Origin of the sequence: Pseudomonas rhodesiae (assembly GCF_007858255.1) — a bacterium.
GTDB lineage: Bacteria > Pseudomonadota > Gammaproteobacteria > Pseudomonadales > Pseudomonadaceae > Aquipseudomonas > Aquipseudomonas rhodesiae.
Genome location: NZ_VFEU01000013.1, coordinates 57,672 through 115,342, shown reverse-complemented (window position 1 = coordinate 115,342; position 57,671 = coordinate 57,672). Strand labels below are relative to the sequence as shown.

Genomic DNA, 57,671 nt, shown 5'->3' with positions numbered 1-57,671 from the left:
GGCCCAATACCTGGTCAACAAGTTGGCCAAGGGTTTTGTGGGCACCCGCCATATCGAATCCAATTCACGGCTGTGCATGGCCAGCGCCGGCAGCGGCTACAAACTGTCCCTGGGTTCCGACGGGCCGCCGGGCTCCTATGAAGACTTCGACCGCGCCGACCTGTTCTTCGTGATCGGCGCCAATATGGCCGACTGTCACCCCATCCTGTTCCTGCGCATGATGGACCGGGTCAAGGCCGGGGCGAAGTTGATCGTGGTCGACCCACGGCGCAGCGCCACCGCCGACAAGGCGCACCTGCACTTGCCGATCAACCCCGGCACCGACCTCGCATTGCTCAACGGCTTGCTGCACCTGCTGGTGAAAAACGGCCACACCGACCCGGCCTTTATCGCCACCTTCACCGAAGGTTGGGAGGTCATGCCCGCGTTCCTGGAGGACTATTCACCGCAGCAGGTCGCCGCCATCACCGGCCTGGCCGAAGACGACATTCGCCAGGTCGCCACCTGGATCGGCGAGGCCGCCGAGTGGATGAGTTGCTGGACCATGGGCCTCAACCAGAGCACCCATGGCACCTGGAACACCAACGCGCTGTGCAACTTGCACTTGGCCACCGGCGCCATCTGCCGCCCGGGCAGTGGGCCGTTTTCCCTCACCGGCCAACCCAATGCCATGGGCGGGCGCGAGATGGGTTATATGGGCCCGGGCCTGCCGGGGCAACGTTCGATGCTGGTGGACGCCGACCGCGCCTTTATCGAAGACCTGTGGCAGATCCCCGCCGACCGCCTGCCGCGGCAGGCCAGCGACGGCACCGTGGCGATGTTCGAGCAAATGGCCGCCGGGCAGATCAAAGCCTGCTGGATCATCTGCACCAACCCGGTGGCCAGCGTGCCGAACCGACAAACCGTGATCGATGGGCTGCAGGCCGCCGACCTGGTGATCACCCAGGACGCGTACCTCGACACCGAAACCAACCGCTATGCCGACATCCTCTTGCCCGGCGCGCTGTGGGCCGAAGCCGAAGGGGTAATGATCAACTCCGAGCGCAACCTGACCCTGATGCAACCAGCCGTACAGCCGCCGGGCGACACCCTGGCCGACTGGCAGATCATCGCCCGCGTCGCCTGTGCAATGGGCTATGCCGAGGCGTTCACCTACGCCGACGCCAGTGAGGTGTTCGAAGAACTCAAACGCGCCTGCAACCCCGCCACCGGCTATGACCTGCGCGGCGCCAGCTATGAGCGTCTGCGCCAGACACCGCTGCAATGGCCGCTGGCATCGGCCGAGTCGGCGCCGCGCAACCCGATCCGCTACCTCGCACACGGCACGTTGCGCTTCGCCACCGCCAGCGGCAAAGGTCAGTTCTTTGCGCGCCCGCACCTGCCACCGGCGGAGCTGCCCGACGATGCCTTCCCGTTCGTGCTCAACACCGGTCGCTTGCAGCACCAATGGCACACCCTGACCAAGACCGGCAAAGTCGCCACGCTGAACAAACTCAACCCCGGCCCCTTTGTCGAGATCCACCCCGATGACGCCGCGCGCCTGGGCCTTCAGACCAAGCAGCCAGTGCAAGTGCGTTCGCGGCGCGGCCACGCCGTGTTGCCTGCGTTGATCAGCGACCGCGTGCAACCGGGCCAATGTTTCGCGCCCTTTCACTGGAACGACGTGTTTGGCGAACATTTGGCGATCAACGCGGTGACTTCGGATGCGGTCGACCCGATGTCGCTGCAGCCGGAATTCAAGTGCTGCGCCGTCACCCTGGAACGTGTCGAGCTGATCGACCATCAGTTCCTCGACTCGCCCACCCAGGCGACCACCGACCTTCCCCTTTGCGCAACGGAACCCGCCATGTCGCGCATCGACGCCTTCGCCGAAATCGCTGGCCTGCGTAGCGTCATCCCGCCGCCACTGAGCGACAGCGAACGCACCTACCTCGCCGGCTTTGTCAGCGGCCTGCGCGCCGACAACCCACGCCACGCCGGTGGTGTGCCGGTGCTACCGCCCACGGCGCCGTTGGCCGACGAGGCGCGGCTGTGGGTCGACGGTTTGCTCGGCGGGCTGTTCAGTCGCGCCTCGCCGGCCAGTGTCGGCACACTGCCCGCCTCTCCCGCCGTGACCTTGCTGTGGGCCTCCCAGACCGGCAATGCCGAAGCATTGGCCGAGCGCTGTGCCCAGCGCCTGCGTGAGGCTGGGATCAGCGTCGAGCTGAGCGCAATGGCGGATTTCCCAGCGAGCCGACTCGCAAGCACCCAGAACCTGGCATTGATCAGCAGCACCTTCGGCGACGGAGACCCACCGGACAATGGCGCAGGTTTCTGGCACAGCCTCGGCCGTGTCGAGACGCGCCTGGAGTCCCTGCGGTTTGCGGTGCTGGCCCTGGGCGATCCGAACTACGAGCAGTTCTGCAAGCACGGCAAACGCCTTGATCAACGCCTGCTGGAGCTGGGCGCCACCCGCCTGTTGGAGCGCGTCGATTGCGACACCGAATTCCAAACGCACGCCGATGCCTGGCTGCTGCGCTTGCAGCACAGCCTCAACCCGGCCAAGGCGCCGGCAGCCGCCACGCCCGCGGGCAAGACCAAGCTGTACGGTTCGCGCCTGCTGCTCAACCGCCATCTCAACCCCCATAGCCGCCATAAAGAAACCCGCCAGTTCGCCCTGGACCTGGCCGACTCCGGGCTCAGCTATGAAGCCGGCGATGCCCTCGGCGTGCGGCCGCGCAACTGCCCCGAACTGGTCCACGAACTGCTCGACTTGACCGGTCTGAAGGCGTCGGCCAGCGTCACTATCGACACCTTCGGCGAGGTCTCGCTGCAACAGGCGTTGACCCAGCACTTCGAAATCGCCCGGCCCAGCAGCGAGACCCTGGCGTTTATCGCCGAGCGCAGCGCCGATGGAGGGCTTGAGCAGTTATTACGGCCCGAGCACAAGGCCGAATTGAACGACTGGCTGTGGGGTCGGCAACTGGCGGACGTGCTACACGCCTACCCCATTGAGTGCTCGGCGGACGAGCTGCTGGGCACCCTGCGGCGTCTGCAACCGCGTCTCTACTCGATTGCGTCCAGCGCCAAGGCCCATCCCGGTGAAGTCCACCTGACCGTCGCGGCCGTGCGCTATGGCAAACGCAAAGGCGTGTCCTCGACCTTTCTCGCCGACCGCGTCGGCGACGGTGAAGTGCCGGTGTTCGTGCAGCCGTCCAAACATTTCCGCCCCCCCAGCGACGGCGATGTGCCGATGATCATGATCGGCCCTGGCACCGGCGTGGCGCCGTTTCGCGCGTTTTTGCAGGAGCGCCGCGCCCTCGGGCACCCGGGGCGTAACTGGCTGTTCTTCGGCGAGCAGTACGCCGCCAGCGACTTTTATTACCAAGACGAGCTGCAAGGCATGCAGCGCGACGGCCTGCTCACCCACCTGAGCCTGGCGTTCTCCCGCGATCAGGCGCAAAAAATCTATGTGCAGGACCGCATCCGCGAGCAAGGCGCCGAGCTGTGGCGCTGGCTGCAGGACGGCGCCAAGGTGTACATCTGCGGAGACGCCACCCATATGGCTAAGGATGTTGACCAGGCGCTGCGCCAGATCGCGCAAACCCACGGCGGGCTGGGCCCGGAGCACGCCGTGGACTACTGGCGCCAACTGAGTGAGCAAAAACGCTATCTGCGTGATGTTTACTGATTGGATACAGAACAATCGTTGATTGTATTGTGTACAAAAAACCCTAAAGGTTTACCAAGAGCGCGCCGAAACAGCAGTGATAGCAAATCGCCTCGCCCTGTTCAGGGGCGTGGCGATTTGGCCGCCCTCCACGCTGATGGTCGTCTCGATGAAAATAAAAAATAAGCTTGTGCTGGCTTTTGTTTCGGTTGCGTTTATCCCAGTGAGCCTGGTGGCCGTCATCTCAGTGATGAACACCCGGACTCAGGCGGTGGATCAGTTCATCGACGGCAGTACCCGGGAAATCCGCCAGATCGATGGCAATATCCGCCAGTTCTTCGACGGCACGCTGCAGAACGTCGATCAAATGGCCACGGATTCTGTATACACCTCGGTCAACACGCTAAAGAATTACCAACCCGCCGACGCGGCCGCCCAACCGCTGCCCGCCGAAGCGCAAACGGTGATCGAGCGCTTCGCCCGCTATGGCGCCACCCACCCGGCGGCGGCGATCCTGTCCATCGGTCTGGAGGACGGCACCTACGCCAAATGGCCGGACGATCCGCAACTGGCCAAATACGACCCGCGCGCACGCCCCTGGTACAAAGCGGCGATGGCCAGCCCCGGCAAGACCGTGCGCACGCCGGCCTATTACTACGATAAAGACGACGTGGCCCTGGTAGGCACCGCGCGCGCCATGCTCGACAGCGCTGGCAAACCCAAAGGGGTATTCGTGGTCAGCGTGTCGCTGAAGAACCTGACCGAACTGGTCAAGAGCATCAAGCTCGGCGACAGCGGTTACGTGATGTTGATTGAGGACGGCGTGGTGCTGGTCGACCCACGGGACGCCGCCCACAACTTCAAACCGCTGAAAGACTTGGGTACGGCCTACGCGCAATTGGCGCAAACCACGCAAGGCTCCACCGAAGTGGAGATCGACGGCGTGCGCTACATGGCCAACGTGTGGACTTCTCCCGGCCTGGGCTGGCGTTATATCGGCCTGATCGAAAAAAGCGAAGTGATGGCCGAGGCCACGCGCATGACCTACCTCACCGCCATCATCGTCGGCGTGCTGGTGTTGATTTTCGGCCTGATCGCCGCAGCGTTCTCCAAAGTGATCGTCAAGCCGATCGGCCAGGTCAGCACCGGCTTGCAGTCGATTGCCGAGGGCGAAGGCGACTTGCGCCATGAGCTGCGGGTACACGGCAAGGACGAAACTGCCGAACTGGCCGGCTGGTTCAACAAGTTTCTCGCCGCCATTCGCCAGTTGATCCAGCACATCGGCGCGGCCTCGGCCAACCTGCATAACGCGTCGAAGGTCAACAGCGAGGTGGCCCACAACATGAACGAGGCTGCCGGTCGCCAGCGCGAGGCGGTAGAACTGGTGTCCACTGCATTCAATGAAATGGTGGCCACCGCCAACGAAGTCGCCCGCTCCTGCAGCGGCGCGGCCGAATCCGCCGAGAATGGCCACCGCCGCGTGGCCGAGGGCAAACAACAGATCGAAGCGACCACCGACAACGTCAACCGCCTGGGCCGCCGCTTGAGCGAGTCGTCCCAGGCCATGGTCGAGCTGGAGGCCGGCAGCCGCAGCATCAACCAAATCCTCGGCACCATCCGCGCGATTGCCGAACAGACCAACCTGCTGGCCCTCAACGCTGCCATCGAAGCGGCCCGTGCCGGCGACCAGGGCCGCGGCTTTGCCGTGGTGGCCGACGAAGTCCGCGCCCTGGCCAAGCGCACCTCCGACTCCACGGGCGAGATCGAGCACCTGCTCGGCACCCTGGAAAGCAAAACCCAGGAAGTCACCCAGAAGATGGACAGCTGCATGGACCTGTCCAAAGCCAGCGTGTCGTCCATCGAAAACGCGCGGGACAGCTTCGAAGGCATCCAGACCTCGGTCAACGAAATCCGCGACCAGAACCTGCAAATCTCTGCCGCCGCCGAGGAACAACACAGCGTGGCTGAAGAGATCAACCGGCATATCCAGCAGATCTACGACGAAGCACGTTTGGTGGAAAGCCTGGCCAACTCGGCCCAGGATGACTCAGGGCGCCTGTCGAAGCTGTCGGATGAGTTGAATGGATTGGTGGGGCGGTTTAAGTCCTGAGGAGGGTTTCGCGCTGCTGTGAAACCAACCACTCCACAAATACCTGCAGCCGCGCGCAGAACTGATCGCCCGCGGCGCCAGGGTTGCGCGCTTCAAACAGAAAGAACGCTACCTGGGTGACCATCGCCGGGTGGCTCTGGAGGAACATCGCCACATGCTCTTCCAGTGTTTGTGGCCACATCGTTGCCGCTTCCGAGCGCAATATCTGCGTCGCCCTGATCAGTTTGCGTGACGCTTCACGCTGCAAGCGCAGCCGATCCGCCTCGATAACCGTTTGCCCAATAGCGCAGATATAGCTGTTCAATACCGAATAGACGTCACCATTCAACGCCAGCGCGATTTCACGGCATGGGCGAAACCGCTCGAAATGGACGCAGAGGTCATTGCCCCAAATACAACGACACTGATGCTTGAGCCAAAACCCCCAAAGGTTGCGGTTTTCAACCGCCATGACCTGCGCGCGCTCGCCGATATCGAAGTCGACTTTGGTGACGTGCGGGTGACGCCGTTCAAGTTCACGGCGAACGCGTTCCAATTGCTCTGCTACCTGCGGGGTCTGCGGCTCGCGCAGTACCAGTGTAAGGTCCAGGTCGGACTGGCCGGGCGTCGCGTCACCCCGTGCGACGCTGCCGTAAACGTACAAGCCATCGAGCCCCAACGTTTGCTGCGACAGCAGTGAGCAGGCATCCGCCAACACCGACTGATACTCAGCCTGTACAGGCACCTGCGCCACGGTGAGGATAAAACCCTCGGTGTCCAGGCCTTGTGACGCTGACACGCTCACGGCCGATGCACTTCAATCACCAGCCCCTCAGCCTCGCTCGGCACGCAGAAGTGCCGGGTGATCAGGTCGAACTCGGCGTCGGTGGCGGCAAAGTCGTGTTCGCCGCCGGCATTGCGCGCATGCAGGCGGGCGCGGCAGGTGGCGTCGTCCAGTTCCAGGTAGTGCAGGCAGTGCGGCACTTGGGCGCTGTGGGCCAGGCTCAACAGCCATTCGCGATTGGCCAGGGTGTTGGCCGGAAAATCCAGCACCACATTGACGCCGGACTTGAGCAGGTCGATTACCAGTGGCCCCACCACCCCACGCATGCGTTGCGCACAGCGCAGGTAGTCAGCGATGGACAACACTTCACCGGGGTACAGTTGCGCCAGCCACGTGTCTTCGCTGAGCAGGATCGCACGGTGTTCAGCCACCAGGCGCCTGGCCAGTGTGGACTTGCCGGAGGCGATCTTGCCGCACAACAGGTGCAGAGTGGGCATGGGAGGAAACTCCTTTGTCTTCACGTGGCCTGGGATTGCCAATACTCGTAGAACGCCAACGATGCCACGTTCTTATCCTTGGCCTCCAGCATGATGTCGAAGCGATCCAGGAACTGCAGGGCGTAGTCGTTGGTCCAGCGGTTCCACATCTGTTCGCTATGGGCGTACAGGTCACGCTTGGACACCACCTGCAACAGCGCATCCATCTCCAGCTTGCGTTCGGCGTCAAAACCCAGGTCTTGCAGACGCTCTTGAGGCTGGGAGTAGTGCATGGTCGGGCGCACGCCGCGCCAGCTGTCGATCACCCGGGCGACCCGTGGGGAATCGGGGTCGATATAGGCCTGCTCATGAATCCAGCAATGGTGGATATCGAGTACCACCGGGGCCAGATCGGCGACTTGCAGGCAGTGATCCAGGCCGTAGGTCTTTTCATCGTTTTCGAAGGTAATGCAGTGACGCGCCACCTCCGACAGCCGCGCCCACACCGCGCGTGTACCTTCCACGCCCAGGCGGCCGGCGATATGCACGTTGCATTTGAGATCCTGGAAGCGCCGGCCATAGCCCATCATGCGGATCATATCGGCGTGGTACTCAAATTCGGCCACGCTGTTTTCCACCACATTGGGGTTTTCCGAGCCGAGCACGCAGTACTGGCCGGGATGAAACGACAGGCGAATGTCCGAGGCCCGCGCCAACTCGCCGATGGCGGCGAAGCCTTCGATCAGTTGCTGTTGGATGGCCGGGTCGCGGTAGACGCCCGCCACTTTGGGGTGGCTGTAAAACGGCAGCAGATCGCTGCTCAGGCGCAACATGCGCAGGGTCGGCGGCAGCGTGGCGACGTACGCCAACAGCTGCAATTGCGCCGCCAGGTTGTGGGTGACCACCTCCACCAATTTGTCGCGGGCGACGCTGGGGTCGACGCTGTCCATCCAGCGCAACGTGGTGGTACGCGGGTTGAATGGACCTTCGATAAGTTTCAGGGCACCGGTCGAGAGCTGGCGGTCGGGGTGCTTGTATTGGCAGGCAAAGCCGATGCGAGGGTGGGTCATGGAAGGGCCTGGGCTGAGTGAGGGCGAGATCATAAGGGCTTGGGCCGAGGAACACGCAACGCGGTTCATAATATTTCGACACGTATCCTCGGCATAACATCTATGAACTTTCCTACAAATGACGCGTTCCTTTCCTATGCGAAGTCATCGCACCCCTGAGCCCAGGGCGCCGAACAAGTAAGGAGCCGCTTACCCTATGACCACCCTCCCCACCTACCCCGATAGTCGGCCAGGTCCGTTGCACGCGACCTTGCTGGCCGGCGGCGTGCCGCTATTTTTGGGCGCGTTGCTCAGTGACATTGCCTACGCCCAGACCTTTCAGATTCAGTGGGCCAACTTCGCGTCCTGGCTGATTGCCGGTGCGCTGGTCTTCTGTGGTTTGGCGCTGCTGTTCGCGTTGGTCAACCTGCTGCGCGCGACCCACAAAGCCGGGCGGCCCGTCGTTTATGTGCTGCTGTTGGTCACTTGGGTGCTGGGGTTGATCGATGCGTTTCAGCACGCCAAGGACGCTTACGCCATGATGCCCGCCGGCCTGGTGCTGTCGGCCATTGTGACCGTGCTGGCGATCCTCGCCACCTGGACCGGCCTGCGCACCGGAGGTGCCCGATGAAAACCTGCTTCCCATTGACCGTGCTCAGCGCCGCCCTGCTGCTGAGCGCTTGCGGCGCCGAAGGCGACAAAACCCAGGCCCGCGGCCCCGACCCCAAACTGCCGGAACAACAGAGCAGCCTGCTGCCGAGCATGAAAATCGCCGAGCCAACCCCATGGGGCGAGCAGAAACCCACCGTACCGGAGGGTTTCAGCATCACGGCAATCGCCACTGACCTTGCCATCCCACGCCAGACCCTGGTGCTGCCCAACGGCGATATCCTTGTCGCAGAAGGCCGTGGCGGCAGCGCGGCCAAGCTCAAGCCCAAGGACGTGATCGCCAGCGTGATCAAGGCCCAGGGCAACACCCAGGTCAAGAGCGGCAACCGCCTGACGCTGCTGCGCGACGCCGACGGCGATGGCACTTATGAACTCAAGACCGTATTCGCCGATAACCTCAACGCGCCCTACGGCCTGGCCTTCGCCGACGGCAAACTGTACGTGGCCAACCAGGATGCGCTGGTGCGGTTCGACTACAGCGATGGCCAGACCAAGGCCAGCGGCGCGCCGGTCAAAGTCACCGACCTGCCGGCGCAGATCAACCACCACTGGACCAAATCCCTGGCGGTGAGTGCCGACGGTCGTCAGTTGTATGTGGGGATCGGTTCCAACAGCAACATCACCGAGCGGGGCATGGAAGTGGAGATCGACCGTGCCATGGTCTGGCAGATCGATGCCCAGACCGGCGCGCATAAACCCTACGCCACCGGTTTGCGCAACCCCACCGCGCTGACGATCCAACCGGATTCCGGGCAATTGTGGACAGTCGTCAACGAACGCGACGAACTCGGCCCCGACCTGGTGCCGGATTACCTCACCTCCGTACGTGAAGGCGCGTTCTACGGCTGGCCCTACAGCTACTGGGGCCAGAACGTCGACCCACGGGCGCAACCGCAGAACCCGGCGAAGGTCGCGGCGGCGATCAAACCCGACTACAGCCTGGGTTCCCATGTGGCCGCCCTGGGCGTGGACTTTTCCATCCCGGCCATGGGCGAACGCTTTGCCGACGGTGTGTTCGTCGGCGAGCACGGCAGTTGGAACCGCGATCAGCCGGTGGGCTACAAAGTGATCTTCGTGCCATTCAAGGACGGTAAACCGGCGGGCGAGCCCGTGGACTTCGCCACCGGTTTTCGCGGGGAAGATGGCAAAACCCGAGGGCGCCCAGTGGGGGTGACGGTGGATCCGAAAGGCGCATTGATCATCGCCGATGACTTGGCCAACACCGTGTGGCGGGTAACGCGCAACCGTTGATCGCGCACTGCCGGAGCGGTCCAACCGCTCCGGCAGGTTCACTTACAGGTCAGTGATTTCCTTGTGGCGCGGCACCAGCGCTTTCATCACGCTCCACGCGGTGAGGTAAGCCAGGGCGCAGATCGCGAACATGATCATGTAGCCGGTGTGGATGTCATTGATGGACTTGTAATAGTCGAACACCCAGCCGCCGATCTTGGTCATCACCACCCCACCCAGCCCACCGGCCATGCCGCCGATACCGACCACGGAGGCGACGGTCTTTTGCGGGAACATGTCGGAAACCGTGGTGAAGATATTGCACGACCATGCCTGGTGCGCCGAGGCGCCCACACCGATCAACAGTACCGGCACCCAGAAGCTGATGTAGCCCAAAGGCTGCGCCAGCAATACCACCAGCGGGAACAGTGCGATCACCAGCATGGCCTTCATGCGGCCGTCATAAGGCGCGTCGCCACGGGCCATAAAGTAGCTGGGGAACCAGCCGCCGCCGATGCTGCCGACCATGGTCATGCTGTACAGCACGGCCAGGGGCATCACGATATCGGCGCCTTTCATGCCGTATTGCGCCGCCAGGTAGGTGGGCAGCCAGAACAGGAAGAACCACCACACGCCGTCGGTCATGAACTTGCCGAAGGCAAAGGCCCAGGTCTGGCGGTAGGTGAGCAACCTGAACCACGAGACTTTTTTGCCAGTGGCCGGTGCAGTGGCGAACGGCTGCACGGTCTGGTCGCTACGGATGTAAGCCAACTCCTCGGCCGAAAGGCGCTTCTGATCCTCAGGCTTTTTATACAGCCCGACCCAGACCGCCACCCACACGAAACCGAGCATGCCGATCACCATGAATGCCGCTTCCCAGCCCCACAAACCGGCGATCAGCGGCACGCAGATCGGCGCCAGGATCGCACCGACGTTGGCACCGGAGTTGAAGATACCAGTGGCTAGGGAGCGTTCTTTCTTGGGGAAGTATTCGGCAGTGGCTTTGATCGCAATCGGGAAATTACCCGCCTCGCCAATGGCCAGTACCGCGCGGGACAGCATAAAACCGGCGATCGACACCGGGATCACTGCCAGGCCGATAGCACCGCTGATAGCGGCGATGCCCTCGCCCATCGGCACGGAAAACGCGTGCATGATCGCGCCGGTGGACCAGATGCCGATGGCAATCACATAAGCGGCCTTGGTGCCGATCTTATCGACAAAGCGCCCGGCGAACAGCATCGAAATCGCGTACACGAACTGGAACACGGCGGCGATGTTGGCGTAATCGGTATTGCTCCAGCCGAACTGCGTCGACAACTGCGGGGCCAGCAGGCTCAGCACCTGGCGATCGAGGTAGTTGACGGTGGTGGCGAAAAACAGCATCGCGCAGATAGTCCAACGATAGTTGCCGACGGCCTGGCCGACACGATGGGCGTTGATGGGCTCGCTTAGATTCATGGCATCACTTTTTATTTTTGTTAGATAGGACATATGTAACGTCATATGTCGTCGTACAACTGCGACTTTTATATCGGGCCGTGTTGACGCTGTCAACGTGGTTTTGCGGGTAGATGAGTCAGTCTCGCGAAAGCAAAGTCATATGACGACAAGGCTGATAATCACCGTTTCAACCTGTTGGGGCGATTCTCAGAGTTGCGCACGCCTTGGGCATCGCCTGCGTGAGAAACGCGGTGTGCTGTCGAGGGTCTGCTGCGCAGCCCAGCGCAGGGCAAGCCAGCTCACCACAGCGTTATGAGCCAGTCTTTGAGATTTGCGTTGATACTGCCGTATTTCGCCGATATGAGAGCGGCTTCAGGCCTTCACGTTCTGCCGGATATTCCAGCCGAACTTCACCGGCCCACCCTCCTTGGCGCCATCGGCTTTCTGCGGTTGGTAGCTGACGTCGACGGTGGCGAAATTCAAGGCGATGCTGTCGAAGAGCACATCGTCCTGACTATTGGCACCGGTGCCGTAAGACACCACCATCACTTCCTTCAGGGTGATCACCAGATACTCCACAGGGCTGGAACCGCCCGCTTTGCGCACCACCAATCGTGCTTCGGGATAATGCTTGCCGCTGGCACAGGCCATCATCAGGTTGGGGCTGGATTTATCCAGCGGCTTTTTCAGGTTCAGGTTGGCAATATTGACCTTGCCCGCGCCCCCTCCGGTGCCTGAGTGCATCGAGCCGGTCTGCGACAACCCCCACGCCCACTCGGAGATATCAATCTCATCGCGATGGGCCTGGTCCCGTGATTCACCCTTGATATCGCCCAGTTTCAAAAACATATCGACTGCCATATTGGCTCCTTGTCGTGTTGTGCGTCGCAAGTGACGTGGGGCGCACTGTTCTCGAACCAGGGCGGCGCTCACAAGATGGGAATGCGGGATCGAGAAGCACCTGTCTTGAAAAGGCGAAACGTCCGACATTAATTTGCGCCGCTGCATCTTTACCCTCTCGACTCCCCAAAAACCCAGGAGTTAAGGAATGACGACCGCCTTGTTCAAGGATGGATTCCCCTCGGCCCACCGCACCACCCGCCAACGCATTGAAAGCAGCATCGACCTGCGTCGATTGTTCCACGTCATCGATGCCGACCCTGTGCTGATTGGCGCAGGGGTGGTGTACATCGATGCGGACTTCAACGTGGTAACGCTGCGCGAGTTCCAGGCGATTTGCACTGTGCAGCCGATCAAAGTGGTATTGCGGGAGGCGCCCCGGTATGTGGGGCCGGTGGAGTTCAAGCGAATGCTGGAGCATGAACCGCGGGAATCTAAATTAGTGGGTGAGGCGCTGAATACGACGGTAACGTGTGCGGGGGCGATACTGAGCTGGACGGTGATCTGGAGCGGAGTTGCGTTGATGCCGTTCACCGCCGGTGCAAGTGCAATTATTTCCTTTACCGCTAAAGCGGCAGCAGTGGCCAGTACCGCGCAATGTTTTATCGGATTAAGCAGAACGAGTGTTGAAGCATTCAATCGGCAGGCTATTGATCGGCTCGACAGCGAGGCTTGGTATCAAGCCACGGTCGCTGTGCTGGATGGCATCGCCTTGCTGGGAGTTGCTACGTCCGCCCTGACGACAATAAGAACTGTCAACTTGACTAAGAAAGTAACGGGTAAACCCATTCGGGACGTGCTGAGAGGGCTCACCCGGCAGGAACGGGCAAAGCTCAATGATGAGCTGCTTAGAATCCACGACCCACGACTGACAACGAAACTGCTCAAGCTGAAACAAGCCGCAGGAACAGCCACCAAACGCATCAGTGCGGCGCAAATGCGACAAGCCACCGCCAATCACATAAGAGATGTATGGGCTGCAGCCGCAGGGTTCACGAGCAGCGCTACGTCAGGAAACGCTCGGACTTTCGCCGTCGGCATCTATGAAGAACTCGGCCAATGAAAAAGCAAAAGGCGTTGAAAGCCTTGGAGAAGTTAGGCCATGACACTAGCGTTAGCTTGCCAGACTCGAAAGCGTTGAGTGGAAGGGATTTCTTCTACGCTAAGTTTTATATAGAAGATCCACGACCATGGCGTAGACGTTACATGTTGGTCTTCGGTGGGTGGTTGCTTTCCGGGTGTTTTAGCATTGCCCTGACTGGCGTCCTGATCATGGTTACCTATCTTTCAGAAGCCCCAGAAGCTTCTTCGTTGCGTAATTGGTTTTTTGGCGGAGTGGCGATGAGCGTGGTGTTTTCCGTTGCACAGATTGAAGTGCTATACGGTCGCATCCACTGGGTCTGGGTAAACGTCGCGATATACCTCGCCTGTCTGCTGGTAGCACTTCCCAGTATCGCCTACCGCCCCAACGCCTACCTTTACTCCCTCTGCCTGCTCAGCCCCCTGATCGGCCTTTTGATCCTCAACAGCAACCGCTGCCGCGAACTGCGCCACAAAATGGTCGAAATCCGCCACAAGCGCGAAGCCATCATCGCGGCCCTGAAAAAACAGGGCCGTTGGAAATGGTGGTAAGCCTCCACCCCATCCCCTTGAATGGTCCAACCTCGATACCCACACATCCTCGGTGAAAACATAACCTGAGAAAATGCGATTTTTGTGGTGAGCGGGCTTGCCCCGCGCTGGGCTGCGAAGCGGCCCCAAAACCAAGCCCCTCGGTGTGCCCGATAAAACCACAGCGTCTGGAATGGGGCTGCTCCGCAGCCCAGCACAGGGCAAGCCTGTTCACCACAAATGAGTGTGGCGTGTATATGCCCCCCTGCTGCATAGCGCCGCGGGGTTGAACAGGGTCGCCGAAGATCGCGAATAATCCCTGCACACTGTTACGGCCTGACTCACAGCGGGGCATTGGTGACTGCTGCTGAGGGGTGAGGTCGCCGACCTCATCCATAAAAAAACCCAAATAGTGGTGAATTATTTCGCATGCACTTGTATCTGAAGTGACAGAGCGGTGCTGTCGCAGTGATAGCACCTCCCCTGTTCTGTTTTAGAGTGATCCGCATGAAATCACGTAAGAAAAGCGTCAATCCCATCGGATTGAATGACATCACCATTGTCGATGACACCAAGATGCGCAAGGCGATCACCGCCGCTGCACTGGGTAACGCCATGGAATGGTTCGACTTTGGCGTCTACGGGTTTGTCGCCTATGTGCTGGGCAAGGTGTTTTTCCCGGACGCTTCGCCCAGTGTGCAAATGATCGCCGCACTGGCTACCTTCTCGGTGCCGTTCCTGATCCGTCCTTTGGGTGGCCTGTTCTTCGGCGCCCTGGGGGACAAATACGGACGACAGAAGGTGCTGGCGGCGACCATCGTGATCATGTCGCTGAGTACCTTCGCCATCGGTCTGATCCCCGGCTACGACACTATCGGTATCTGGGCGCCGATCCTGTTGCTGCTGTGCAAAATGGCCCAAGGCTTCTCGGTGGGCGGTGAATACACCGGCGCGTCGATTTTCGTTGCCGAGTATGCGCCGGACCGCAAGCGCGGCTTTCTCGGCAGTTGGCTGGACTTCGGTTCCATCGCCGGTTTCGTGCTCGGCGCGGGTGTGGTGGTGCTGATTTCCAGCATCCTCGGCGAAGAACAGTTTGAATCCTGGGGCTGGCGCCTGCCGTTCTTCCTGGCCCTGCCCCTGGGCATCATCGGTCTTTACCTGCGCCACGCGCTGGAAGAAACCCCGGCGTTCCAGCAGCACATGGACACCCTCGAACAAGGCGACCGCGAAGGTCTGTCCCACGGCCCGAAAGTGTCGTTCAAGGAAGTCGCCACCAAGCATTGGCGCAGCCTGTTGACCTGTATCGGCATTGTGGCGGCCACCAACGTGACGTACTACATGCTGCTCACCTACATGCCGAGCTACCTGTCCCACAACCTGCACTACAAAGAAAACAGCGGTGTATTGATCATCATCGCAATCATGGTCGGCATGCTGTTCGTGCAACCGTTCATCGGTTTTGTCAGTGACAAAATCGGCCGCAAGCCGTTCATCATTGCCGGCAGCGTGGGTTTGCTGTTGCTGGCCATTCCAGCCTTTATGCTGATCACCAGCGGCAAGATCGGGCTGATCTTCGCCGGGCTGCTGATCCTGGCCGTTGTGCTGAACTTCTTTATCGGCGTGATGGCGTCGACATTGCCGGCGATGTTCCCTACGCACCTGCGCTACAGCGCTCTAGCCAGCGCCTTTAACGTCTCGGTGCTGATCGCCGGCTTGACCCCGACCGCTGTCGCCTGGCTGGTGGAAACCACCAATGACCTGTACATGCCCGCCTACTACTTGATGGCGTTTGCAGTGGTCGGCCTGATCACCGGCGTGACCATGAAAGAGACCGCTAACCGCCCCCTGCGCGGTGCGGCACCGGCGGCCTCGGACATGGAAGAAGCCAAGGAGCTGCTGCAAGAACACCATGACAATATCGAGCAGAAGATCGAAGATATCGACGCCGAGATCGCCGAACTAGAAGCCAAGCGCGAAAACCTGGTGCAACAGCATCCTCGTATCAACTAAGACCTGTCCGCGCGCGGTGGCCCCAGCCCCCGCGCCTTTGGAGTGTTCAGCATGCTTTCCAGCGTCACCGCACCACTGTCATTGCTCAGCCCAGAAGAACGCGCCGCCATCGCCGAAATCGAAGCCACTACCAGCATCCTGCAACTTGTCACACGCCTGACCGGCATGCGCTTTGCCGGTATCGCCAAATTTACCGACTTGGAATGGGTCGTGTGCTCGGTGCATGACCCTTTCGACATGGGCATCCACCCGGACGACGTGCTTGATCTGGAAACCACCCTATGCAGCGAGTTCTGCATCAACCCGCAGACCCTGTTCATTCCCCAGGTCAGCCAGAACGGCCGCTTCGCCGCGCGCCCGGTGGTCAAGCAGTACGCCATCGAGAGTTACGCCGGCACGCCCATCTTCCTCCCCGATGGGCGCCTGTTCGGTGCGCTGTGTGCGCTGGACTCCAAGGCGATGCTGTTCGACGACCCCAATCTGGCCGAAACCCTTAGCCTGTTCGCCCGCCTGATCGGCTGCATCTTCTTTGCCAACCTGACGGCCCATGAGCGCTAGTTGATGCCGCGCTTGAGCCGCTCAATATTTCGCCGAGGGCGCCGATAGCCTGTCATACCCATGACTTGCAGCGACGCCCTGCGGGAAATAATGCCGAATACTCTCGCTCCTATCGTCCGTACCCTCTCCACCCGCACCAGTCTGTCGCTGACCCGCACGTCACTGCTCAATTTCATGGCCTTGCTGGCCGGTGTGTTCGCGGCGGCGGCTTACTCGCTGGTGTACATCGCCCACGACCTGGACCATACCGAGCAGGTGGAAAGCGCTTTTTATACGCGCAAAGCCATGCAATCGATGGAGAAATCCCTGCGTGTGACCGTCAAGGACTACGCGTTCTGGAGCGATGCCTACCAGCACCTGCATATGAAGGTGGACACCGATTGGGCCTTTGTCCGTGAAAACGTCGGGCCGACGCTGTATCAGGACTTCGGCTTCCAGGGGCTGTTTGTGGTCGACGATACAGACCGCACGGTGTATGCGGTGGTCGAGGGCCAGATGCAACACCTCGAACTGAGCCAATGGCTGGACCAGCCTATGGCCCAGATTCTCGAACAGGCCCGCGCCGGCGCCGATGACGAAACCCCGGTCACGCGGTTTATCAATGTGCATGGCACCCCCGCATTGATAGCCGCAGCGGCGATTACCCCCGGCACCGACCCCACCGTGGAAAAGGACGGCCGAAAGTCTTCCGTGCTGGTGTTTGTAGACCTGCTCACCGCCGACAAATTGGCCCTGATCGGCAATGAGTTCGGCATTCACAATCTGCACATCGCCACGCCTGACGACATCGGCAATGTGTTGCTGGTACCCCTGGGCAACAACGGCGACGCCGGCAGCCTGCACTGGGAGCCGGAGCGCCCCGGCCTGCGGCTGATGGCGGTCGGTCTGCCGCTGCTGGGCCTGGCGGCGCTGCTGGTGTGTCTGATGGCCTGGGTGATTTCCCGCCGGGCCACGGCGGCGGCGCAGGCGCTGGACGCCAGCCACGCCTCGCTGCAAGACAGCCAGAATGCCTTGGCCACCAGCGAAGCGCGGTTTCGCGATGTGGTGGAGGCCAGTTCCGATTGGGTCTGGGAGATCGATGGCCACTGGCGGTTCACCTACCTGTCGGAACGTTTTCAGAGCGTCACCGGCCTGGACCGTCACGCCTGGATCGGCGCGCCCATGCTCGACCTGCTTGGCTCCGAGGCCGGCGTGCTCTCGCAATGGCTGGGCAGCCCGGACCGGCATCCAGACCTCAGCCTGCAGTGTCGTTACCTAGACGCTCAGGGCCAGGAACGCATGACGCGCCTGGCCGCGCGACAAATGCCTTGCGGCGGCTTCCGTGGCACCGCCACCGACGTCACCGAAGAAGTCGAGGCCCGGCGGCGCATCGAGTTCCTGTCCCAACACGACGCCCTCACCGGGCTGGCCAACCGCACGCGGCTGCAAGCGTTCCTCAATGGCAAGCTCAAGATCCTGCCGTCGCCGGACCACCCGCTGGTAATGCTCAGCCTCGACCTGGACCGTTTCAAACCGGTCAACGACCTGCTCGGGCATGCCGCCGGCGACCGGGTGCTCAACGAAGTATCCGGGCGCCTGGCCGATTGCGTGCGCCACGGCGACCTGGTGGCCAGGGTCGGCGGTGACGAATTCGTGCTGATCCTCAGCGAGGCCGGCAACCAGGACGAAGTCGAGAATCTGTGCCGGCGCCTGATTGCCTCCATCGAACAGGCCGTGCGTATCGATGAACAGGAAGTGTTTATCAGCGCCAGCATCGGCATCGCGCTGGCGCCCAATGACGCCAAAGACGTTACCGAACTGCTGCGCTATGCAGATATCGCGCTGTACGAAGCCAAGTCCGCCGGGCGCAGTACTTGGCGCTTTTATTCCGGCGAAATGAACACGCGGATCATCGAGCGGCGCCGCCTGGAAAGCGATCTGCGGTTCGCGATCAAGCATGCGGAATTGCGTTTGCACTTCCAGCCGCGCTATCGCATCGCCGACGGGCAAATGGTCGGGGCCGAAGCCCTGGTGCGCTGGCAGCATCCGGTGCGCGGGCTGATCGCGCCGGACACGTTTATTCCGATTGCCGAAGAGTCCGGGCTGATCCTGGCGCTGAGCGACTGGGTGCTGGAAACCGCCTGCGCCTACGCCGCGCGCTGGCCCGACCTGTTGTTTGTGTCGGTCAACCTGTCGCCCACCGAGTTCCGGCGCGGCAACCTGGTGGAACGCGTGAGCCTGGCGTTACAGGCGTCGGGGATCGACCCGGCGCGGGTCGAGCTGGAAATTACCGAGAGCGTGATGCTCGAAGATGCCGCCGTTGCGCTGGAGGTGATGCACGCCCTCAAGCAGCTCGGCGTGCGCATCGCCATGGATGATTTCGGCACCGGCTATTCGTCCCTCAGCTACCTGCGCGCCTTCCCGTTCGACGGGCTGAAGATCGACCGCAGCTTCCTCAATCGTCTGGAAGAAAGCGAGGACGATAAAGCCATTATTCAGGCCATCGTCGGCTTGGGTCGCGCGCTGTCGTTGACGGTTACCGCCGAAGGCATCGAGACCGCCGAGCACTTGGCGATGCTTAAATCGGTGGCCTGCGACGAAGGCCAGGGCTACTACCTGAGCCGCCCGCTGGATATCACCGCGTTCCATGGTTTGCTGGGCTGACCCGCCGAGCTAGGTGAAAAACTGACTCGGCGTCTTGCCGAATTGCTTTTTGAACATGCTGGTGAAGGCGCTGGGGCTGTCGTAGCCCAGCGTCAGGGCCACGTCGATAATCTTCTCGCCCAGCGCGATGCGCTCCAACGCCAACAGCAGGCGCACCTGTTGGCGCCATTGGCCGAAGGTCATGCCGGTGTCCTTGCGGAACAGACGCTGGATGGTTTTCTGGTCCAGCGCCAGGCGCGCGCTCCAGTCGGCCACGGTGGAGGCATCGCCCGGGTCGTGTCGCCAGGCCGCGCAGATCTGCTGGATACGCGAATCGGCCGGCTGCGGCAGCGACAACGGCAAGGCCGGTAACAAGGCCAGTTCATCCAGAATCAGGTGCATGATGCGCGCGTCCCGCGAATCCTCGGCGTACGGCGGTTTAAGGCTGACCGATGCCTTGATCAACTCGCTCAGCAGCGCTGAGATGCTCACCGCTTTGGTCTCGCTCGGCAAATTCGGGAAGCTGCCGGGGCGCACGAATACGCTGCGCATTTTCAGCGCGCCCACACAGCGCAGGGAGTGAACGTGGCCGCTGGGCATCCAGAAACCACGATGGGGCGGCACCGTCCACTGGTTGTGCGCCGAACGCACGACCATCACGCCCTCGGTGGCGTACAGCAGTTGGTGCTTCTCATGACTGTGGTCGGGGATCACCCAGTTTTCCGGGTAGTCGGTGGCCGAACTGATGACGGCCCAGTCGCCTTCATCGATCTCCCGCAAGAATGTATCCAGTGATTTGATCATTTCGCCCTTTTTGCGATGATTGCCGCCCCAATTTCGCGAGACAGGCATTTGCGCCGAATCTAGCATAAACACCGCGTCTAGATATGGAGCAGCGGTTCATAGCACCGCTGCCCGCTTTCACTGTTTGCTGCCTTGTATGGAATGCCTGCATGTCGACCCTGACCGCCTCACCTGCCGCCGCCTCAAGCCCACCCCAAGCCAGCCCACTGGTGTTGCGCGTTATTGGCGCGTGCGCCCTGGCGCACTTGATCAATGACCTGATCCAGGCCGTGCTGCCGTCGATCTACCCGATGCTCAAGGCCAACTATGGGCTGAGCTTTACCCAGGTGGGCATGATCACCCTCACCTTCCAACTCACCGCGTCGCTGTTGCAGCCGTGGATCGGCTACCACACCGACCGGCACCCGAAGCCGTGGCTGCTGCCGGCCGGCATGGTATGCACCTTGGTCGGCATCCTGCTGCTGGCGTTTGTCGGCAGCTTTCCGGCGATCTTGTTGGCCGCGGGCCTGGTGGGCGTGGGCTCGTCGACCTTTCACCCGGAAACCTCACGCGTTGCGCGCCTGGCCTCGGGCGGGCGCTACGGCCTGGCGCAATCGACCTTCCAGGTCGGCGGCAACACCGGCAGCGCATTCGGCCCACTGCTGGCGGCGGCGATCATCATCCCGTACGGCCAGGACCATATCGCCTGGTTCGGCCTGTTTGCCGTATTCGCCATCGGTGTGCTGTATGGCTTGAGCCGCTGGTACCGCAACCACCTCAACCTGTTCAAGCTCAAGCAAGGCAGCCAGGCCACCCACGGTCTGTCCAAAGGCCGCGTGACCTTCGCTTTGGTGGTGTTGGCGGTACTGGTGTTTTCCAAGTACTTCTACATGTCCAGCCTGACCAGCTACTTCACCTTCTACCTGATCGAAAAATTCCAGCTGTCGGTGGCCAACTCTCAGTTGTACCTATTCCTGTTCCTCGGCGCGGTGGCGGCGGGCACGTTCTTCGGCGGGCCGATCGGCGACCGCATCGGGCGTAAGAAGGTCATCTGGTTCTCGATCCTCGGCGCCGCACCGTTCACCTTGGCCCTGCCCTACGTCGACCTGTTCTGGACCGCCGTGCTCAGCGTGGTGATCGGTTTTATCCTGGCCTCGGCGTTCTCGGCCATCGTGGTGTTCGCCCAGGAACTGGTGCCGGGCAATGTGGGCATGATCGCCGGTATCTTCTTTGGCCTGATGTTCGGCTTCAGTGGGATCGGCGCAGCCTTGCTCGGCCTGCTGGCGGATAACCACGGTATCGAATACGTCTACAAGCTGTGCTCGTTCCTGCCGCTGGTGGGGATACTCACGGTGTTGCTGCCGTCGACCAAAGGGGTCTGACCGCCGGCCATCGGATGGCGGTATGCCATTACGGTTTGTGTTCTGAAAAACCTGTGTGTGCGCTTACAATTCGCGTTTAAACGCACACCAGGCAGTTCTGCACGATATGACGCTCGACCCTCCCACGATTCTGGCCCTGACCGTCGCCCTGGCGGCCGCGGCTGCGCTTTACCTGTTGATTGAATGGCGCAGTGTGCGCGAACCGTCCTTGCTGTATTGGAGCGCCGGTTTCGCCACCATCACCGTCGGCTCAACCCTGGCGCTGCTGCGCATAAACGGCTACCTGGTGATCGGCATCTGGTTCGCCAACGGTTTGCTGGTGAGCGCACATTTTCTGTTTTTGCTCGGCGTGGCGCGGTTCACCCAGGTGCGCCTTTCACCGCTTTGGGCACTGATGCTGGTGGTGTGGCTTGGCATGCTGATGCTCCCGGCCGACCTGCCGTGGTCCAAAGCCATGTTGGCGGTGCAGTCGCTGTTGGTGGCCTTGCCGACCTTGCGCGCCAGTTTCCTGCTGCGTCCCCATGGCAAATCCCTGAGCGTCGGTGCGGTGCAACTGCGCTATGTGCTGCTGATTCACGGCGCCTTCTACGTGGCCAAGGCCGTGTCGGTGGTGATCCCCGGCACATTGATCGACCTGGCGGCGTTCAAGGGCGAAATCATCCAGGTGTCACTGGTGGAAGGCGCCATGGCGATCATGCTGATCGCGTTGTCCATGACCGGCTCGGAACGCTACCGCCGCGAACAGCACATCGCCCGCCTCGCCGCCCGCGATCCACTCACCGCCCTCTACAACCGCCGCGCCCTCGACCTGCGCGCACCACGCCTGCTGGCCCAGGCCTCGGCGGCGCAACCGGGGGCGCTGCTGCTGATCGACATCGATCATTTCAAAGGCGTCAACGACCTGCACGGTCACATCGCCGGCGACCGACTGTTGATCGCCTTGAGCGAAATGATCCGCAGCGTCACCCCCGACGGCGCCCTGGCCGCGCGCCTGGGCGGCGATGAATTCGTCATCCTGCTCAACGCCACCAGCGCCGAGCAGATCGTCGACCTGGGCAACCGCCTGCGTGGGCAATTCCAGCAACTGGCCGGCCAACACTTCGCCACGCCGCAACCGGTCACGCTGAGCATCGGTGCCCTGCTCTTCGACCAACCACCGGCCAGCCTGGCGGCGTTGATCGAACAGGGGGATGGGGCGCTGTATGAATCCAAGCGGGGTGGGCGCGACCGGATTGGGTTAGTGGATCGGACGGGGGGAGCATCGAGCTGAGGCGCGTATATCGGCAGCCTATTTGAGGTCGGTATAAACGGTGATGACCCGGCAGGCGGCCATATCAGGCCTCTGACCCATCCGGCGACCGCAAGCGATCTATCTCGTCAAAGAGACTAGAAAAAATATCTACCAGGAAAGGGTCGAACTGGGTGCCGGCCTGATCGGTGATGAAACGCCTCGAACGCTCGACATCCCAAGCCTGCTTATAGGCCCGAGGCATTCTTATGGCGTCGTACACATCGCATATCGACACAATCCTTGCCGACAATGGGATTTGCGTACCTTGCAACCCGTTAGGGTAGCCGGTGCCGTCCCAACGTTCGTGATGCGCCAACGCAATCTCCGCTGCGAGATCCGTCAACGGAGAACCGTGCGGGTCACGCAGGATTTCATAGCCGATGCGCGCATGCTCCTGCATGATCTGCCGCTCTTGCGGCGTCAGCGCTCCCGGTTTTTGCAGGATTGCATCGGCAATGCCGATTTTCCCGATATCGTGCAGCGGAGCCGCCATCTTCATAAGTTCGCACCACGGGGAAGGCATGCCGATTGCCTTCGCCAGCAATGCGGAGGACTCGCCGATACGAACGATATGCTGCCCCGTGTCATCGTCGCGATAGCTGGCTGCTCGATTCAAGCTGCTGCTGATCGCCTTGTAACTGGACGCCAGTTGAACGGTGCGTAACTCGACTTTGCGCTCAAGCTCGGCATTGACATCGCGTAGCTGCTTCGCCGCCTGCGACAGCTCCAGGCAATTGCGTACGCGCAGTAGAACTTCGGGCAGGTCAATGGGTTTAGAGATGAAGTCGTTGGCGCCCTTTTCCAGGCCTTTGCGCCTGTTCTGCTGGTCGTTCAGGGCCGTTACGATGATGACCGGCGACTCAGTGCGGTCGCGTTTATTGAGACGATCGAGGATCTCAAATCCGTCAGGCGCGGGCATGTCCAGGTCCAGCAGCACCAAGTCCCAGGCGTTCGAAAGCAGCCAGTCCAGCCCTTGGGCCGAATCGCTGAAGGTTGTGATGTTACGCAGGCCCACGGCCCGCAAGCATGAATCCAGAAGCCTGAGATTGGTGGGCACATCGTCGATAATCACGATCCTGCTTTCAGCATTTATTTTGGCGAACATGCGTCTGCCCTCTTCGCAATGAGCGTCAATACGAGATGACGAATACTCTGCCTCCCCAAGGGAGAAGGCACTATAGCTTGGCACTCCAAGGGGTCATCCGAGGCCTGGTCCATAGCCCCACGAACCACGATGATCGACATGGCCGCCTCGGCGAACTGCGTGCGTAAACTGCGGAAAAACGGATCCAGCACAGGCGCACGATGCGCTGTGGCGACGATCAATACGCTGACTGCCGTGTGTTCAAGCACAAGGCTGGCCTCAGGCAACGTTTCGACCCTTTGCACCTCGAAATCACCGGCCAAAGCATCCCGGACCACCTGACCATCCTCGGGGTTGCTGCTGACCAGTAGCACGCAGGGCAAACCCATGGCTGACGCCGTGGAATCGCTCCCTGGTGCAGGAAAAGCCGAAGAGCACATGTCGATCCAGAAGGTGCTTCCCACATCGACCAGGCTTTCAAAGCCCATGGTGCCATGCATCAGGAACGCCAGGTCCCGGCACAACGCCAAGCCAATGCCAGTGCCCTGGATGGAAGAGTTCTCTTTACCCAAGCGCTGGAAGGGCCGGAACAGCTCCTTCTGCACATCCGCGGAAATGCCCAGCCCGGTATCCTTCACGTAAAGACGCAAGCGCGCGCCCGTCTCGACAACCATGGCTCCCAGCGTGACATCGCCACCGGGCCGGTTGTACTTGATTGCGTTGGATAACAGATTGATCAGGACCTGCTTGAGACGACGCTTGTCCGCCCAGACGTGCCATGTATCCGCAGGCGCCTCGATGTGCAAGGTTTGGCGGTGCGCGCAAACCTGCTGTTGAACCATGTCTGCGCAGTTGGATAGCAGGCTCGCCACATTCACCGGTTTGAGATCCAGCAATGGCTTCTCGGCCTGCAGGCTGGAGAGATCAAGCAGGTCGTCCACCAACTGAATAAGGTGTTCACTGGCCCCGATTATTTCCTGCAAGTTGGCCGTCTGTTGCGATGCATCGTCAGCCGGCTGCATGAGTCCCAATTGGGCAAACCCGTAAATGGCATTCAAGGGCGTTCGCAATTCATGACTCATGCTGGAGATGAACTTGGATTTGGCCGTACTGGCGGCCTCCGCCTCCAGGGTTTTCTCCCGTAGGTCCAATTGGGTCTGCTTGAGCGTCGTGATGTCGACGCAGGCCACGACCACGACAGTGGAATCATCCAGCCGCGACGGCTCCAGGGTGCGGCCTCGGCAAAGGATCCAGATCAACGTGCCATGCACGTCTCTGATGCGGAACTCCGCTTCCGACGCCACGCTGGCGCTGCTGCTGGCCTCTTCCAGAAACCGCGTGAAGATCTGCCGATCTTCAATGGGAATGTTCTCCAGCAGAGTCGCCATCGGCACTTCATTGGCGGCGAAACCGAAACGCTGGCACAGGGCTCCCTTGAGAATAAAGCGCTGCCGTTGGGGGTAATACTCCCAAAGCCCTTCGGCAAAACTCTCCATGACCAATTCGAGCCGCTGCTGTGTGGAGCTGCGCACGAACTCAGCCTGGGCCAACTGCCTGCCCATGCCCAGTGCCTGGTTGGACATTGACCAAAGTTCGATGATGTCCGAAGGGCTAGCAGCCGGTTGCCAGTTACCCCGACCGATTTCCCTCATCATTCGTGAGACGCCTTCCACGGGCCTACTCAGTTGGCGACTGAGATCGCGTGCGCGCCACCACATGAAGGCAAAGAACAAGGCGTAGAACAGCACCAACCCCGCAATCAACAAATAGCCCACTTCACGGTAATGAGTGGCGAGCAGATTGGTCTCTTGCATAACCGCCGCCTCGTCCACTACCGCCAGCAAGAACCAACCGGTAGAGGGGATCTCATCCCAGGCGACCAGGTGGGGCCGTCCATTCAACGTCAGCGTCACGATGCCTTGTGAGTGCGCGGGTAGATTTTTGTTGAGACTGGCAAGGTCCGGATGCCTAGCGAGGTTCAAATCCGGCGATTGCAAACGCTCGTGATCAATAGGCTCACCAGCGGGCTGGCTATCGACGCGCAGGGAAAAATCACGTTGACCCGCCTTGGGGACGGCCATGACATCGAGCTTGTTGTTGACCAGCATCAGGTAGCCATCCCACGGCATCTGCAATTGCTCGATCCGCTTCAAGATCCCGTCGACCGTTACATCGACCCCGGCTACGCCTTCAAGAAAGTCACCTTTGTAGACCGGTGCGATGGCGGACATCATCCATCCCTGGCCGGCCGGGTCCAGGTAGACATCCGTCCAGACCACTTTTCTTTGCGGGTTATGCTGGGCATCGGCCAGGTAGTAGAAGTTGTATTGGGTGATGTCCATGTCATGGGGATATTGTTCGAGCGTATTGAACCAGGGATAGATCCGGTTGTAGCTGTCCCAACTGTTGAAATAGATGCTGGCAATAAGCGGATCACCCTCCTTCAACTGCTTCATCATGAAATCTTGATTCGCCAGAAGCGATATCTTGTAGAGATCCTGTTTTTCCGGCGCCGTGAGATTGGAATAAAACGAGGCGGATCCGCCGTCGTTTACCGCACTGTAACGGACACCATCGGCGCTTAATGAAAGCGAGGCCGCCGTGAGATTCTGGTTTTCGGTCAGTTCATGCTCAGTGGACTTGGCATAAAGGCCGATCGCCTTGTGGATCTGCTCCAGTTGGCCTTGCACCAACAAGGCATTCTGCTGGACAGATACCTGAATGTCTCGTGTCGCACTTTGATGCAGGTACTCGATCTGGGAGTTTCGGATGGATTGGTTCGTGATGAAGTAAGTGGTGATCAGCACGCCTTCCACCAAGACGAGTGGCAACAGACTGGTACTGGCAAACGCGCGCCAGATCCATCTGCGCAGACTGACTCTCTTTTTTGGAGCTGCTTGCATAGGCACGCTCGTTGCGTTGGCAACATGAGTGATATCACAATGATATCATTGTGAGAGCATCCCTGCTCTCTGTCCATATGGGACGCCCTTACTTTTGTGCGAGACCTGGCCCATCCGGTAGGGACACCCAGCCGCGATCAAAAGCCCGTGTGTAGCCTATGACCATAGTCGAACACTCGATTTTTGGGCTCACGACTTAAGCTATGCTCAAGACCGGATAACCGGAGGATGGGGCGAATGGATTCAGCCATGGCTATAGCGACACCGCCCACGCAGGATGCCGACGATGTGGGGGTCCTGCTGCTGGATGCCCAGGGGGCACTGCTCGTCATGGATGACTGCGCCAGCGGATTGCTGGGGCTCAGCGAGAGCGTCGCCGCCCTTTTGCCCGCGCCCGCGTTGTTTGCGCTCAAGCCGCAGGCGTTTGAACAACACCTGACCCATGCGCGGCTTGAAGGCCGCTGGTCTTTCCAGAGCACCTCGGCCAGTGGCGGCGCCCTAAGCGTGACCGTTGACTACAAAGCGCAGCAAGCCACGTACCTGCTGAAAATCCGTCGCGCCGAAAACATCCACCTTGCCGAACAGGATTATCGCCTGGCGTTCGATTCTGCCGGCACTGGCCTGGCCTTGTTGCGAATGAGCGGTGAATGGATCGCGGCCAATCGTATGCTGTGTCAGATGCTGGGCTACACCGAAGAAGAACTGCGCGCCACCTCTTTCCAGGGTTTGACCCATCCAGACGACGCCGATATCAATAAGGATGAATTGCACAGGCTCATCCAGGGGCACCTCACGAGCCTGACGCTGGAAAAACGCTATATCCGCAGAGACGGCAGCACACTGTGGGCACGCCTTACCGTGGGCATCGCCCGTAACGCCGATGGAGAAGCGCTTTACTTCGTATCGCAGCTGGAAGACATCAGTGAACATCTCGCCTTGCGCCAGGCATTGTTCATTAACGAACAGAAGTACCTCTCACTGGCCAAAAGCTCACAGAACATCATCCTTCGCTACAACCGGCTCGGACAACAGATCTATGCCAATCCGGAGCTTGAACGCGCCCGAGGTTTTCCCAACACTCACATTACCGAACGCGCATCGACGCCCAATCAGCTCGACGAGTACTTTCGCACACAGGTAGAACTCACCCTATCAACCGGCGTAGCAAACACGTTTCTGCTGGAAAACACAGACGCGCATTTACGTCGGCCCATGGATTTCCTGTGCAATCTGACCCCGGAGCGTGACGAAACAGGCGAGCTGTGCGGGGTGCTGGTCACCGCCCAGGATATCAGTGCGTTGCGCCGGCAGGAGCGCGCCGAGAATGCGCGCTCGGCGATTTTCCAGAAGATGGTTACCCATGACTCGCTCCAGGAGGTGCTGCCCCTGCTCGGTGCCTACCTGGATATTCTGACACCCGAGTTTCACAACGCCATGGCGTTCAAGGCTGTCCCTGGCGACGACGTCCCTGGCGCCCCCCTTACGGATACGTCTTCGATTGCAACCTGTCTTGCCGAAGACCTCGTTCGACATCCGGAGCTGTTCGCACAGCATCGTTTGATCACCGATTTGAAAAGCGAGGCTTCAGACTTGGCTTTCAGCCGGCCCGCCTTGCAGGCCGGCTATCGAGGTTGTTGGGTTGAGCCGGTGGCCCATAAGAGCGGCGACACGATGGGCGTCATCCTGTTATTCGTCGGTAGTGACACCCCGCTGAGCGAGCAAGATCGCAAACACGCACAAATGGCCAGTCATATCGCTGCCATCGCCTGGGAGCGCTGCTCGGCCCATAGCCACCTGGCGCAAAGCCAACGCCGTTATCGCGAAGTCTTCGATCATTCCCAAGACATGCTTTGCCTGCTGGCCGTGGATGCCGACCAGCAACTCAGTTGCCTGGAGGCCAATCCAAAACTGTGCGAAATGCTCGCCAAGAGTCACTCGCAGATGATCGGGCAATCGCTGGGCCATTGCCTGGAAAAAGAAGCCGCCAGTATCGTCGAGGCCATCTGCCTGCACTGTATTGCCGTGGGCGCCCCCATCGAACTGGATGCACATCTGCCCTGCGGCCGGCGCTCACTCGTAGTCCATTTCAACCTGGTCCCGGTCGCCGATCCCACGGGGCGCTTGCATCGCTTGGTGTGTATTGCTCGCGACATTACCGACATCCTGGAAGCCCAGCGCAACGAACTGGCCCGGCAGCAGGAAATCGGCACGCTGGTGGAAAACTCCCCGGATGGTATTGCACGGCTGAGTCGAACGGCAGAACTGCTGTTCGTCAATCCCGCCCTGGAAGCCTGGCTGGATCGCCCGCAAATCGACTTGCTGCGCAAGGACCTGCTCGAAATTCTGCCGAAAAACCTGCAAAGCCAGTTATTCCACGCCGCAGTCATCGAAGCGGTGGAAAAAGGCCGGCCGTTGGAACATGAGTATGTGTTCAACGAGCAACATCGATTGCAGCGCGTCTATCACATCAGCCTCGTTCCCGAACAGGACATCCACGGCAAGATCTCTACCGTTCTGGCAGTCGTTCGCGATATATCCCAACTGCGCCTGGCCGAGACGCGCCTGGCATCGCTCAACAAGCAGCTGCGCCAATTGATGTCCAGCCGAGAAAGTGCACGGGAAGAGGAACGCAAGCTCATTGCGCAGGAGATCCACGATGAACTCGGACAGCATCTGACCGCCATACGCATGGGCACTTCGCTGCTGCGTTTCCAGTACGGCGAGCAACTGCCCCAGCTCAGCGAACAAGTGGCGCGTCTACTGCAATTGATCGACCAAACGGTGCAGGTGGTCAGGAACATTTCCACCAGCCTGCGCCCTTCCATCCTTAACATGGGCATCGTCGCGTCGTTGGAATGGCTGACCGACACGTTCAAGCAGCAATGGGGCATCGACTGCAACCTGCTGGTGCCTGCGCAAAAAGTCAGCTTGGACGATGCCAGCGCAACCGCCGCATTTCGCATCGCCCAGGAGTCGCTGACCAATATTGCCAGACACGCCGAAGCCACTCGGGTCGATATCAGGTTTGAGCAAAGCGAGCATGACTGGTCACTGGAAATCACTGACAACGGCAAGGGCTTCGAGCAGCGTGAACAATCATCCAAGACCCTTGGCTTGCTGGGCATGCGCGAACGGGGCCTGACCTTGGGCGGAACCACCACGGTATGCAGCGCCCCGGGCAGCGGCACAAGTGTCCAATTACGTGTACCCGCTTCAAGGAGTCAAGACTCATGATCCGTTTAATGGTGGCCGACGATCACACAATCATGCGCGAAGGCCTCAAGCAGTTGTTCGCCCTGGTCAAGGATATTTCCGTGGTGGCGGAAGCGGAGAACGGGGCCCGGGTCCTGGAGTTGTTGCGCCATACCGATATCGATGTGCTCTTGCTTGACATGACCATGCCGGGTTCGAGTGGCGAGGACCTGATTGGCCGTATCCACGGCCATTACCCCAAACTGCCGATGCTGATCCTGAGCATGCACAATGAAGCCCACATCGCCCAGCGCGCCCTACGCGCCGGTGCCTCAGGCTACATGACCAAGGACCGCGACCCGGAAGCGCTGCTGGCGGCGATCCGCAAGGTCAGCACCGGCGCACGTTACCTCGACCCGCAACTGGCCGAACAAATCGCACTGCAAAGCAGCGGTGTGACGTCCGAGAACGCATCGCAGAGCCTGACCTCGCGTGAATTCCAGATTCTGCGCATGCTGGCCCAAGGGCTGAGCGTGAACCAGATCGCCGAGCAACTGGTGATCAGCAACAAGACCGTCAGCACACACAAGACTCGGCTGATGGAAAAGATGTGCTTTACCACCAGTACGGACCTGGTGCGGTACGCCTTGAATGAAGGGCTGGTCTAAAGACGCCGCGGCTCAGGGCTGATGGCCGCGAACGTCAAGGATGGCGCAAGCAATCTGCTCCAGGGGCAGCTCACGCTCGACCGCTCCCAGCTTGAACGCCTCGCGCGGCATTCCATACACCACGCAGGACTTTTCATCCTGCCCCAAGGTCCTGGCGCCGGCATCGCGCATTTCCTTGAGGCCACGGGCGCCGTCGTCCCCCATGCCCGTCATGATGATGCCCAAGGCATTGCTGCCTGCGCTGCGCGCGACCGAACGGAACAGTACATCCACCGAGGGTCGATGTCGGCTGACAGGAGGCCCCTGCACAATATCTACCTGGTATTGGGCGCCACTGCGCTTGACCAGCATATGCGTGCCACCCGGTGCGATCAGCGCACGCCCGGGAATGATGCGATCACCTTGAGCCGCCTCGCGAACCTCGATCTCGCAAACGTGATTGAGGCGTTCGGCGAAGGCGGCGGTAAATTTTTCCGGCATGTGCTGCACCACAACAATGCCTGGACATGCCCGCGACAACCCTTGTAGGACCTGTTCAAGAGCCAGGGTGCCGCCAGTGGAAGTGCCGATGGCAACGATGCTTTCAGTCGCGCGGGTCATCGCTACGCACGCAGGGGGCAGAATCGAGTCGGCACTCAACCGTGGCGGTACGTCGACAGGCGCCCTGGCGCCCGCTACACACCGCATATTGGCCTTCGCCGCCGCCCTGACGGCCTGGACCAGTTCATCCGCGTTATCAGTCAGGAACTGTCGCAGGCTGGACTGTGGCTTAGTGACGATACTGACTGCACCGGCCGCCAATGCCTGCAACGTGGTCTTGGCGCCCTTCTCTGTCAGCGTCGAACAAATCACCACCGGCGTAGGCTTTTGCGCCATCAGTTTTTTCAGGAAGGTAATGCCGTCCATACGTGGCATCTCGACGTCCAGCACAATGACGTCAGGCCATTGTTTGCTCATCTTCTCCATGGCGTACACCGGATCGACGGCAACATCGATCACCTGGATTCCACTGGCCTGGTTCAGAACGGCGCTCAGCACCTGACGCACCACGGCCGAATCATCCACGATCAACACCTTGATATCCGTCATCAGACATTACTCTTGGGCGATTCGAATACTTTGCGTACCGAGTCGGCGTGATTGAGTTGAAGGCGTCCGGTGCTCACATCGAATAGCAAGTGGCGGTACCCCCGGCCACCGACGTGATAGACCCGGCATTGCAACCCATGGTCCTGGATCAGGCGCCTGGCGGCAGTGACGTTCTGTTGGCCAATCCCGATAGCGTCACCGCGCTTGACCCCGGGAAACATGTCAGCGCCGCCAAAAATACTCACCTCGAACTGCTCGGGCCGGGCTCCCGCCTGATGAATGCACTCGAACAGCAACATCAACGCATCCGTAGCGTAACGACCGTTCAAATGCCCGACGATGTGGCGCCCCCGACTGGGCAACATGAAATGACACATGCCGCCCAACAAGCGTTGCGGATGCCAAAACACCAGGGCAACGCAGGACCCGAGCACCGTACCTAAGCGCATCTGGCGCCCTCCAAACGCCACCTCGCCGGGTTGCAGGAAATATTCGACCACCCGCGTCATCTCAAGCAGCCGGCTTGCGATAGATCGAGGGTTTCACCAACTGCACTTCATCGCTGATGCCATTCAGGCTTTCCGAATGGCTCACGATGAAATAGCCGCCTGGCTTCAGGTGTTTGCTCAGGCGCTTCACCACCTCGGACTTGGTCTGGTTGTCAAAGTAGATCATCACGTTACGCAGGAAGATCACGTCGAACTGCCCCACCGAAGGCAACGCATTATTCAAGTTGATCGAAGTGAAGGTGATCCGTGACGCCAACGCGCGGTCGACCATGAAAATGCCATTGTTGCTGCCCACGCCCCTCAAGCAGTACTTGTTCAACAATGCTTCGGGAATACCGCGGATACCGTCCAGCGGGTAGCGTCCGCCTTGGGCCTTTTCCAACACCCGGCTACTGATATCGGAAGCGAGGATTTCCCATGGCCGGGTGCCCAGGCTGTCGGCCAGCACCATGGCCAGCGTGTAGGGTTCTTCTCCGGTGGAGCAGGCCCCACTCCAAATGCGCACCGGACCATTACCGCCAAGCCCGGGAAGAATCACGTCGCGCAGAAACTCGAAATGCCTGGGTTCGCGGAAAAAGTAGGTTTCGTTGGTGGTCAACAAGTCCACCGCTATTTGCAGCTCGGCCCGATCCTTCATCAGCAAACGGTAATAGCTGCCGTAGGTCGTCAAGTTGAAAAACTGCAGACGCTTGGCCAGGCGGCCACTGACCAGCTGTTTCTTGGCGACGGATAAGCTGATCCCGGCGATTTCATGAATCATTGACCGAAACTGCTGGAACTCGGTGTCGGAGAGGATGGTATTCATGCTTGCAACCCGTCCGTGTTGATGGTCGAAGCAAGCAGCGCTGGCCAGTCGTCGCTTCCGAGCATGTATTCGATATCGAGTAACAAGACGAAGCGGTCACTGAGCTTGCCAATCCCCACCACGAATTCGGGGCTCAGACGCCCCTGGAGTGACGGGGCCGGCTCGATCTGCTCGGCGGGTATCTCAAGTACCTCGCTGACGGCATCCACGATGATACCCACCAGACCTGTGCCGCCGCTGCCTTGGACCTCCAGCATAACGATACAGGTACGTGGGTTGGCCAAAGTCTGGACGCCGCCAAAACACAACCCCAGATCCAGCACCGGAATGGCCGCACCGCGCAGATTGATGATGCCGCGCACCTTCGGCGGCGCCATTGGCAATGGGGTAATCGGGCCGTATTCGACAATCTCCCGAACGCACAGGGTGCCTACCGCAAACATTTCCTGACCCACGCTGAAGGTCAAGTATTGTGGGGCGGCCGTTCCTGGGGCGGGCAAGCGCGACGCGGATATGGACATGGTTCACTCCTCGGGCCCCACCGCATCCGGCGGCCCTACACAAGACAACGTACGCACCCCGGGGCGCGACGACTCAATGCAACTGGCTGGCGATCTCACGAACACACAGCACCTGGTCGAGCTGAAGCACAGTCAGGAACGCCCCTCGGATCTTGACCATCCCTCGAATGAAGTCTTCACGGATCCGGTTTCCGATCGCTGGGGCGGCCTTGATGTCGGCCAGCTCGATTTCGATCACCTCGCTCACCGAGTCGACGACGATGCCCAGCACGTGGGATTCGTCTTCCTGGATCAGTTCCAGGATAACGACGCAGGTCCTGTTACTTTGCAGCGTGGCACCCTTGCCAAAGCGCGCCTGCAGATCGATCACCGGGACCACCGAACCACGCAGGTTGATCACCCCGCGGATAAAGTCCGGCATCATCGGTACGCTGGTCACCTGGCCGTATTCGATGATCTCGCGCACACACAAGGTATCGATTGCATAGACCTCCCGGGCGGACACGAACGTCAGAAACTGCAGGAATTGGCCGTCACACGCACGCTGCGGCGCCTGCTGGGGATGACTCAAGACGGCGGCGTCCATGTCTCAACTCCCGAAGCGAATAAAACCGCCTTCCTGAGCATGCTCACTGCTTTGCACGCTGCCCAGACTGGATGCGGCGGCCCGGGGTACGGCAGAAACCGCCGCCCGCCCCTGCAGGGTGAAAAAGCCCATCAACGCCTGCAACTGTTCGGCCTGGCTGCTCATTTCTTCGGCGGTAGCGGCCAGCTCTTCAGACGCCGAGGCGTTTTGCTGGGTGATCTGGCTCATCTGCGACATGGCGGTATTGATCTGCTCGGAGCCGATGGACTGCTCTTCGGAGGCAGCGGCAATCTCCTGGACCAAATCGGAAGTCTTGGTGATCGAGGGCACGATTTCATCCAACAAGTTGCCGGCCCGTTCAGCCAAGGCAACACTGCTTTTGGCCACATGCCCGATTTCCTGCGCCGCGACCTGGCTACGTTCGGCGAGCTTGCGCACCTCAGCGGCGACGACCGCGAAGCCCTTGCCATGTTCACCGGCACGGGCCGCTTCGATGGCCGCGTTGAGCGCGAGCAGGTTCGTCTGATAGGCAATCGAGTCGACGATGCCAATTTTCTCTGCGATGGTTTTCATGGCCGAGACGGTATCCTTCACGGCCTGCCCACCCTCACAGGCTTCTTTGCTCGCCTTGCCGGCCATGCCATCGGTCACCTTGGCGTTCTCGGTGTTTTGCGAAATCGACGCCGACATTTGCTCCATGGACGCCGAGGTTTCTTCAACCGACGTCGCCTGAATCGAAGCCGACTGACTGATGCTCTGGGCCGTGGCGGAAATCTCTTCCGAGGCGCTGGACAGCGAGTCGGCAGAACTGCGCACCTCGCCGATGATCTGCGAGAGCTTGGTCACCGTTTCGTTGACTGCGTTCTTCAGGTCTTGCAGGCTGCCTTGGTATTCGCCTTTGACGCTGCGGGTCAGGTCACCACCGGACAGAGCCACCATGACCTCCATCGCCTCGCTGAGTGGCGCCACGATCGAGTCCAGCGTGCTATTGATCCCTGCGACGATGCGGCGGAAGTCCCCTTGATGGCGAGTACTGTCCGCACGGGTATCGAGGCGGCCGACCACGGCATTCTCGCTGAGCATTTGGGTGTCTTCGATCAGCGCCTGGATGTTGCGGCGCAGTTGCTCGATGTTGTCGTTGATAAAGGCTTTTTTGCCGGGGAACTGCGCCAGGGGCGCCGACAGGTCGCCTTCACCGAAAGAACGTATGCACGCCATGGCCTGCTTTTTCACGCTGATGTGGCCATCGACCATGTCGTTGATGCCTTGGGCGATCTGACGGTACGAGCCGTGGAATCGCTGCACGTCGATATGCACATCGATGTCGCCTTTCTCATGCTCGTCCGACATGTGACGCATCTCTTCGATCAACGCCATGATGGTGCTGCGAAGCTGCTCGACGGTGTCGTTTATGAAAGCCTTCTTGCCAGGGAACGCCTGCAGCGGCGCTTGCAGATCGCCCTCGCTGATCGATTTGATGCAGGCCATGGCTTGCTTCTTGACGCTGATATGACCATTGACCATAGCGTTGATGCCTTGGGCCATCAGCCCATAGCTGCCAGCGAAGTTTGCCGCATTGATTTGCACGTCGATGTCGCCTTTGTCGTGCTCTGCGGACATATGGTTCATATCGCTGATCAACTGATTCAAGGTCCCGCTCAGGCGGTCCATGGAACCCATCAGTCCGGATCGCTCAACGCCATTGCCGCTGCCTTGCACATCCAGCTGACCAGCCACGAAGCGCTCGGCCAACAGGCGCACATCGTCGGGCTCGCCGCCCAAAGTGTGCAACAGCCGGCGTGCCAGGAAGAAGCCGATCAAGCCGATCACCACCAAAGTGGTGCCGCCAACCAAGGCAATGCTGTAGATCGCCGTCTGTTCGGTCGACGCCGCGACCGCTGCTTTTTTACTTCCCAGGTCCAGGTTGTGCTGGCGGATATCACTCAAGGCCGAGGTGACCTTTTCCCGTGTCACGTCCAGGTCGAGCAGCGCAGTGCGGGCCTCAGGCGCAGCACTGCGCAGAGCATTGTCGAAACGCTCCACTCCCCGGTTGTATTCGTTGACTGTGCTGCGCAAGGCGCTGAGCAGCGTTGCATCACGATCGTCGGAGATGAACTCTTTCTGGTAGCGATCAAGGGCCTGGAGCACCGAGTCCTTGTCATTTTGCTGGGGGCTACCGGCAGGTGCGGACAGGCTCTGCCATTGCCGGCTGTGGTTATCTGCAAGGGTCAGGGCCACCTGATCCAGCAATTGCAGGCTGGGCACGGTATTGAATTGCGCATAGCTGGCGGCGCTCCTGACCCCACCCATCAGATAAAGACTGAGACTGACCAGGATCAAGATCCCCAACAGAGCTGAGGCGACCAGCAGCGAGATATTTTTTTTGACGGTCATGATGCTGTACTCCGTGGAAACACTATTGAGTCAATTCAGGGCTGAGGGTCGTACCGTGCTTCTGCTGGCTGGCGACTTGCCCGAGTAGTTTGGGTATATCCAGGATCAACGCGACTGCTCCGCTCCCCAGGATGGTGAAGCCGCCCAGTCCATGGGCTGTACCGAAAATCTTGCCCAACGGCTTGATCACCGTCTGGAACTCACCCAGCAATTGGTCGACGACCAGGCCCACCCGCATCCCCGCGTAATGCACCACCACGACGTTCTCACGGCCGGGGTTAGCCCCATCGATGGCGAACATCTCGCGCAGGCGCAAAACGGGAAGCACCGCGCCCCGCAGGTCGAGGAATTCTTGATTGCCGTAGTCGTCGCTCGACAGTTCGATGCACTCCTCGACCAGGTCCAGCGGCACGACATAGGAGGCATTGCCGACCCCGATCAAAAAGCCATCGATGATGGCCAGCGTCAGCGGCAGGCGGATACGCACCGTGGTGCCCACGCCCTCCTCGCTTTCCAGGCTGACCGAGCCTCGCAGGGCGACGATGTTCCGTTTGACGACATCCATCCCCACGCCGCGCCCGGACAGGTTGCTGACCTGGTCGGCCGTGGAGAAACCGGGTTCGAAAATCAGGTTGAGAATCTCGCCGTCAGCCAACGGTTGCCCTTCGGCTACCAGGCCGCGCTCTATCGCCTTGGCCAGGATGCGTTGCTTGTTCAGGCCTCCACCGTCGTCGCTGACTTCAATAACGATGCTATTGGCCTCGTGATAGGCATTGAGGCGAACCGTCCCCTGCTCCGGCTTGCCGCGTTCACGACGCAGTTGGGCGGCTTCGATGCCGTGGTCCATGGCGTTGCGCACCAGGTGGGTCAGGGGATCGCCGATGCGCTCGACCACCGTCTTGTCCAGCTCGGTCTCAGCGCCAAGGACCTGCAGGGCAATGTCCTTGCCCAGTTCTTTGGAGACATCGCGCACCACCCGCTGGAAGCGATTGAACGTGCCACCGATCTGCACCATTCGCAGGGTCAGGGCGCAGTCGCGCACCTCCTCGACAAGACGCGAGAGCGAACTTGTCGCTTCGATCAGCTCGCCGATGCCGCTTTGGATGGCCCCCAGATTGGCGCCGGCGCCGGCGATGATCAGCTCGCCCACCAGGTTGATCAGTTGATCCAGCTTGCCGGCATCGACACGAATCAGATTGCCTTCGGCCGAACGCGGCTCTTTCGCCCCACGGTTTTTGGTCACGTCATCGCGAGCCGCCAGGTCCGGCACCACGGAGGCCGCTGCAACGGTCGTCGGCGCGCCAGAAGACGAACCGGCCAGCCATTGCTCACGAGTCACCGAACCACACGCAATAAAGGCCTCGACCATGGCATCGGGCTCGGCTTCGAGACGGCCGATCAACGCCCGTAGACCGGTTAAGTCGACGTCGCACGGCAACACGCAGATCTGGCTGCCCTCACGAACAAAGTCGAAGGCCCCTTCAATGGTGGCCTGGCCGGCGTCACTGACAAACCCCAGTTCAAACCCCAGGTAACAGGTTTCCGGATCCATCGCCGCGATATCCGGCAGCCCCTCGGTAATGCACACCACGGCACTGATTTTCCCGAAGCTGTTGAGGTAGCGCAGCAACGACAGCGGATCCATACCGTTACGCAAAGCGTCGGGACACAGGCGAAGGGACAGATGCCAACGCGTAGCGCAAGCCAATTGCGGCGGTTCGATCTGCACCAGGGACGTCTGCGGTTCGTGACGGTTGTCCAGGTAACGGTTGAGACGCTCGACCAACGCCGCGCCCTGCTGCTCGTGCTCTGCGGTCATACCGTGCAGGTCGCCGTGGCTGGCAAGCAACTCAATAAGCGTGCACAAGTGGTCCCGCACTTCGAGGAACAACGCACTCAGCGATTCGTCCACCCGCAGTTCATTGCCGCGCACCCGATCCAGGACGCTTTCCGCCACATGGGTAAAGGCAACGATCGGCGTTAAGCCAAACAGGCCGGCAGAACCTTTGATGGTGTGGGCGACGCGAAACAACGCGTTGATGGTGTCGGTATCATCCGGCGCCTGTTCGATCTGCAGCAGCGCGTCTTCCATCAAGAGCAATAGCTCCTGGCTTTCGGCGATGAACGTCTGTAGCACGTCGTCCAGATTCATGGGCGAACTCATGGTTTCAACCTCTCTGGTGACGAGGCGTGGCCGACTCGTCGAATAAGCTGTACAGCCCGCTCATGTCCAGTGCGTCGAGTACCGCCGTGCTGGGGTTGCTCAGCAGCAGGCTGGAACCGTGGCGCAGTGACGCCTGCTTGATCAGTACCAACAGCTGGAGCCCGGCGGTGTCGATTTCGTCCACCCCACCCAGATCCAGTTCCACTTCCTGCGCCAAGGGAAACAGCTCCAGCAACAGGTCTTTACGCTCAGCGGCGGTGTATATGGTCAGCGGCCCTTCGAGAACCAGAATCCGACGCAGACAAGCCGTGGTATTTGTCATGACAACCTCCTTTCCAGGGGCTCTGGGCGCCTAAGGCATGATCAGTTTGGAGACGGCACCGAGCATCTGGGCCGGCTGGAAGGGCTTGATAATCCAAGCCTTGGCACCGACGGCTTGGCCCTGTTGTTTCATGGCCTCCCCGGTTTCGGTGGTCAGCATGATCACGGGCGTGAACTTGTAGGGCGCCAGCAGTTTGGCGGCTTTGATAAAACTCAGGCCGTCCATGTTGGGCATGTTCACGTCACTGACAATCAGGTGGATCTTGCGACCGTCAAGCTTGGTTAGGGCATCGCGGCCGTCCACACCTTCGATGACCTCGTATCCGGCGCCCTTCAAGGTGATGCTCACCACTTGGCGAATGGAGGCAGAGTCATCGACAATCAGGATGGTTTTGCTCATGGGAAACTCCCTAGAAAAAAGTGATCTCGGATGAAGGACTGCTCGCCACAGGCTTGCCGTGATGAATCGCGTGCTGTTCTGGCATCGTGTAGGTGCTTGCCAATTGCTCAAGCCAGGTATCGGCGATGATCGGCGCAGGCGCAGCGCCAGCGAGGGCCAGTTGCTGGCGTTCGGCGATATGCGCATGCAGCTTGCAAAGATCGTTATTGACCAGGGAAAGCATCTGGCCCACCCGATCCTGGAACTGCAGGGCAACCAGTACCCCCGAGATCTCGGTGGCAACGCTTTCGCTTTGCTGCTGAAGACTGCTGCTGGTGTCGACGATGGCCTGGGCGTTATGCCGGAAGTGCTCGATCACCTGGGACACCAGGTGCTCTGACTGAGCCAAGGTGTGGGAATCCTGCTGCGCCTGATGCCGGGAAAGCTCGACGGTGCGGGAGATGGCAGCATTGACGGTGTTCACCGTTTCGCTGATTTTCTGCCCCGTCTCCCCGGACAAACTGGACAGCTTGCGCACTTCATCCGCCACCACCGCGAAGCCGCGTCCGGCATCCCCCGCCCGCGCGGCTTCAATAGCGGCGTTGAGCGCCAGCAAATTGGTCTGTTGGGCAATATCACCGACAAAGTTGGCCATTTCCTGCAACTGCGAAGTGAAATCAGAGAGGAGCAAGATCTCCTTGAGCTCCGACTCCTTGCGCAAAAGCGCATCGCGCAGCGCAACCATGATTGAATCCAGGTCCCGCTGACCCACTTCCAGGATTTCCAGCAACCGCGTTCCCGAATTCTGGCCTGCGCCTTGGGAAGCGGACGCACTGATGTCTCCCGACAACGTCGCAAAGCGGTTGCTCAGCTTGAGGATCGACTCCTCGCTGAGGATGCGCGCCGCTTCGATCTGGTGACTCCAGATCGGCAGAACCTGCGCGCACACCTCGCCCAGCCCTTCATAGGCTGAAATGGCCGGCGGCAGGTGACCTGGCTGATCGTCTTGCCGGGCGTGGGAACGGCTGCCCACTAAACGCTTGTTCCACAGGCCCATGAACAGCGAGCCCAACAGCACACCAGCGCAACTGACCGCACTGCGTAGGGTGAAGTCCGCGTTGATCACAATCGCGGCGCAACCGAGCACTGCGGTCAAACCTGCCGGCAGTAGCATCAAGATCAGGGGGGAGGAAATTACCTGTCCTTTCACCTTCATCTCTCCAGTTCAGTGCGGATCCGGCGGGACCCGGCGCGCGACATCCGCCCTTGGGATGCCCGGTTTTGTTGATCTGAAGAGATGATGGCCAAGTAATGGCGACGGAACTATCAGAGCATCCTGATTTACACCTAAGGATTGCAGTTACACAGTAGGAAAATCCCTACGCGCCCACAGGGCCCGAGCTGGCTGCTGTTCGATCTAATGGGACGTTCGACGGCGCGGCCGAAGGCTAACAGCGCACTCAAGGACCACAGTTATATCGAGTGTGAATCAAGATTTGTGTCGAAGGTGGCGTTGTCGCCGCGCCTTCAATCGCGCCGCGTATCCAACGCACCGCGGCGGCCGTCTCGCCGACGAAATCATGGGAGATCACGTAATCCATGACGCCGGCCTCCAGCAGTGCTCGCGTATGAACCGTAAGCTCATGACCGACGAAAAAAGGCCGATCCTCAGTCGCAAGCGTCTCTATCGCCTGAGCAACGCCTCGGTTGGCGCCGGCCACGTTGTAGATGGCTGCCGGGTGGTCATGCTTGGAAAAATAACGCTTCAATTGTTCAGTGGTGGTCTGAGGGCGATCGTCGGACATCACTCGTTCGTCGATTTTCAGATACGGAAACTCGGAGCGCAGCACCCTACGAAACCCCATCTCTCGCTCTTGCTGGCAGCGAAACGGCACGCTGGTCACCAGCAGGATCTTCGCCGGTTCTTTAGGTAGTGCGTTGCCTATCAGCAACCCGGCGACACTGCCCGCGGCGTATTGATCATTCCCCACGTAAGCACTGCGCCCGGAGTTAGGAAGATCGGTGGTCAGGCACACAACGGGAATACCGAGGCTGCGCAGTTTGCGGATCGCTCGGTTGATCGCCGGATGCTCGCGCGATACGACGATCACACCATCGGCCGAGACGCCCTCGGCCTGAACCTGATCCGCAAAAGAGGCGGGATCGACCTGGTTAGTCGGTACATAGTAGCCATGCACGACGACGCCAGGGGTCGAAGCATTCACCAGCGTCTCGGCGTCGGCCAACGTAGCATTGAAGGTTTCGCCCGAGTCGCAAAATAGCTTGATCTGCAACGTTGCCATGCCGTCAGCCAGATCTTTCTTTAGCTTATCCAGCGCCGCCAGCACTTTCAGACGGGTGTTTTCCCGTACGCCGGGGCGGTTGTTCAGTACACGATCGACGGTCGCTGCCCCAACCCGGGCCACCTTGGCGACCTGTTGAACCGTGGGGCCCTTCCATAAGCGCGACGAAGTTTGTGTGGTCATCTATAGCCCGCCCTTTTTTGATGTTTTTTACACCATATCACCGCCCTGGCCAGTGTGTTCAAGCGCAAGTACGGCTATCAACGCATTTTCGAATTTGAGGTGATTCACATCATAAAGCGCCTTTGGTGCTCCTTGATGATTGCTTTTGCGGTGCTAATAATCGCGGCATAACAAACACAACAAACCGTCAGGATCGCCCCCATGAATAACTCGCCTCATCGGTTGGTTTCGACCGCCACGGCTGCGCCGCTTTTGCCCCACCGTCCATCTCCTTTCCCAATCAACCCATGCGCGAGTTCGACGCTGCGTTGATGACTGTCGCCCATTGATAGGTAGTTGAATATGAGCATACGAATCGCCGTTATCGGCGCCGGAATTATGGGGGAAGACCACGCCCGCATCATCGCCCAAGACCTTCCGGGCGCCACTTTGCATGTGGTGTGCGATGCGTCGTCAGAACGAGCCAAGCTTATCGCTGACCGCTACGGCGCCGCGGACGTATCCACTGATCCGCTGTTCACGCTTTCAAGGTCCGATGTCGATGCAATTATCATCGCCAGCCCGGACGAAACTCATGCGGGCCTGACCATGGCAGCCATCGAGGCCGGGAAACCGGCACTGTGTGAAAAGCCGCTGTCTCAAAGCCCGGACCAGTGCCTGGCCGTGATCGACAGAGAGATGTCCCAGGGTCGCCACTTCGTGCAACTGGGCTTCATGCGCCGGTTTGATCCTTCGTACAGGGAAATGAAAAACGCCTTGAGCGACGGCGTGATAGGTCGGGCGGTGATGATGCACAACTTCCACCGCAACGTAGAAGCCCCCGCCAACTTCAGCGGGCAAATGGCAATCAGTAACTCCGCGCCGCATGAATTCGATGTGGCGCGTCACGTGCTCGACACCGAATACGTGGCTATTTCAGTGTTCCAACCCGCCCACACGTCCAAGGACGGCGTCGGTGCTCCGGTATTCATGGTGCTGGAAACCCGTGAAGGCCAACTGGTGAACATCGAAATCAACAACAACGCCCATTATGGGTACGACGTACGTGGCGAGCTGGTGGGCGAGCAAGGTTCCGTGCAACTGGCCACACCGGTACATGCTCGCTTCAACACCCGTCTTCAGGGGTTTGAAAAGTATGCCGCCGATTGGCGGCCGCGTTTCGCCGACGCCTATCGCCTGCAAAACAAAGCATTCGTGGAATTTATCAATACAGGCATTTTCCCTGCCTTTGCCGCGAATGCCTGGGATGGCTATTGCGCAGCCGTGGTCGCCCAAGCAGGCATCGAGGCACTCAATCAGCGGCGCCGGGTGGTTTTGCCCACGCTGCAAGCCCCCCCCTTCTATCAGCCGCACGAGGGCGCTACATCATGAAACTGGGATTCGTCACCGATAGCCTCGGTAACCTGCCACTGCGCGAGATGCTCAAGCAGGCTGAACGCCTGGAAGTATCGGGCCTGGAAATCAACACCGGCGGATGGTCGACCGCGCCACACTTTAACCTTGCACAGATGCTCGCCAGTGCCGACGACCGCAAGGCACTCAAACGCAGCTTCCAGGAGCACAACCTGGAAATCATTTCCCTCAACGCCAACGGCAACCCTCTGCACCCCACGCAACCTGAACAAGGCCAATGCCTGCGGGACACCCTACGCGTAGCCGGGGAACTGGGCATCAAGACTGTCTGCACCATGTCTGGATTACCGGAAGGTCGGGCCGGCGACAGCATGCCGAACTGGGTGGTTGCCTCATGGCCTCCGGAAACCCAGACAATGCTGCGCTACCAATGGGAAGAACGCCTGCTGCCCTTCTGGAGCGAGATGGCCGATCTGGCCAAGGAAAATGGTGTGGAGCGTATCGCTCTGGAATTGCACGGTAACCAGTGTGTCTACAACGTCCGTTCGCTGCTGAGGCTGCGCAACGCAATCGGCCCGGTGCTGGGCGCCAACCTGGACCCTTCTCACCTGTTCTGGATGGGCGCTGATCCGCTGGTAGCCGCCGAGGCACTGGGCGACGCCATCTACCATGTGCATGCCAAAGATACCTTGCTTAACACGCCGGTCCAGGCCGTGGACTCACTTTTGGAAAATGGCTCATTGATGGATATCTCATCCCGTAGCTGGTCCTACATCACGCTCGGGTTCGGCCACGGCGAGCAATGGTGGAGGCAGTTCTGCTATCGCCTGAAAATGGCTGGCTACGATGGCTGGCTATCGATCGAGCATGAGGACGTTTTGCTCAACAGCCTCGAGGGTTTGGAAAAGTCCGTAAGACTGCTCAAGAGCGTCATGCCAGTTGCCGCCAGCGACTTCAAACCCCAGTCCATCTGAATCGCAGCGCGAGAAAACCCATGTAATTCCCTATTCGATCGCTCACCGCAACGGCGAGTGAGCACCCCAATGAGTTTCAGTCAGGAATATCACAATGACAATTAATTCCTACGGAAATACGGCGGACACTTCAGTCGCCTATGCAAGCCCTCAAAAACGCCAGGCACAGCGTTACCTGCAAAAAGTGACATGGATCGCCACGTTTGGCGGCCTGCTGTTCGGCTTCGATACCGGCGTCATCAATGGCGCCCTGCTCTACATGAAAGATGACCTGGGGCTGACGCCTTTTACCGAAGGCTTGGTCGCCAGTGCCTTGTTGATCGGCGCCATGCTGGGGGCGCTGTGCAGCGGTCGCTTATCGGACCTCAAGGGCCGGCGCCGTATCATTTTGTTCCTCGCCGTGCTGTTTTTTCTTGGCGCATTGGCGTGTGCCCTGGCGCCCACGCTCAATTTCATGGTGGCCGCCCGCTTTACCCTGGGGTTAGCGGTGGGCGGCGCATCGGTGGTGGTGCCGGCATACCTCGCAGAGATGGCTCCGTCCAGCATTCGCGGGCGCATCATTACCCGTAACGAATTGATGATCGTCACCGGGCAATTCCTGGCTTTCACCACCAACGCCACCCTGGGCAATGTGTTCGGCGATCTCGATGGTGTTTGGCGCTGGATGCTTGCCTTGGCCACGCTGCCAGCCGTAGCACTCTGGTTGGGAATGCTCTACATGCCCGAAAGCCCGCGCTGGCTGGCAACCAAAGGCCGCTTCAGAGAGGGCCTGGAAATCCTGAAACTGGTACGGGAAGAGTACTATGCCAAGGCTGAAATGGAGGCCATCACCCAGCAGATCAGCAACGAACGATTCATCAAGAAAGGTGGCTGGCGCGACCTGTCTCAGAAAGGCGCGCGACGCATATTTTTGATTGGCATCGGTATTGCGGTGACATCGCAACTGACCGGCGTCAATTCGATCATGTACTTCGGCACCCAGATCCTTACGGAAGCCGGCCTGGAACAGCGGAGTGCACTGATCGCCAACGTCGTAAACGGCATCATCTCGATTGGCGCAACGTTCGTGGGCATTGCTCTGCTGGACCGCGTGGGCCGTCGCCCCATGATGCTGCTCGGTTTCACCGGCACCACATTGTCTTTACTGTTGATTGGCCTGGTTTCAGTTTTTGTCGACCCCTCCGTGACCCGCGCCATGCTTATCCTCGCAGCCATGGCGATGTTCCTGGCCTGCATGCAAGGGCTGATCGGGCCTGCCTTTTGGGTACTTTTGGCAGAGATTTTCCCCATGCGCATCCGCGGCGGATGTATGGGTATGGCGATCGCTGCGTTCTGGTTGACCAACGTGATGATAGGCATGTTCTTTCCATCTCTGGTGGCAACGCTCGGGATCGGCCAAACCTTCTTTGTATTCGTGGGCGCAGGGCTGCTGTCCCTGACCTTCGTCGCGGTATGGGTCCCGGAGACACGCGGCAGCACGCTCGAAGAGATTGAGCAGCGGTTGTATGGCTAGCCGGGGATGGCGCGGGCCTGTTGGAAGTCGATCTGCGCCTCATGAAGGCCCTTGTAAGCCTGGCGCAGATAAACCCGGCGATGTTCAGTGCTGCCCGTACCCAGCACGCAGAATGGCTGCGCAAGCGCGCGACCATTGCGCTTGGACTGGACGAGGACCGGCACAAACTCAGGCAGCGGCGCGACCGCTGCTGTACTGAGCCCCTCTACGAACTGGCTTTTTGCGCAGCGGCGCCACTGCTCTCCGATTGCAAAAAGCCACGTGCCAGTTGCTGATACAGTTCGGGCCCCATCCTGGCGCTGACCGCTTTGGCAATCAGCGCGACCGCCATCAGACTGATGACCATGCCATGGCTGTCGATCATCTCCATGACGATGATTGCAGAGGTGATCGGCGACTGCGTGACCGCTGCCAGAAACCCCACCATGCACAATGCAATGATGGGCTGTGCCGCCAAGGCGAAGTAGTCGGCGACATTGGCCCCGACAGCGGCGCCTACCGCCAAAGAGGGGGCAAAAATACCGCCAGGGATGCCGGAAAAGTAAGTCACTACGGTCGCAAGAAAACGCGTAATAGGCGCGTGCCAGGGTAAACCAACATCGGAAACGATGATTTGGGAGGTGATCCCGTAACCGCTGCCATAGGACATCCCCCCACTGAGCCAACCAAGCACCGCCACGATCAAGCCGCAGCCCCCTGCGAACCAGACAGGATGCAGCCGGCGCCATTCCCAGACGACAAAACGACGATGACGCTGTGGCCACAGGAGCATCCGACTGAACAAGCCGCCCATAAGGCCACAGCCAATACCTATCGCCAGTACCGGAACAACGATATCGAGATTGGCCTCTTGCACGTCGAAGTGCCCGAAATAGTTGTAGTTGCCCTGCAAGGCAATCGCGACCATCCCCGACAAAATAATAGTGCTGAGCAACACCCCACTGGTGCGCGTTTCCAACTTGCGCCCCAGTTCCTCCACCGCAAAGGCCACGCCCGCCAAGGGGGTGTTGAAGGCGGCGGCAATACCCGCTGCGCCGCCCGCCAGGATAAGGTCTTCAGCGCGAATGATTCGTGCATTGGGCAGATAGCGGTGAAAGCAATGCATGATTGAGGCGGCGACTTGCACCGAGGGGCCTTCACGGCCGGCTGAAAAGCCTCCCGTCAGGGCCAGAGTTCCAAGGCCAATCTTGGCGAAAGCCAAACGCAACGACACCAACTTATCCACGGGTTTGCCTTGGTGCGCCAACCGCGTGGCCGCGATCACCTGGGGAATGCCGCTGCCTTGGGCCCCTGCAAAAAATCGCGAGGTCATCCACACCACAAACATGCCGATCAGCGGCGTATAGATAAACGGCAGCCAGGGCCGCTCGGCAGCCTGTTGGGCGAACTGCATCAGCGCCAGGTCAGCCAGCCGGGCAAACATCACAACCAGCAATCCGGCGAGGGTAGCAGCGGCCCAGAGCGTCACTCGAGTGCGCCACCGGATAGAGGCAAAGCGGCGACGTATCAGCAATATCGGTTTGATCACCCGAGCGGATTCCCGTTGTGAGACTCAATAAAATGTAATAACGAGAATAACGGGTTAAACCGTCAGGTCCAACCGGCAGTCAGCTAACCATGGCCCCCGCCTGACCGCTCCTCGACAGCCTCAGCCAGTCATTCTGATACAGAGTATGACCGTCCGTCGCCATTGCCGTGATCAATCAACTACAGTTGAGTCGCTCTGAATAAAAACAAAACAAGCCGGAGAGATTCCCATGCTGGTAAAGAACCGCTTCATTCTGTTGGCAACTGCTGCAGCCCTGGCACTGACCACCACGACACAGGCAGCCCCTGTATTCATCAACGTTCTGACCGGCGGCACCAGCGGGGTGTATTACCCCATCGGGGTCGGCCTCTCACAGATCTACAACGAAGGCATCCCCGGCGTGAAGACTTCGGTTCAGGCCACCAAGGCCTCCGTGGAGAACCTGAACCTGCTGCAATCGGGTCGAGGCGAGTTGGCGCTGGCGTTGGGCGACTCGGTGGCGGATGCGAAGAACGGCGTCGAGGAAGCGGGCTTCAGTAAACCACTGACCAAGTTGCGCGCTATTGCCGGCGCGTACCCCAACTACATTCAAATCGTGGCCAGCAAAGAGTCGGGGATCAAGACACTGGCGGACCTTAAAGGCAAGACCATCTCGGTCGGCGCGCCGAAATCGGGGACCGAGTTGAACGCACGGGCGATTTTCAAGGCGGCGGGCCTGACCTATGCAGATATGGGCAAGGTGCAATACCTGCCGTTTGCCGAGTCGGTGGAGCTCATCAAGAACCGGCAGTTGGATGCCACGCTACAGTCCTCCGGGCTGGGTATGGCTGCCATCCGTGACTTGTCATCGGTGATGCCGCTGAACTATGTGGCCATCCCTGCGGACGTGGTGGCGAACATCGGCAACGCGGCCTATCACAGCGCGATGATTCCAGCCGACACCTATGACGGCCAACCTGACCCAGTGCCGACGGTTGCCATCACCAACATTCTGGTGACCCGCTCGGACGTGCCCGATGAGTTGGCGTACCAGATGACAAAGTTGTTGTTCGAAAACCTCTCGCGTCTGGGCAACGCTCATTCGGCAGCCAAGGACATCACCCTGGAAAACGCCACCAAGAACCTGCCGATTGCGCTGCATCCGGGCGCCGAACGCTACTACACCGAAAAAGGCGCGCTCTAGCCACGAGCGATGCTCGGCGCAGCGCATCGCTGCGCCAACGTTCCGCCCTTTTTCCATGCAGTGAGGCAGGCAGGTAATGAGTGAAGAACATCACGGCATCTCTGCGATCCCGCGAGACTGGCCAAAAACGCTGTTTTACGTCGCGTTGTTATTTTCGATCTTTCAGATCGTCACGGCAGCCTTTTCGCCCTTTTCAAGCCAGGTACTGCGCGCGATACACGTCGGTTTCTTATTGTGGATGGTCTACCTGAGCTATCCGGCCTATGGCAACCGGCGCCCCTGGCAACCGTTGGCCTGGATTCTCAGCCTCGCAGCCATTGCCACCGCGTTTTATCAATGGCGGTACGAGGCTGATCTGATCCAGCGCTCAGGGGACCTGACCACCGCAGATACGGTGATCGGCATTGTGCTGGTGCTGCTGGTGTTCGAAGCCGCTCGACGGGTGATGGGCATTGCCCTGCCAATCATCTGCGGGTTGTTCCTGGCTTATGGCCTGTTTGGCGAGCATCTACCGAGGGAGCTGGCCCATCGAGGTTATGGTTTCGATCAAATCATCAACCAGCTGTCTTTTGGCACCGAAGGGCTGTACGGCACGCCCACCTATGTTTCGGCGACCTATATCTTCCTGTTTATCCTGTTCGGCGCATTCCTTGAACAGGCCGGCATGATCAAGTTGTTCACCGACTTTGCCATGGGCCTGTTCGGCCACAAACTGGGTGGGCCGGCCAAAGTCGCCGTGGCCTCATCGGCGCTGATGGGCACGATAACCGGCTCGGGCATCGCCAACGTGGTGACTACTGGACAATTCACCATCCCTCTGATGAAGCGCTTCGGCTACCGGGCAGCTTTTGCCGGCGGGGTGGAAGCGACCGCCAGCATGGGCAGTCAACTGATGCCGCCGGTCATGGGTGCCGTCGCGTTCATCATGGCCGAAACCATCAACGTCCCGTTCGTGGAGATCGCCAAGGGAGCGTTGATCCCCGCGATTTTGTACTTTGCTTCGATCTTCTGGATGGTTCACCTGGAAGCCAAGCGCTCCAATCTCCAGGGCCTGCCCAAGGATCAATGCCCCAGTGCGCTGGGCGCAGTGACGGAGAACTGGTATCTGCTGATACCCCTGCTGGTATTGGTCTACTTATTGTTTTCCGGGCGTACGCCGTTGTTTTCCGGCATGGTCGGACTGGCACTCACGGCCATCGTGATTCTCGGCTCGGCAATTATTCTAAAAGTACAAAGCTTTGGCTTGCGCTGCGCGTTCTGGATTGCGCTGGGCATCCTCTGCACCGGTTTTTTCCAACTGGGCATCGGTGTGATCTTTGCCGTGATTGCAGTGCTGGTGGTGGGCTGCGGGCTCATCAAGGGCGGGCACGAAACCTTGACCATCTGCCTGCACGCCCTGGTAGAAGGCGCACGCCATGCTGTACCGGTTGGCATCGCGTGCGCCCTGGTGGGGATCATTATCGGCGTGGTTTCACTGACGGGCGTCGCCTCGACGTTTGCGGGCTATATCCTGGCGATCGGGCGAGACAATCTACTGCTTTCGCTGATCCTGACGATGATCACCTGCCTGGTGTTGGGCATGGGTATTCCGACCATACCCAACTACATCATCACCAGCTCGATTGCAGCCCCCGCCCTTTTAGAATTGGGCGTACCGTTGATTGTGTCGCACATGTTTGTGTTTTATTTCGGCATCCTCGCCGACCTGACGCCCCCCGTCGCCCTCGCCTGCTTTGCCGCGGCCCCGATCGCTAAAGAGACTGGGTTCAAGATCAGCCTCTGGGCGGTGCGAATTGCCCTGGCGGGGTTTGTCATACCCTTTATGGCGGTCTACAACCCGGCGTTGATGTTGCAAGGCGATAATTTGTGGATGACTGCGTACATGCTGATCAAGACCCTGTTTGCAGTCGGGCTCTGGGGCATGGCATCCACCGGTTATTTGCTGCGCAAGATGCCCCTGTGGGAACGACTGCTGAGTGTGGCGGCTGGAGCCTTGCTGGTGGTGGCGTTGCCGCTGACCGATGAATTGGGCTTCGCGCTGGGGATAGTGGTGATACTCCAGCATGTCTGGCGGTCCCGACGTGCAGAGCTCGCCCTACCATGATCGGCGTATGCCTGGGCCTGACCAGCGTGGTGTGGGCCCAGCTGTCGGTTTCACACTTCACGCTGGCCTGGGATCACACCATTGAAAAGATCCGCTGGGAGGAAGACTACCGCGTGACCGAGCAAGGGCTAGTCCTGGAAGAGGCGCGGGTACGCGGTAACGGTGCGGGGATGGAGGTTCCAGACGACGCACGACTGGAAAATGGCAGCTGGCACTACCGGCACCCATTGCCGCCTTTGCAACCCTTGCGGCTGGGGCGAACACCGGAGGCTGGCGATTACCAGCTGTGTGTCGATGGCCAGTGTCACGCTCTGAGCCATTGGGTGGGCGCGCCAACCACGCGCCATCCCTTCATTCAACTATGGCCGTGCAACACCGGCTGACGGGCGGATGATCACTCAGTCCCCAGATGTCCCTTGCTATTACTTATGCTGATCCGCGTTGCCTTCTTGCATTTGCACGGAGGACTTGGTCGAGCTGCTATTACCTTTGGTGGCATTGTCCGAGTTATCGAAGCAACCCTGCAGGAGGAACAGACTGCACACACTCAGGCACACATATAGCTTTTTCATGATGGTTTACCCGGCAGTAGAGGAATAAGTCATGGACAAGCGCTTTATCTGCAACGGCCCATGTGTAGTCTGTCCATGGGCACTCAACGTATGTTCAAAAAATTTGATCCAAGCCTGATAAGCGGTTGATGTTTCCATGCACTTAAAAAACAGCGTGGAGTTGTGCCTGTCGTCGGTGTTTAGTGCACAAATAACAAACTTTCTCGACACGACGGTTATCCATAGGGAAGCATTCGACTCAGCGGAAGGGATTCAACCATGGCTGCAACACGTACATTCCTCGTACTCAAAACGGCTTGTGCAAGCGCAGCGGCGCTGCTGCTCGGCGCTTGCGCGGCTGACAATACAGCCTCCAATGTGGTCGCACCCGGCGATGCCCCCTCGCCGACCACACGCACCCTGGACGCCGGCGCAGCGCTATTGCAATCGCGCCCTCCGATTGATGCCTTGAACGCTTACCTCGACGGTTTCCATTTCTACAACGGCGATATGAAAGCGCAAATGGAGGCCCATCACTATTGCGCGATCCTCAACGACGAAGTGATCCAGTGCGTGATCTACGATGGCAATCGCAAGGACGCCAAGTTAATGGGTGTGGAATACATCATCAGCGAGCGCTTGTTCACCGGCCTGCCCAAGGCCGAGCAGGCGCTGTGGCACAGCCATGTGCACGAGGTGAAATCCGGCCAACTCGTGGCGCCCGGTATCCCTGAGGTGGCCGAGCATGCGCTGATGGAAAAGCTCGTGCACACCTACGGCAAGACCTGGCACACATGGCACACCGACCTGCATAAGGACCTGCCCTTGGGCGTGCCCCAACTGATGATGGGCTTCACCGCCGACGGCCAGGCCGACCCGCAAAAAGTCGCCGAGCGCGATCAACGGTTCGGCATTGACAGCGCACAGAAGCGCAAAGACCGCGCGGATATACCGGCTCCCGCCGTGGCGCCAGGGGCGGATGCGTGGCGCCGGGGCCAGGTATTTCAGATAGCTGATCCAACCCAAACACCCCATCGGCACTGAATTCATCGATTGAGGAGCCAAGCTATGCAATCCCTCAAGATCGCCACGTTCAATGTCAATGGCATAGGCGCACGCCTGCCGAACCTGTTGCAGTGGCTGGAGCGAGAGCGGCCCGACATTGTCTGCCTGCAGGAGCTGAAAGCGCAGGACAACGCCTTCCCCGCCAAGGCGCTGGAGCAAGCAGGTTACGGCTCTGTACACCATGGCCAGGCGGCGTGGAACGGAGTCGCCATTCTGGCGCGCGATGCCGAGCCGCTGTTGATCCATCGAGGGTTACCGGGGGCCGAACATGATCCCCAGGCCCGCTATCTGGAAGCGGCGGTGCTGGGGGTAATCGTCGGCTGCCTGTACCTGCCCAACGGCAACCCTCAGCCTGGGCCGAAGTTCGATTACAAACTGCAATGGTTCGAACAGTTGATTCAACACGCTCAAACCTTACACAGCAGTGAACACCCGGTGGTGCTGGCTGGAGATTACAACGTGGTGCCTACCGATCTGGATATCTACAACACCCGCTCGTGGCTCAAGGATGCCCTCCTCCAGCCCGAGAGCCGCGCGTGCTACCAAAAGCTTCTGGACCAAGGCTGGGTCGACTCGCTTCGGCACCTGTATCCAGACGAGCGCGTATACACGTTCTGGGATTATTTCCGTCAGCATTGGCAGAAAAATTCTGGTTTGCGTATCGATCATCTATTGCTGAACCCGGTGTTGGCCCCACGCCTTGAAAACGCCGGCGTCGATGCATGGGTGCGCAACGAAGAACATGCCAGCGACCATGCACCGGTCTGGGTTCAAATCAGTGCCAAACCGCGCAAGCGTATCCAGCGTACTTGAACCTCTAGGAGCAATGCCGGTGATGTACCCAACTACCCCCGATGGCCGCTATTTCGTCGTAAGAGGTACCCTGTGGCGGTGCAGCAACCCCTCGCTGCCCGAAGACACTCGGCAGGGCCTGGTCAATCAACTGATGACCGCGCGCCGTGCGGTCAAAGCCGCCAAGGCGTCCGGTGATCCGCGCCAGTTGCAGGCTGCTCGCACACAAGTGCAGAAAGCCAAGGTGGGCCTGGGTGAGCGTGGCCCGGTGTGGTGGGATGACGGTGCTGCGGATCTCAACCAGAAGAAGGTAAGCGATACGCCCTATGCCCAATGGCATGCGGCGTTGGCCGAGACGTCAGCTTAGCGCCCTATTAGCTCGGTTCTGCAATGGGTGTGGCCAGGCGATTGCAGCCATATAGCACAACCCCCAGCAGCATCAGCGCACCGCCGCGCAGCCACGTATCGAGGCTTTGCTGGCTGAGCAGAACCAGGCACGAGGTTATCGCCAATATCGGCACCCAGGTCGGCACGCGGAAGTGGTCCTTGTCGACGCGGTCCCGACGTAGCACCAGCACAGCCAGATTAGTGCTGAGGAACACAAACAACAGCAGCAGCACCACCGTTTCGGCCAGGGCCGCAAGCGTGCCGGTTGCGGTCAGCGCCATGGCCACGCCGCTGGTGGCCACGATCGCCACCAGCGGCGTACGGCGTTTGGGCAGAACCCGCGACAATGGCGCCGGCAACAACCCCATGCGAGCCATGCCGTACGCCAGGCGGCTGGCCATGATCATCGTCAGCAGTGCGCCGTTGGCCACCGCCACCAAGGCAATAAAGGCGAATAACTGGGGTGGAATGTTCAGGCCCGAAGCCCGCACTACTTCCAGCAGCGGCGCTGAGGTAGCCATCAGTCGGTCCGTCGGCAACACCACGGAGGCAGCGACCCCGACCGCCATGTACACGATACCGGCGGTGACCAATGCGGCGAACAGCGCGCGCGGATACACGGTGCGCACGTTACGGATTTCTTCCGCCAGGTTGGCCGAGGTCTCAAAGCCGACAAACGAATAGAACGCCAACAATGCCGCCCCCAATACCGCGAGCATTGGGTTCACGCCAGGCTTGAATTCTACGGCGCGCCCCAGGTTCGCCTCACCGGCCTGGAAACACCAGGCCGCAGCGATGACCACGAGCAACAACCCGGACAACTCAATGCAGGTCATAACCATATTGGCGCCCAGGGACTCTTTGATACCACGCGCATTGAGCAATGCGATCACCGCCAGGAACACCAAGGCCGCCAAGGTCGGTGGCACCTCAAAAAACGCCGCCAGATAGTCGCCGGTAAACGCCAGGGACAGCCCCGCCGCACTGGTGACCGCGGCCGCGAGCATACTGAAGCCCACCAGAAACGAAACCAGCGGCGACTTGAACGCCTTCTCAGCGAACACCGACGCGGCGCCGGCGTGGGGGTATTTGGTTACCAGTTCCGCGTACGAGCCGGCGGTGAGCATGGCAAAGAACAACGCCACCAGCAGCGGCACCCAGATCGCCCCGCCCACTTGCCCGGCGATGGTGCCAGCCAACGCATAGACACCGGCGCCCAGCACATCGCCAAGGATGAACAAAAACAGCATCGATCCGGTAACGGCGCGGCGCAGTGACGGCTTGGAAGGCGAAGCGTTGCTGAGGCTGGAATCAGTCATGGGCGGCTCTACGGGCGGGTTGCACTGTGGATTCAGCCGGCGTGAGCCGGCAATAGCAAAGTTGTTTAAACATGGAAAAGCGTTACGCTGCCATAGTTCATTTATTTGCTTATCCCACAGCCCTAAGAGCCATGAAAAAGAGTGATCTACCAGTCAAGACCTGCGTGACATGTGGCCTGCCTTTCACCTGGAGAAAGAAGTGGGCGCGTTGCTGGGACGAGGTGCGTTATTGCTCGGAGCGCTGCCGACGCAACAAACCCTGAGCATGCTCTTGGTCAACGCTGGACGATCAACTGCAGGGTTTACGACCGCATAGCCAATTCCGGTAAGGCTTGTGCTGCGGGTCCTGCACCGTAAAAAGCAGCGGCGCCTTGATTTCCAGCTCCCCCGAACTGTCCGTCAAGGGCGCGGATTCGCCCATGGTCACCCGCGCGGCGGCCCTCATGACCCACTGATCCACATTGGCATCCCCCGAGGGCTCGACCATTGTCACCTGAGGGGCGCCACTGTCTGACTTGAAGCGGTAGGACAGCGTGACGCGCTTGGCCTCGCCGGTGGCGTCAACGGCCTCTAACACTTCACCCACTGCCATCCGCCGCTTTTGTAAATTGACAAAGCTGCTCAGCCACATCTGCTGATAACGTTTGGCCTGAACCTCAGTGAGCGGCTGGCCGGCTTTACGCAAACGGTTCATCGCAAGCCAAGCCTCATCGCCACAGCGTTCGGAGGCCTCCAGATATAAGGCCAGGGCGCCAGGCAGATCCTGCGGCCCTCCTTTGCCCTCCTCCATCAAACGCCCCAACGGTAGCGCAGCGTTCTTACCGGAAAGACGGTAGAACGTACGCGCCCTGGCGTAATCCACCGGCTCACCTTCGCCGCGCTCGGCCATCTGCCCGAGCAGCACATTGACAGCCGGGTCTAACTTGGCGGCTTCGACGAACAAGGCGTGGGCCTCGCGAAAGTCTTGATCGACCCCATAGCCACCCTCCTGATACAGCTTGCCGAGTATGGCCATGCACGTGGCGTTGCCATACTCGGCGTAGCGCTCGATATAGCGCAGGTTGTCGCGCTCAAACGGTTTCTGGCCGGCAATCCACATGCAGCGAAAGCCAGTCATCGATGAGTCGTAATCGGCGGGTCGGGTCAGGCTTTTACAGCCCATGATGGTGCTCAACAGCACCAGAAGCGTCAGGGTCTTTAACATAGCGTCCATGCATCCGGTTGAACGGGAAAACGGCATTATGCCAGTAATGACTGGATTGGCTTCACCCTAGGAGCCGCGAGTCAGGGTTGCCTGCGTTTGGATCGGTAATGGCGTATCAGCCCCACAGCCACCACCACGCCGACGACGCCTAGTGCAATAGGCAGTCGATAAGGTTTCAAGTCGCCCAAGACGCGTTGCAAAAACTCCCCAGCCCAATACCCCGCACTGGCAAACAGCGTGGCCCAGACCAGCGCGCCAATGGCATTGATGCAGGCAAACTTAAGCGGTGAAATCCTGCTCGCGCCGATCACCATCGGCCCCAACAAACGCATGCCATAGAGAAAGCGCACCGAAAAAATCGACACCGTGGGGTGCCGATGGATCAACGTTGTGATCTTGTCGATGGCCGCTTGTTTTTTATGTAAGCGCGGCAACAAACGGTCGCCGAAATAGCGCCCCGCCCAGAACAGCAATTGGTCCCCCAACATGCCGGCGAGACTGGCGTAGGCGATCACGGGCAGCAACTTGAGCACCTGCTGATGCGCCGCCACGCCTCCCAGTATCAGAATCGTTTCGCCTTCCAGTAGGCAGCCGATAAAAACGGCCCAGTAACCATAGGTGGCCAGCAGGTAATTAAGGTCGAGGTGTTCAAGCATGCGCGCGCATTTGCTCCATAACGGCTAAATGTCTCGGGGCCAGTGCTGATCGGTGGCGACAGCACATGGACACAGCCGTGAGCGAGACGGTTCCTTCAACAGGTGATGAGCAGCCGCTTACTGGACTCCGCGCCAGCGCCGCGCCCTGCTTTATTTACCCCCGGTCACATCGAGAAAGGTGCCGGTTACGAACGACGCCTCCGCGCCCGCCAGCCATAGAATCGCCCGTGCCACTTCTTCCGGCTGGCCGCCCCGCCCCATGGGGATCGAGTCTTTGACGCGATCGACCCGCCCAGGCTCACCGCCACTGGCGTGCATGTCGGTGTAGATATGCCCGGGGCGAATACCGTTGACGCGTATGCCTTCCCGCGCCACCTCTTTAGCCAGCCCGATGGTGAACGTTTCGAGGGCGCCCTTGGAGGCCGCATAGTCCACGTATTCATTGGGGCTGCCAAGTCGGGCCGATGCCGAAGAGACATTAATGACCACCCCACCAGCGCCATTATGACGATAGGACATGCGCCGTACCGCCTGTTGGGCACAGAGTATCGGCCCGATGGCATTGACTGCGAAAATGCGCTGCATCCGCTCGAAGTCGAGAGCCTCCACCCGTGATTGTAGCGCCAGTACCCCGGCGTTATTGACCAGGACGTCGATGCGCCCGAACTCACGGTCGATGGCCGCGAATAGATCGGCCACCTGGCGCGGATCCGCACTGTCGGCGCGCATGGCCAAGGCCTTCCGTCCCAATAACTGCACATCCGCAACCACCGCCTGCGCCGCGGACTCGTTGCTGACGTAGCTGATGGCCACGTCATACCCTCGTTGGGCCGCCAGTCGGGCGGTGGCGGCACCTACCCCGCGACTGCCGCCGGTTATCAGGATCAAAGGGGCCTGCGAAACAGTGGTCATGGTGAATCCCTCTCTAGGTGATTGGCCGAGTCAGCCGAGGATGATGGCGCCGCAGGCGATCACCGCGCACGCCAGAATGCGGCGCGCAGTCAGCGCCTCGCCGAGGAATCCGTAGCCAATCAATGCCGCGAACAACACGCTGGTTTCGCGCAATGCGGACACTGCGCCCAAGGGCGCTTCATTCATGGCGTAGATGACCATGGCATAGGCAAGCAAAGAGACCAGCCCGCCGAGCACCGCCGTCAGGGTGCCGGGCCGCGCGCGGAACAGGCTGCGGGTATCGCGCAGAGCGATGTAAACCATGGGCATCAGCACGCCCCAGAGGGCGCTCATCCAGACGGTGTAGGCCATTGGCGCGCCGGAGAGCCTGGCGCCGATGCCATCGACAACACTGTAGGCGGCGATAAAGCAGCCTGTGCCCAGGGCATAGGGCAGGCTGGGGACCGAAAGCCGGCGCCCTCTGAACGCCAGCGAAATAATCCC

Annotated in this window: 49 protein-coding genes and 2 pseudogenes (2 of these 51 cut by a window edge); 24 read left to right on the top strand and 27 right to left on the bottom strand. The window is 60.0% G+C overall.

Features of this window, described 5'->3' with window-relative positions; genetic code table 11:
• The 3 genes and pseudogenes from FIV35_RS19230 to FIV35_RS30345 form a co-directional block, all read left to right on the top strand.
• Positions 1-3,670: the 3' portion of a bifunctional nitrate reductase/sulfite reductase flavoprotein subunit alpha gene (locus FIV35_RS19230; protein WP_034138276.1), read on the top strand. The gene continues 338 nt to the left of window position 1, outside the view; only the last 3,670 of its 4,008 coding nucleotides appear in the window; its start codon lies off the left edge, out of view; its stop codon occupies positions 3,668-3,670.
• A gap of 136 nt (positions 3,671-3,806) precedes the next feature.
• Positions 3,807-4,904 (top strand): annotated as a pseudogene (locus FIV35_RS30350) (cache domain-containing protein); the annotation flags it as partial.
• Between the two features lie 87 nt (positions 4,905-4,991).
• Positions 4,992-5,759 (top strand): methyl-accepting chemotaxis protein, encoded by a 768-nt coding sequence (locus FIV35_RS30345; RefSeq protein ID WP_376782731.1) that lies wholly within the window; start codon positions 4,992-4,994, stop codon positions 5,757-5,759.
• On the opposite strand, the gene FIV35_RS19220 is transcribed toward FIV35_RS30345, so the two are convergent.
• The 3 genes from FIV35_RS19220 to FIV35_RS19210 are packed head-to-tail and all read right to left on the bottom strand — an operon-like array spanning position 5,749 to position 8,068.
• Entirely contained in the window at positions 5,749-6,543 is a 795-nt protein-coding gene (locus tag FIV35_RS19220) for a nucleotidyltransferase domain-containing protein (protein ID WP_034138278.1), read from the bottom strand. The two genes, FIV35_RS30345 and FIV35_RS19220, sit on opposite strands and share 11 nt — an antisense overlap.
• A complete protein-coding gene (locus tag FIV35_RS19215; protein WP_034138279.1) occupies positions 6,540-7,019 on the bottom strand; it encodes a P-loop nucleotide/nucleoside kinase family protein in 480 nt (159 codons plus the stop codon). The genes FIV35_RS19220 and FIV35_RS19215 overlap by 4 nt, the downstream gene beginning before the upstream one ends.
• A gap of 20 nt (positions 7,020-7,039) precedes the next feature.
• Positions 7,040-8,068: a UV damage endonuclease UvsE gene (locus FIV35_RS19210; RefSeq protein WP_034138280.1), complete on the bottom strand. Its 1,029-nt coding sequence runs from the start codon at positions 8,066-8,068 to the stop codon at positions 7,040-7,042.
• A gap of 196 nt (positions 8,069-8,264) precedes the next feature.
• Between FIV35_RS19210 and FIV35_RS19205 the strand changes: the two genes are divergently transcribed.
• Both FIV35_RS19205 and FIV35_RS19200 read left to right on the top strand, forming a co-directional pair.
• A complete protein-coding gene (locus tag FIV35_RS19205) occupies positions 8,265-8,678 on the top strand; it encodes a DUF2231 domain-containing protein (protein WP_034138281.1) in 414 nt (137 codons plus the stop codon).
• Positions 8,675-9,967, top strand: coding sequence for a PQQ-dependent sugar dehydrogenase (locus FIV35_RS19200; protein ID WP_034138282.1), 1,293 nt, complete (start codon positions 8,675-8,677; stop codon positions 9,965-9,967). The genes FIV35_RS19205 and FIV35_RS19200 overlap by 4 nt, the downstream gene beginning before the upstream one ends.
• Positions 9,968-10,009: 42 nt before the next feature.
• On the opposite strand, the gene FIV35_RS19195 is transcribed toward FIV35_RS19200, so the two are convergent.
• Both FIV35_RS19195 and FIV35_RS19190 read right to left on the bottom strand, forming a co-directional pair.
• Positions 10,010-11,407, bottom strand: coding sequence for an MFS transporter (locus FIV35_RS19195; RefSeq protein WP_034098152.1), 1,398 nt, complete (start codon positions 11,405-11,407; stop codon positions 10,010-10,012).
• Between the two features lie 354 nt (positions 11,408-11,761).
• Entirely contained in the window at positions 11,762-12,250 is a 489-nt protein-coding gene (locus tag FIV35_RS19190) for an Hcp family type VI secretion system effector (RefSeq protein ID WP_034096079.1), read from the bottom strand.
• A gap of 187 nt (positions 12,251-12,437) precedes the next feature.
• Between FIV35_RS19190 and ssp4 the strand changes: the two genes are divergently transcribed.
• The 5 genes from ssp4 (at position 12,438) to FIV35_RS19165 (ending at position 19,111) form a co-directional block, all read left to right on the top strand.
• Positions 12,438-13,352: an Ssp4 family T6SS effector gene (gene ssp4 / locus FIV35_RS19185; RefSeq protein WP_034138283.1), complete on the top strand. Its 915-nt coding sequence runs from the start codon at positions 12,438-12,440 to the stop codon at positions 13,350-13,352.
• Positions 13,349-13,921, top strand: a complete 573-nt coding sequence (locus tag FIV35_RS19180; RefSeq protein WP_052198960.1) for a hypothetical protein — start codon at positions 13,349-13,351, stop codon at positions 13,919-13,921. Before ssp4 ends, FIV35_RS19180 begins: the two co-directional genes overlap by 4 nt.
• Before the next feature lie 486 nt (positions 13,922-14,407).
• Positions 14,408-15,910 (top strand): glycine betaine/L-proline transporter ProP, encoded by a 1,503-nt coding sequence (proP, locus tag FIV35_RS19175; protein ID WP_034138284.1) that lies wholly within the window; start codon positions 14,408-14,410, stop codon positions 15,908-15,910.
• 51 nt (positions 15,911-15,961) lie between these two features.
• A complete protein-coding gene (locus FIV35_RS19170; protein WP_034098156.1) occupies positions 15,962-16,468 on the top strand; it encodes a GAF domain-containing protein in 507 nt (168 codons plus the stop codon).
• 90 nt (positions 16,469-16,558) lie between these two features.
• Positions 16,559-19,111 (top strand): bifunctional diguanylate cyclase/phosphodiesterase, encoded by a 2,553-nt coding sequence (locus tag FIV35_RS19165; RefSeq protein ID WP_034138285.1) that lies wholly within the window; start codon positions 16,559-16,561, stop codon positions 19,109-19,111.
• Positions 19,112-19,120: 9 nt separating this feature from the next.
• On the opposite strand, the gene FIV35_RS19160 is transcribed toward FIV35_RS19165, so the two are convergent.
• Positions 19,121-19,942 carry an AraC family transcriptional regulator gene (locus FIV35_RS19160; RefSeq protein WP_034138286.1) on the bottom strand — a complete coding sequence of 274 codons (822 nt, stop codon included), beginning with the start codon at positions 19,940-19,942 and terminating at the stop codon, positions 19,121-19,123.
• Positions 19,943-20,043: 101 nt separating this feature from the next.
• On the opposite strand from FIV35_RS19160, the gene FIV35_RS19155 reads away from it, so the two are divergent.
• Together FIV35_RS19155 and FIV35_RS19150 are read left to right on the top strand one after the other, a co-directional pair.
• Complete coding sequence (locus FIV35_RS19155; protein ID WP_034098162.1) at positions 20,044-21,255, top strand: MFS transporter; 1,212 nt, start codon at positions 20,044-20,046, stop codon at positions 21,253-21,255.
• Between the two features lie 106 nt (positions 21,256-21,361).
• Positions 21,362-22,525 carry a GGDEF domain-containing protein gene (locus FIV35_RS19150; RefSeq protein WP_034138287.1) on the top strand — a complete coding sequence of 388 codons (1,164 nt, stop codon included), beginning with the start codon at positions 21,362-21,364 and terminating at the stop codon, positions 22,523-22,525.
• A gap of 64 nt (positions 22,526-22,589) precedes the next feature.
• Here FIV35_RS19150 and FIV35_RS19145 read toward each other — a convergent pair whose 3' ends face one another.
• Positions 22,590-23,651: an HD-GYP domain-containing protein gene (locus tag FIV35_RS19145; protein ID WP_034138288.1), complete on the bottom strand. Its 1,062-nt coding sequence runs from the start codon at positions 23,649-23,651 to the stop codon at positions 22,590-22,592.
• Entirely contained in the window at positions 23,636-26,533 is a 2,898-nt protein-coding gene (locus FIV35_RS19140; RefSeq protein WP_083377868.1) for a sensor histidine kinase, read from the bottom strand. Before FIV35_RS19140 ends, FIV35_RS19145 begins: the two co-directional genes overlap by 16 nt.
• Positions 26,534-26,782: 249 nt before the next feature.
• On the opposite strand from FIV35_RS19140, the gene FIV35_RS19135 reads away from it, so the two are divergent.
• Together FIV35_RS19135 and FIV35_RS19130 are read left to right on the top strand one after the other, a co-directional pair.
• The gene (locus FIV35_RS19135; RefSeq protein WP_231980914.1) at positions 26,783-29,767 is read left to right on the top strand and encodes a sensor histidine kinase; all 2,985 of its coding nucleotides are present in this window, start codon (positions 26,783-26,785) and stop codon (positions 29,765-29,767) included.
• A complete protein-coding gene (locus FIV35_RS19130) occupies positions 29,764-30,393 on the top strand; it encodes a response regulator (RefSeq protein WP_034138291.1) in 630 nt (209 codons plus the stop codon). The genes FIV35_RS19135 and FIV35_RS19130 overlap by 4 nt, the downstream gene beginning before the upstream one ends.
• A 12-nt stretch (positions 30,394-30,405) precedes the next feature.
• On the opposite strand, the gene FIV35_RS19125 is transcribed toward FIV35_RS19130, so the two are convergent.
• The 11 genes and pseudogenes from FIV35_RS19125 to FIV35_RS19075 all read right to left on the bottom strand — a co-directional run bounded on the left by FIV35_RS19125 (position 30,406) and on the right by FIV35_RS19075 (position 41,647).
• Positions 30,406-31,482: a protein-glutamate methylesterase/protein-glutamine glutaminase gene (locus FIV35_RS19125; protein ID WP_034138292.1), complete on the bottom strand. Its 1,077-nt coding sequence runs from the start codon at positions 31,480-31,482 to the stop codon at positions 30,406-30,408.
• A complete protein-coding gene (locus FIV35_RS19120; RefSeq protein WP_034138293.1) occupies positions 31,482-31,991 on the bottom strand; it encodes a chemotaxis protein CheD in 510 nt (169 codons plus the stop codon). Before FIV35_RS19120 ends, FIV35_RS19125 begins: the two co-directional genes overlap by 1 nt.
• A 1-nt stretch (position 31,992) precedes the next feature.
• Positions 31,993-32,796: a CheR family methyltransferase gene (locus FIV35_RS19115; RefSeq protein WP_034138294.1), complete on the bottom strand. Its 804-nt coding sequence runs from the start codon at positions 32,794-32,796 to the stop codon at positions 31,993-31,995.
• Positions 32,793-33,317, bottom strand: a complete 525-nt coding sequence (locus tag FIV35_RS19110; RefSeq protein WP_034138295.1) for a chemotaxis protein CheW — start codon at positions 33,315-33,317, stop codon at positions 32,793-32,795. The genes FIV35_RS19115 and FIV35_RS19110 overlap by 4 nt, the downstream gene beginning before the upstream one ends.
• A 73-nt stretch (positions 33,318-33,390) precedes the next feature.
• Positions 33,391-33,903, bottom strand: a complete 513-nt coding sequence (locus tag FIV35_RS19105; protein WP_034138296.1) for a chemotaxis protein CheW — start codon at positions 33,901-33,903, stop codon at positions 33,391-33,393.
• A gap of 3 nt (positions 33,904-33,906) precedes the next feature.
• Positions 33,907-36,297, bottom strand: coding sequence for a methyl-accepting chemotaxis protein (locus FIV35_RS19100; protein WP_034138297.1), 2,391 nt, complete (start codon positions 36,295-36,297; stop codon positions 33,907-33,909).
• Between the two features lie 22 nt (positions 36,298-36,319).
• Positions 36,320-38,449, bottom strand: a complete 2,130-nt coding sequence (locus FIV35_RS19095) for a chemotaxis protein CheA (protein WP_034138298.1) — start codon at positions 38,447-38,449, stop codon at positions 36,320-36,322.
• 16 nt (positions 38,450-38,465) lie between these two features.
• Positions 38,466-38,783, bottom strand: coding sequence for an STAS domain-containing protein (locus FIV35_RS19090; protein ID WP_034138299.1), 318 nt, complete (start codon positions 38,781-38,783; stop codon positions 38,466-38,468).
• 30 nt (positions 38,784-38,813) lie between these two features.
• Complete coding sequence (locus tag FIV35_RS19085) at positions 38,814-39,182, bottom strand: response regulator (protein ID WP_034138300.1); 369 nt, start codon at positions 39,180-39,182, stop codon at positions 38,814-38,816.
• Between the two features lie 10 nt (positions 39,183-39,192).
• Positions 39,193-39,795 (bottom strand): annotated as a pseudogene (locus tag FIV35_RS29935) (methyl-accepting chemotaxis protein); the annotation flags it as partial.
• An 826-nt stretch (positions 39,796-40,621) separates the two neighbouring features.
• On the bottom strand, positions 40,622-41,647 hold the full coding sequence (locus FIV35_RS19075) for a LacI family DNA-binding transcriptional regulator (RefSeq protein ID WP_034138301.1): 1,026 nt from the start codon (positions 41,645-41,647) through the stop codon (positions 40,622-40,624).
• 342 nt (positions 41,648-41,989) lie between these two features.
• Between FIV35_RS19075 and FIV35_RS19070 the strand changes: the two genes are divergently transcribed.
• The 3 genes from FIV35_RS19070 (at position 41,990) to FIV35_RS19060 (ending at position 45,487) form a co-directional block, all read left to right on the top strand.
• Positions 41,990-43,018, top strand: coding sequence for a Gfo/Idh/MocA family oxidoreductase (locus FIV35_RS19070; RefSeq protein ID WP_034138302.1), 1,029 nt, complete (start codon positions 41,990-41,992; stop codon positions 43,016-43,018).
• Positions 43,015-43,974, top strand: a complete 960-nt coding sequence (locus tag FIV35_RS19065; RefSeq protein WP_034138303.1) for a sugar phosphate isomerase/epimerase family protein — start codon at positions 43,015-43,017, stop codon at positions 43,972-43,974. The genes FIV35_RS19070 and FIV35_RS19065 overlap by 4 nt, the downstream gene beginning before the upstream one ends.
• 94 nt (positions 43,975-44,068) lie before the next feature.
• Positions 44,069-45,487: a sugar porter family MFS transporter gene (locus tag FIV35_RS19060; RefSeq protein WP_052198961.1), complete on the top strand. Its 1,419-nt coding sequence runs from the start codon at positions 44,069-44,071 to the stop codon at positions 45,485-45,487.
• Here the strand turns inward: FIV35_RS19060 and FIV35_RS29650 are convergent.
• On the bottom strand, positions 45,484-45,651 hold the full coding sequence (locus tag FIV35_RS29650) for a hypothetical protein (protein WP_156796365.1): 168 nt from the start codon (positions 45,649-45,651) through the stop codon (positions 45,484-45,486). The genes FIV35_RS19060 and FIV35_RS29650 overlap by 4 nt on opposite strands.
• Positions 45,652-45,692: 41 nt before the next feature.
• Entirely contained in the window at positions 45,693-47,015 is a 1,323-nt protein-coding gene (locus FIV35_RS19055; protein ID WP_034138304.1) for a chloride channel protein, read from the bottom strand.
• 229 nt (positions 47,016-47,244) lie between these two features.
• Between FIV35_RS19055 and FIV35_RS19050 the strand changes: the two genes are divergently transcribed.
• The 3 genes from FIV35_RS19050 to FIV35_RS19040 all read left to right on the top strand — a co-directional run bounded on the left by FIV35_RS19050 (position 47,245) and on the right by FIV35_RS19040 (position 50,685).
• Positions 47,245-48,198, top strand: coding sequence for a TAXI family TRAP transporter solute-binding subunit (locus tag FIV35_RS19050; RefSeq protein WP_034138305.1), 954 nt, complete (start codon positions 47,245-47,247; stop codon positions 48,196-48,198).
• A gap of 76 nt (positions 48,199-48,274) precedes the next feature.
• On the top strand, positions 48,275-50,302 hold the full coding sequence (locus FIV35_RS19045) for a TRAP transporter permease (RefSeq protein WP_034138306.1): 2,028 nt from the start codon (positions 48,275-48,277) through the stop codon (positions 50,300-50,302).
• A complete protein-coding gene (locus FIV35_RS19040; RefSeq protein WP_034138307.1) occupies positions 50,299-50,685 on the top strand; it encodes a DUF1850 domain-containing protein in 387 nt (128 codons plus the stop codon). The genes FIV35_RS19045 and FIV35_RS19040 overlap by 4 nt, the downstream gene beginning before the upstream one ends.
• 39 nt (positions 50,686-50,724) lie before the next feature.
• Here FIV35_RS19040 and FIV35_RS29645 read toward each other — a convergent pair whose 3' ends face one another.
• On the bottom strand, positions 50,725-50,874 hold the full coding sequence (locus tag FIV35_RS29645) for a hypothetical protein (protein ID WP_167418018.1): 150 nt from the start codon (positions 50,872-50,874) through the stop codon (positions 50,725-50,727).
• A 258-nt stretch (positions 50,875-51,132) separates the two neighbouring features.
• On the opposite strand from FIV35_RS29645, the gene FIV35_RS19035 reads away from it, so the two are divergent.
• From FIV35_RS19035 to FIV35_RS19025, 3 genes are read left to right on the top strand one after another with little or no spacing between them, the layout of a single operon-like run.
• Positions 51,133-51,897 carry an OBAP family protein gene (locus tag FIV35_RS19035; RefSeq protein WP_034138308.1) on the top strand — a complete coding sequence of 255 codons (765 nt, stop codon included), beginning with the start codon at positions 51,133-51,135 and terminating at the stop codon, positions 51,895-51,897.
• Positions 51,898-51,921: 24 nt separating this feature from the next.
• Entirely contained in the window at positions 51,922-52,731 is an 810-nt protein-coding gene (gene xth, locus FIV35_RS19030) for an exodeoxyribonuclease III (RefSeq protein WP_034138309.1), read from the top strand.
• Positions 52,732-52,753: 22 nt separating this feature from the next.
• Positions 52,754-53,077: a hypothetical protein gene (locus FIV35_RS19025; RefSeq protein WP_034138355.1), complete on the top strand. Its 324-nt coding sequence runs from the start codon at positions 52,754-52,756 to the stop codon at positions 53,075-53,077.
• Between the two features lie 7 nt (positions 53,078-53,084).
• Here the strand turns inward: FIV35_RS19025 and FIV35_RS19020 are convergent, their stop codons facing one another.
• Entirely contained in the window at positions 53,085-54,416 is a 1,332-nt protein-coding gene (locus FIV35_RS19020) for an APC family permease (protein ID WP_034138310.1), read from the bottom strand.
• Positions 54,417-54,547: 131 nt separating this feature from the next.
• Here FIV35_RS19020 and FIV35_RS19015 point away from each other — a divergent pair, with 131 nt between their 5' ends.
• On the top strand, positions 54,548-54,679 hold the full coding sequence (locus FIV35_RS19015; protein WP_080758733.1) for a DUF2256 domain-containing protein: 132 nt from the start codon (positions 54,548-54,550) through the stop codon (positions 54,677-54,679).
• 26 nt (positions 54,680-54,705) lie between these two features.
• Here FIV35_RS19015 and FIV35_RS19010 read toward each other — a convergent pair whose 3' ends face one another.
• The 4 genes from FIV35_RS19010 to FIV35_RS18995 form a co-directional block, all read right to left on the bottom strand.
• Positions 54,706-55,620: a tetratricopeptide repeat protein gene (locus FIV35_RS19010; RefSeq protein WP_170245411.1), complete on the bottom strand. Its 915-nt coding sequence runs from the start codon at positions 55,618-55,620 to the stop codon at positions 54,706-54,708.
• Between the two features lie 80 nt (positions 55,621-55,700).
• Positions 55,701-56,276, bottom strand: a complete 576-nt coding sequence (locus FIV35_RS19005; RefSeq protein WP_034138312.1) for a DedA family protein — start codon at positions 56,274-56,276, stop codon at positions 55,701-55,703.
• A 150-nt stretch (positions 56,277-56,426) separates the two neighbouring features.
• Entirely contained in the window at positions 56,427-57,188 is a 762-nt protein-coding gene (locus FIV35_RS19000; RefSeq protein ID WP_034138313.1) for an SDR family oxidoreductase, read from the bottom strand.
• A 30-nt stretch (positions 57,189-57,218) separates the two neighbouring features.
• Positions 57,219-57,671 carry the 3' portion of a DMT family transporter gene (locus FIV35_RS18995; RefSeq protein ID WP_034138314.1) on the bottom strand. Its footprint extends 375 nt past the window's final position, so the window shows 453 of its 828 coding nt (coding positions 376-828); its start codon lies beyond the right edge, outside the window; the stop codon is at positions 57,219-57,221.

Bases quoted from the DNA above. Each gene is read 5' to 3' on its own strand.
- ssp4 (WP_034138283.1), top strand. From the start codon at position 12,438: ATGACGACCGCCTTGTTCAAGGATGGATTCCCCTCGGCCCACCGCACC.
- FIV35_RS19190 (WP_034096079.1), bottom strand. From the start codon at position 12,250: ATGGCAGTCGATATGTTTTTGAAACTGGGCGATATCAAGGGTGAATCA.
- FIV35_RS19130 (WP_034138291.1), top strand. From the start codon at position 29,764: ATGATCCGTTTAATGGTGGCCGACGATCACACAATCATGCGCGAAGGC.
- FIV35_RS19150 (WP_034138287.1), top strand. From the start codon at position 21,362: ATGACGCTCGACCCTCCCACGATTCTGGCCCTGACCGTCGCCCTGGCG.
- FIV35_RS19015 (WP_080758733.1), top strand. From the start codon at position 54,548: ATGAAAAAGAGTGATCTACCAGTCAAGACCTGCGTGACATGTGGCCTG.
- FIV35_RS30345 (WP_376782731.1), top strand. From the start codon at position 4,992: ATGAACGAGGCTGCCGGTCGCCAGCGCGAGGCGGTAGAACTGGTGTCC.
- FIV35_RS19215 (WP_034138279.1), bottom strand. From the start codon at position 7,019: ATGCCCACTCTGCACCTGTTGTGCGGCAAGATCGCCTCCGGCAAGTCC.
- FIV35_RS19155 (WP_034098162.1), top strand. From the start codon at position 20,044: ATGTCGACCCTGACCGCCTCACCTGCCGCCGCCTCAAGCCCACCCCAA.
- FIV35_RS19115 (WP_034138294.1), bottom strand. From the start codon at position 32,796: ATGAATACCATCCTCTCCGACACCGAGTTCCAGCAGTTTCGGTCAATG.
- FIV35_RS19070 (WP_034138302.1), top strand. From the start codon at position 41,990: ATGAGCATACGAATCGCCGTTATCGGCGCCGGAATTATGGGGGAAGAC.
- FIV35_RS19085 (WP_034138300.1), bottom strand. From the start codon at position 39,182: ATGAGCAAAACCATCCTGATTGTCGATGACTCTGCCTCCATTCGCCAA.
- FIV35_RS29645 (WP_167418018.1), bottom strand. From the start codon at position 50,874: ATGAAAAAGCTATATGTGTGCCTGAGTGTGTGCAGTCTGTTCCTCCTG.
- FIV35_RS19095 (WP_034138298.1), bottom strand. From the start codon at position 38,449: ATGAATCTGGACGACGTGCTACAGACGTTCATCGCCGAAAGCCAGGAG.
- FIV35_RS19165 (WP_034138285.1), top strand. From the start codon at position 16,559: ATGCCGAATACTCTCGCTCCTATCGTCCGTACCCTCTCCACCCGCACC.
- FIV35_RS19025 (WP_034138355.1), top strand. From the start codon at position 52,754: ATGTACCCAACTACCCCCGATGGCCGCTATTTCGTCGTAAGAGGTACC.
- FIV35_RS19205 (WP_034138281.1), top strand. From the start codon at position 8,265: ATGACCACCCTCCCCACCTACCCCGATAGTCGGCCAGGTCCGTTGCAC.
- FIV35_RS19100 (WP_034138297.1), bottom strand. From the start codon at position 36,297: ATGACCGTCAAAAAAAATATCTCGCTGCTGGTCGCCTCAGCTCTGTTG.
- FIV35_RS19120 (WP_034138293.1), bottom strand. From the start codon at position 31,991: ATGACGCGGGTGGTCGAATATTTCCTGCAACCCGGCGAGGTGGCGTTT.
- FIV35_RS19160 (WP_034138286.1), bottom strand. From the start codon at position 19,942: ATGCCTGTCTCGCGAAATTGGGGCGGCAATCATCGCAAAAAGGGCGAA.
- FIV35_RS19125 (WP_034138292.1), bottom strand. From the start codon at position 31,482: ATGACGGATATCAAGGTGTTGATCGTGGATGATTCGGCCGTGGTGCGT.
- xth (WP_034138309.1), top strand. From the start codon at position 51,922: ATGCAATCCCTCAAGATCGCCACGTTCAATGTCAATGGCATAGGCGCA.
- FIV35_RS19045 (WP_034138306.1), top strand. From the start codon at position 48,275: ATGAGTGAAGAACATCACGGCATCTCTGCGATCCCGCGAGACTGGCCA.
- FIV35_RS19145 (WP_034138288.1), bottom strand. From the start codon at position 23,651: ATGTTCGCCAAAATAAATGCTGAAAGCAGGATCGTGATTATCGACGAT.
- FIV35_RS19005 (WP_034138312.1), bottom strand. From the start codon at position 56,276: ATGCTTGAACACCTCGACCTTAATTACCTGCTGGCCACCTATGGTTAC.
- FIV35_RS19075 (WP_034138301.1), bottom strand. From the start codon at position 41,647: ATGACCACACAAACTTCGTCGCGCTTATGGAAGGGCCCCACGGTTCAA.
- FIV35_RS19040 (WP_034138307.1), top strand. From the start codon at position 50,299: ATGATCGGCGTATGCCTGGGCCTGACCAGCGTGGTGTGGGCCCAGCTG.
- FIV35_RS19180 (WP_052198960.1), top strand. From the start codon at position 13,349: ATGAAAAAGCAAAAGGCGTTGAAAGCCTTGGAGAAGTTAGGCCATGAC.
- FIV35_RS19195 (WP_034098152.1), bottom strand. From the start codon at position 11,407: ATGAATCTAAGCGAGCCCATCAACGCCCATCGTGTCGGCCAGGCCGTC.
- FIV35_RS19110 (WP_034138295.1), bottom strand. From the start codon at position 33,317: ATGTCCATATCCGCGTCGCGCTTGCCCGCCCCAGGAACGGCCGCCCCA.
- FIV35_RS19050 (WP_034138305.1), top strand. From the start codon at position 47,245: ATGCTGGTAAAGAACCGCTTCATTCTGTTGGCAACTGCTGCAGCCCTG.
- FIV35_RS19065 (WP_034138303.1), top strand. From the start codon at position 43,015: ATGAAACTGGGATTCGTCACCGATAGCCTCGGTAACCTGCCACTGCGC.
- FIV35_RS19090 (WP_034138299.1), bottom strand. From the start codon at position 38,783: ATGACAAATACCACGGCTTGTCTGCGTCGGATTCTGGTTCTCGAAGGG.
- FIV35_RS19105 (WP_034138296.1), bottom strand. From the start codon at position 33,903: ATGGACGCCGCCGTCTTGAGTCATCCCCAGCAGGCGCCGCAGCGTGCG.
- FIV35_RS19010 (WP_170245411.1), bottom strand. From the start codon at position 55,620: ATGTTAAAGACCCTGACGCTTCTGGTGCTGTTGAGCACCATCATGGGC.
- FIV35_RS19020 (WP_034138310.1), bottom strand. From the start codon at position 54,416: ATGACTGATTCCAGCCTCAGCAACGCTTCGCCTTCCAAGCCGTCACTG.
- FIV35_RS19200 (WP_034138282.1), top strand. From the start codon at position 8,675: ATGAAAACCTGCTTCCCATTGACCGTGCTCAGCGCCGCCCTGCTGCTG.
- proP (WP_034138284.1), top strand. From the start codon at position 14,408: ATGAAATCACGTAAGAAAAGCGTCAATCCCATCGGATTGAATGACATC.
- FIV35_RS19035 (WP_034138308.1), top strand. From the start codon at position 51,133: ATGGCTGCAACACGTACATTCCTCGTACTCAAAACGGCTTGTGCAAGC.
- FIV35_RS19135 (WP_231980914.1), top strand. From the start codon at position 26,783: ATGGCTATAGCGACACCGCCCACGCAGGATGCCGACGATGTGGGGGTC.
- FIV35_RS19000 (WP_034138313.1), bottom strand. From the start codon at position 57,188: ATGACCACTGTTTCGCAGGCCCCTTTGATCCTGATAACCGGCGGCAGT.
- FIV35_RS19210 (WP_034138280.1), bottom strand. From the start codon at position 8,068: ATGACCCACCCTCGCATCGGCTTTGCCTGCCAATACAAGCACCCCGAC.
- FIV35_RS19170 (WP_034098156.1), top strand. From the start codon at position 15,962: ATGCTTTCCAGCGTCACCGCACCACTGTCATTGCTCAGCCCAGAAGAA.
- FIV35_RS19140 (WP_083377868.1), bottom strand. From the start codon at position 26,533: ATGCAAGCAGCTCCAAAAAAGAGAGTCAGTCTGCGCAGATGGATCTGG.
- FIV35_RS19060 (WP_052198961.1), top strand. From the start codon at position 44,069: ATGACAATTAATTCCTACGGAAATACGGCGGACACTTCAGTCGCCTAT.